Source organism: Halorubrum wangae, from assembly GCF_051194135.1.
Classification (GTDB): Archaea; Halobacteriota; Halobacteria; order Halobacteriales; family Haloferacaceae; genus Halorubrum.
The window spans coordinates 110158-167060 of the sequence record NZ_JBLZNH010000003.1 but is presented as its reverse complement, the minus strand read 5'-3'; the positions used below and the strand labels follow the sequence as shown (position 1 = coordinate 167060).

General features: G+C 67.6%; 51 protein-coding genes and 3 pseudogenes (2 of these 54 only partly in view). 27 read left to right on the top strand and 27 right to left on the bottom strand.

Going from position 1 to position 56903, the window contains the following annotated elements:
• Positions 1-1353: the 5' portion of a nucleotide-binding protein gene (locus ACNS84_RS10855; RefSeq protein ID WP_435074883.1), read on the bottom strand. Its footprint begins 63 nt before the window's first position; only the first 1353 of its 1416 coding nucleotides appear in the window; it begins with the start codon at positions 1351-1353; the stop codon falls past the left edge of the window.
• Between the two features lie 156 nt (positions 1354-1509).
• Here ACNS84_RS10855 and ahaH point away from each other — a divergent pair, with 156 nt between their 5' ends.
• The 10 genes from ahaH to ACNS84_RS10805 all read left to right on the top strand — a co-directional run bounded on the left by ahaH (position 1510) and on the right by ACNS84_RS10805 (position 11015).
• Positions 1510-1866 carry an ATP synthase archaeal subunit H gene (gene ahaH, locus ACNS84_RS10850; RefSeq protein ID WP_435074882.1) on the top strand — a complete coding sequence of 119 codons (357 nt, stop codon included), beginning with the start codon at positions 1510-1512 and terminating at the stop codon, positions 1864-1866.
• A gap of 4 nt (positions 1867-1870) precedes the next feature.
• Positions 1871-4087, top strand: coding sequence for a V-type ATP synthase subunit I (locus ACNS84_RS10845; RefSeq protein WP_435075164.1), 2217 nt, complete (start codon positions 1871-1873; stop codon positions 4085-4087).
• 222 nt (positions 4088-4309) lie between these two features.
• A complete protein-coding gene (locus ACNS84_RS10840) occupies positions 4310-4561 on the top strand; it encodes an ATP synthase subunit C-like protein (protein ID WP_127116581.1) in 252 nt (83 codons plus the stop codon).
• A gap of 21 nt (positions 4562-4582) precedes the next feature.
• Positions 4583-5161, top strand: a complete 579-nt coding sequence (locus ACNS84_RS10835) for a V-type ATP synthase subunit E (protein ID WP_435074881.1) — start codon at positions 4583-4585, stop codon at positions 5159-5161.
• Positions 5158-6204 carry a V-type ATP synthase subunit C gene (locus ACNS84_RS10830; RefSeq protein ID WP_435074880.1) on the top strand — a complete coding sequence of 349 codons (1047 nt, stop codon included), beginning with the start codon at positions 5158-5160 and terminating at the stop codon, positions 6202-6204. Before ACNS84_RS10835 ends, ACNS84_RS10830 begins: the two co-directional genes overlap by 4 nt.
• Positions 6201-6530 carry a V-type ATP synthase subunit F gene (locus tag ACNS84_RS10825; RefSeq protein WP_435074879.1) on the top strand — a complete coding sequence of 110 codons (330 nt, stop codon included), beginning with the start codon at positions 6201-6203 and terminating at the stop codon, positions 6528-6530. The genes ACNS84_RS10830 and ACNS84_RS10825 overlap by 4 nt, the downstream gene beginning before the upstream one ends.
• 1 nt (position 6531) lies before the next feature.
• The gene (locus ACNS84_RS10820; protein ID WP_435074878.1) at positions 6532-8310 is read left to right on the top strand and encodes an ATP synthase subunit A; all 1779 of its coding nucleotides are present in this window, start codon (positions 6532-6534) and stop codon (positions 8308-8310) included.
• A gap of 1 nt (position 8311) precedes the next feature.
• A complete protein-coding gene (locus tag ACNS84_RS10815) occupies positions 8312-9730 on the top strand; it encodes a V-type ATP synthase subunit B (protein ID WP_435074877.1) in 1419 nt (472 codons plus the stop codon).
• Positions 9731-9852: 122 nt separating this feature from the next.
• Positions 9853-10536, top strand: coding sequence for a V-type ATP synthase subunit D (locus tag ACNS84_RS10810; protein ID WP_435074876.1), 684 nt, complete (start codon positions 9853-9855; stop codon positions 10534-10536).
• A gap of 68 nt (positions 10537-10604) precedes the next feature.
• Positions 10605-11015: a DUF6276 family protein gene (locus tag ACNS84_RS10805; RefSeq protein WP_435074875.1), complete on the top strand. Its 411-nt coding sequence runs from the start codon at positions 10605-10607 to the stop codon at positions 11013-11015.
• A gap of 44 nt (positions 11016-11059) precedes the next feature.
• On the opposite strand, the gene ACNS84_RS10800 is transcribed toward ACNS84_RS10805, so the two are convergent.
• Positions 11060-11422, bottom strand: a complete 363-nt coding sequence (locus tag ACNS84_RS10800) for a hypothetical protein (protein ID WP_435074874.1) — start codon at positions 11420-11422, stop codon at positions 11060-11062.
• Between the two features lie 145 nt (positions 11423-11567).
• Here ACNS84_RS10800 and ACNS84_RS10795 point away from each other — a divergent pair.
• Both ACNS84_RS10795 and cysS read left to right on the top strand, forming a co-directional pair.
• Positions 11568-11807 (top strand): annotated as a pseudogene (locus tag ACNS84_RS10795) (deoxyribodipyrimidine photo-lyase); the annotation flags it as partial.
• A gap of 275 nt (positions 11808-12082) precedes the next feature.
• Positions 12083-13585 (top strand): cysteine--tRNA ligase, encoded by a 1503-nt coding sequence (gene cysS / locus ACNS84_RS10790; RefSeq protein WP_435074873.1) that lies wholly within the window; start codon positions 12083-12085, stop codon positions 13583-13585.
• A gap of 87 nt (positions 13586-13672) precedes the next feature.
• Here cysS and ACNS84_RS10785 read toward each other — a convergent pair whose 3' ends face one another.
• The 4 genes from ACNS84_RS10785 to ACNS84_RS10770 form a co-directional block, all read right to left on the bottom strand.
• Complete coding sequence (locus ACNS84_RS10785; RefSeq protein ID WP_435074872.1) at positions 13673-13954, bottom strand: DUF8036 family membrane protein; 282 nt, start codon at positions 13952-13954, stop codon at positions 13673-13675.
• Between the two features lie 55 nt (positions 13955-14009).
• Positions 14010-14285, bottom strand: a complete 276-nt coding sequence (locus tag ACNS84_RS10780; RefSeq protein WP_435074871.1) for an ArsR/SmtB family transcription factor — start codon at positions 14283-14285, stop codon at positions 14010-14012.
• A gap of 390 nt (positions 14286-14675) precedes the next feature.
• Positions 14676-15482, bottom strand: coding sequence for a prephenate dehydratase (pheA, locus tag ACNS84_RS10775; protein ID WP_435074870.1), 807 nt, complete (start codon positions 15480-15482; stop codon positions 14676-14678).
• Positions 15483-15558: 76 nt separating this feature from the next.
• Positions 15559-16098 carry a DUF7523 family protein gene (locus tag ACNS84_RS10770; RefSeq protein ID WP_435074869.1) on the bottom strand — a complete coding sequence of 180 codons (540 nt, stop codon included), beginning with the start codon at positions 16096-16098 and terminating at the stop codon, positions 15559-15561.
• A gap of 125 nt (positions 16099-16223) precedes the next feature.
• Here ACNS84_RS10770 and ACNS84_RS10765 point away from each other — a divergent pair, with 125 nt between their 5' ends.
• The 4 genes from ACNS84_RS10765 (at position 16224) to ACNS84_RS10750 (ending at position 22570) form a co-directional block, all read left to right on the top strand.
• A complete protein-coding gene (locus ACNS84_RS10765) occupies positions 16224-17093 on the top strand; it encodes a CbiX/SirB N-terminal domain-containing protein (protein ID WP_435074868.1) in 870 nt (289 codons plus the stop codon).
• Between the two features lie 2 nt (positions 17094-17095).
• Entirely contained in the window at positions 17096-18289 is a 1194-nt protein-coding gene (locus ACNS84_RS10760) for a DR2241 family protein (protein WP_435074867.1), read from the top strand.
• A gap of 90 nt (positions 18290-18379) precedes the next feature.
• On the top strand, positions 18380-20974 hold the full coding sequence (locus ACNS84_RS10755) for a DNA topoisomerase I (protein ID WP_435074866.1): 2595 nt from the start codon (positions 18380-18382) through the stop codon (positions 20972-20974).
• Between the two features lie 114 nt (positions 20975-21088).
• Entirely contained in the window at positions 21089-22570 is a 1482-nt protein-coding gene (locus ACNS84_RS10750; RefSeq protein ID WP_435074865.1) for an ATP-binding protein, read from the top strand.
• A 39-nt stretch (positions 22571-22609) separates the two neighbouring features.
• On the opposite strand, the gene ACNS84_RS10745 is transcribed toward ACNS84_RS10750, so the two are convergent.
• The 5 genes from ACNS84_RS10745 to ACNS84_RS10725 form a co-directional block, all read right to left on the bottom strand.
• Positions 22610-22978, bottom strand: coding sequence for a DUF192 domain-containing protein (locus ACNS84_RS10745; protein ID WP_435074864.1), 369 nt, complete (start codon positions 22976-22978; stop codon positions 22610-22612).
• 88 nt (positions 22979-23066) lie between these two features.
• The gene (locus ACNS84_RS10740; RefSeq protein WP_435074863.1) at positions 23067-23321 is read right to left on the bottom strand and encodes a glutathione S-transferase N-terminal domain-containing protein; all 255 of its coding nucleotides are present in this window, start codon (positions 23319-23321) and stop codon (positions 23067-23069) included.
• A gap of 105 nt (positions 23322-23426) precedes the next feature.
• Positions 23427-24806, bottom strand: a complete 1380-nt coding sequence (locus ACNS84_RS10735) for an NCS2 family permease (RefSeq protein ID WP_435074862.1) — start codon at positions 24804-24806, stop codon at positions 23427-23429.
• Positions 24807-24952: 146 nt separating this feature from the next.
• The gene (locus ACNS84_RS10730) at positions 24953-25666 is read right to left on the bottom strand and encodes a phosphoribosyltransferase family protein (protein ID WP_435074861.1); all 714 of its coding nucleotides are present in this window, start codon (positions 25664-25666) and stop codon (positions 24953-24955) included.
• Positions 25667-25825: 159 nt separating this feature from the next.
• Positions 25826-26272: a DUF7529 family protein gene (locus ACNS84_RS10725; RefSeq protein ID WP_435074860.1), complete on the bottom strand. Its 447-nt coding sequence runs from the start codon at positions 26270-26272 to the stop codon at positions 25826-25828.
• Positions 26273-26398: 126 nt separating this feature from the next.
• Here ACNS84_RS10725 and ACNS84_RS10720 point away from each other — a divergent pair, with 126 nt between their 5' ends.
• Genes ACNS84_RS10720 through ACNS84_RS10700 form a run of 5 tightly spaced genes read left to right on the top strand, consistent with a single transcriptional unit; the run spans position 26399 to position 32373 of the window.
• Positions 26399-28036, top strand: a complete 1638-nt coding sequence (locus ACNS84_RS10720; protein WP_435074859.1) for an ABC transporter substrate-binding protein — start codon at positions 26399-26401, stop codon at positions 28034-28036.
• 29 nt (positions 28037-28065) lie between these two features.
• Entirely contained in the window at positions 28066-29058 is a 993-nt protein-coding gene (locus tag ACNS84_RS10715) for an ABC transporter permease (protein WP_435074858.1), read from the top strand.
• Entirely contained in the window at positions 29058-30077 is a 1020-nt protein-coding gene (locus tag ACNS84_RS10710) for an ABC transporter permease (protein WP_435074857.1), read from the top strand. Before ACNS84_RS10715 ends, ACNS84_RS10710 begins: the two co-directional genes overlap by 1 nt.
• Positions 30074-31285 carry an ABC transporter ATP-binding protein gene (locus tag ACNS84_RS10705; RefSeq protein ID WP_435074856.1) on the top strand — a complete coding sequence of 404 codons (1212 nt, stop codon included), beginning with the start codon at positions 30074-30076 and terminating at the stop codon, positions 31283-31285. The genes ACNS84_RS10710 and ACNS84_RS10705 overlap by 4 nt, the downstream gene beginning before the upstream one ends.
• A complete protein-coding gene (locus tag ACNS84_RS10700; RefSeq protein WP_435074855.1) occupies positions 31282-32373 on the top strand; it encodes an ABC transporter ATP-binding protein in 1092 nt (363 codons plus the stop codon). The genes ACNS84_RS10705 and ACNS84_RS10700 overlap by 4 nt, the downstream gene beginning before the upstream one ends.
• A 197-nt stretch (positions 32374-32570) precedes the next feature.
• On the opposite strand, the gene ACNS84_RS10695 is transcribed toward ACNS84_RS10700, so the two are convergent.
• The 14 genes and pseudogenes from ACNS84_RS10695 to ACNS84_RS10630 all read right to left on the bottom strand — a co-directional run.
• A complete protein-coding gene (locus ACNS84_RS10695; RefSeq protein WP_435074854.1) occupies positions 32571-33413 on the bottom strand; it encodes a polyprenyl synthetase family protein in 843 nt (280 codons plus the stop codon).
• 57 nt (positions 33414-33470) lie between these two features.
• Positions 33471-34139 (bottom strand): NADPH-dependent F420 reductase, encoded by a 669-nt coding sequence (gene npdG, locus ACNS84_RS10690; RefSeq protein ID WP_435074853.1) that lies wholly within the window; start codon positions 34137-34139, stop codon positions 33471-33473.
• Positions 34140-34163: 24 nt separating this feature from the next.
• Positions 34164-35780 (bottom strand): cobyric acid synthase, encoded by a 1617-nt coding sequence (locus ACNS84_RS10685; protein ID WP_435074852.1) that lies wholly within the window; start codon positions 35778-35780, stop codon positions 34164-34166.
• Positions 35781-35805: 25 nt separating this feature from the next.
• Positions 35806-36522, bottom strand: coding sequence for a cob(I)yrinic acid a,c-diamide adenosyltransferase (locus ACNS84_RS10680; protein WP_435074851.1), 717 nt, complete (start codon positions 36520-36522; stop codon positions 35806-35808).
• Positions 36519-37280, bottom strand: coding sequence for an adenosylcobinamide amidohydrolase (locus ACNS84_RS10675; protein WP_435074850.1), 762 nt, complete (start codon positions 37278-37280; stop codon positions 36519-36521). The genes ACNS84_RS10680 and ACNS84_RS10675 overlap by 4 nt, the downstream gene beginning before the upstream one ends.
• Positions 37273-38325, bottom strand: coding sequence for a threonine-phosphate decarboxylase (locus ACNS84_RS10670; protein ID WP_435074849.1), 1053 nt, complete (start codon positions 38323-38325; stop codon positions 37273-37275). The genes ACNS84_RS10675 and ACNS84_RS10670 overlap by 8 nt, the downstream gene beginning before the upstream one ends.
• Before the next feature lie 10 nt (positions 38326-38335).
• Positions 38336-38986, bottom strand: a complete 651-nt coding sequence (locus ACNS84_RS10665; RefSeq protein ID WP_435075163.1) for an NTP transferase domain-containing protein — start codon at positions 38984-38986, stop codon at positions 38336-38338.
• Positions 38986-39756 (bottom strand): adenosylcobinamide-GDP ribazoletransferase, encoded by a 771-nt coding sequence (cobS, locus tag ACNS84_RS10660; RefSeq protein ID WP_435074848.1) that lies wholly within the window; start codon positions 39754-39756, stop codon positions 38986-38988. The genes ACNS84_RS10665 and cobS overlap by 1 nt, the downstream gene beginning before the upstream one ends.
• Positions 39753-40763 carry a CobD/CbiB family cobalamin biosynthesis protein gene (locus ACNS84_RS10655; protein ID WP_435074847.1) on the bottom strand — a complete coding sequence of 337 codons (1011 nt, stop codon included), beginning with the start codon at positions 40761-40763 and terminating at the stop codon, positions 39753-39755. Before ACNS84_RS10655 ends, cobS begins: the two co-directional genes overlap by 4 nt.
• A 2-nt stretch (positions 40764-40765) precedes the next feature.
• Positions 40766-42085 (bottom strand): cobyrinic acid a,c-diamide synthase, encoded by a 1320-nt coding sequence (locus tag ACNS84_RS10650; RefSeq protein ID WP_435074846.1) that lies wholly within the window; start codon positions 42083-42085, stop codon positions 40766-40768.
• Positions 42082-43173 carry a nicotinate-nucleotide--dimethylbenzimidazole phosphoribosyltransferase gene (locus tag ACNS84_RS10645; protein WP_435074845.1) on the bottom strand — a complete coding sequence of 364 codons (1092 nt, stop codon included), beginning with the start codon at positions 43171-43173 and terminating at the stop codon, positions 42082-42084. The genes ACNS84_RS10650 and ACNS84_RS10645 overlap by 4 nt, the downstream gene beginning before the upstream one ends.
• Before the next feature lie 191 nt (positions 43174-43364).
• Positions 43365-43577 (bottom strand): annotated as a pseudogene (locus tag ACNS84_RS10640) (type II secretion system F family protein); the annotation flags it as partial.
• A gap of 616 nt (positions 43578-44193) precedes the next feature.
• Positions 44194-44823: a M48 family metalloprotease gene (locus ACNS84_RS10635; RefSeq protein ID WP_435074844.1), complete on the bottom strand. Its 630-nt coding sequence runs from the start codon at positions 44821-44823 to the stop codon at positions 44194-44196.
• 60 nt (positions 44824-44883) lie between these two features.
• Positions 44884-45477, bottom strand: a pseudogene (locus ACNS84_RS10630) (secretion system protein); the annotation flags it as partial.
• A 248-nt stretch (positions 45478-45725) separates the two neighbouring features.
• On the opposite strand from ACNS84_RS10630, the gene ACNS84_RS10625 reads away from it, so the two are divergent.
• Together ACNS84_RS10625 and ACNS84_RS10620 are read left to right on the top strand one after the other, a co-directional pair.
• Complete coding sequence (locus ACNS84_RS10625) at positions 45726-46811, top strand: sulfite exporter TauE/SafE family protein (protein ID WP_435074843.1); 1086 nt, start codon at positions 45726-45728, stop codon at positions 46809-46811.
• A 49-nt stretch (positions 46812-46860) separates the two neighbouring features.
• Positions 46861-47901: a zinc-dependent alcohol dehydrogenase family protein gene (locus tag ACNS84_RS10620; RefSeq protein ID WP_435074842.1), complete on the top strand. Its 1041-nt coding sequence runs from the start codon at positions 46861-46863 to the stop codon at positions 47899-47901.
• Positions 47902-47960: 59 nt separating this feature from the next.
• On the opposite strand, the gene ACNS84_RS10615 is transcribed toward ACNS84_RS10620, so the two are convergent.
• On the bottom strand, positions 47961-48095 hold the full coding sequence (locus ACNS84_RS10615) for a hypothetical protein (protein WP_435074841.1): 135 nt from the start codon (positions 48093-48095) through the stop codon (positions 47961-47963).
• Between the two features lie 277 nt (positions 48096-48372).
• Here ACNS84_RS10615 and ACNS84_RS10610 point away from each other — a divergent pair, with 277 nt between their 5' ends.
• The 3 genes from ACNS84_RS10610 (at position 48373) to ACNS84_RS10600 (ending at position 53984) form a co-directional block, all read left to right on the top strand.
• Positions 48373-51507 (top strand): right-handed parallel beta-helix repeat-containing protein, encoded by a 3135-nt coding sequence (locus tag ACNS84_RS10610; protein ID WP_435074840.1) that lies wholly within the window; start codon positions 48373-48375, stop codon positions 51505-51507.
• A 4-nt stretch (positions 51508-51511) separates the two neighbouring features.
• Entirely contained in the window at positions 51512-52933 is a 1422-nt protein-coding gene (locus tag ACNS84_RS10605; RefSeq protein ID WP_435074839.1) for a PKD domain-containing protein, read from the top strand.
• A 139-nt stretch (positions 52934-53072) separates the two neighbouring features.
• Positions 53073-53984: an HpcH/HpaI aldolase/citrate lyase family protein gene (locus tag ACNS84_RS10600; RefSeq protein WP_435074838.1), complete on the top strand. Its 912-nt coding sequence runs from the start codon at positions 53073-53075 to the stop codon at positions 53982-53984.
• Between the two features lie 300 nt (positions 53985-54284).
• Here ACNS84_RS10600 and ACNS84_RS10595 read toward each other — a convergent pair whose 3' ends face one another.
• On the bottom strand, positions 54285-54653 hold the full coding sequence (locus tag ACNS84_RS10595) for a VOC family protein (RefSeq protein ID WP_435074837.1): 369 nt from the start codon (positions 54651-54653) through the stop codon (positions 54285-54287).
• 111 nt (positions 54654-54764) lie between these two features.
• On the opposite strand from ACNS84_RS10595, the gene ACNS84_RS10590 reads away from it, so the two are divergent.
• Positions 54765-56903 carry the 5' portion of an FAD-binding and (Fe-S)-binding domain-containing protein gene (locus ACNS84_RS10590; protein WP_435074836.1) on the top strand. Its footprint extends 963 nt past the window's final position, so the window shows 2139 of its 3102 coding nt (coding positions 1-2139); the start codon lies at positions 54765-54767; the stop codon falls past the right edge of the window.

Below are 56903 nucleotides of genomic sequence, written 5' to 3'. Positions count from 1 at the left end.
TCCATCGTCCGTAGCCTCGCGTTCGACCTCCTCCGTCTCATCCGGCTCGTCCGCCCCGTCGCCCTCGCCGTCCTCTGCGAGGCCGGTGCTCCTCGTCCCGGTGTCGTCGTCGCGGAACGGGACGCTTCCGGCGAGTTCGTCGTCGGGGTCGTCCGCAGGTTCGGCGTCGGTTGCATCGTCGTCCGCCGCTGATTCGTCGTCCGCCGCTGATTCGTCGTCCGCCGCCACAGAGCCTTCGCCGTCGTCCGCCGCGGAGTCTTCGTCTCCGCCGTCCTCCGTATCGTCCGCGTCCGTGCCCTCGAACGCCTCCGCCTCGTCGATGTTCTCCTCGATCATCTCCTCGAGGTCGTCGGCGTCGACGTGTTCCTCGCCGACGGTCTCCGTTCCGACGTCGGCGGCCTCGCGGTCGGCGGTCGACTCCTCGGCCGTCTCCGAGGCGCCCGCCTCCGCGTCGGCGACGATGATGTCCTCGTCCGCCGCGTCGGTCACCTCCACGTCGTCGTCGTCAGCGTCAGCAGCGTCGTCCGCATCGTCCGCTCCTTCCGTCTCGCTCGCGTCGGCCGTCGGCGCCGCGGTCGCTGCGGTCTCGTCGTCGGTCTTGTCCTCGTCCGAAACGGCGTCGTCGTCGAGCCCCGCTCCGTCGACGGTCGCGCCGGTCAGCGCTCGCGTGAGGTCACGGTATGCGCGGGTCGCGGGCGCGTCGGGTGCGAATGTCGCGAGTGGACGGTTCGCCGTCGCCGCCCGCACCACCGCGTCGTCCTCCGGGATCCGGCCGAGAATCGTCGCGTCGAGGATGTCGGCGATATCGTCGAGTCCGTCGGCGGCGACCTCGTCGGGGTCGACGCGGGTGATCGCGGCCCCGGCGACCGTACCGCCGAGCCGCTCGGCGAGCTGTCGGGTCTTTTCGGTGTCGCCAAGGGCGTTCCGCTCGGCGGTCGAGACCAGCAGCGTCTCGTCGGCGATAGCGAGCGGGAGACTCGAGTCGTGCGAGAGCCCCGCGCCCGCGTCGACGAACACGTAGTCGGCGCCCTCGAAGGCCGCGACCGCGTCCGCGAGGCCTGCGGGATCCGCGGACGCGTAGGCGTCGAGGTCGTCCGCGCCGGGGACGACGCGGAGTCCCTCCGGCCCCTCGTGAACCGCGTCGAGCGGTTCGGCCCGGTCCGCGAGCACGTCGTGAAGCGTCGTCTCGCCGGGCGTCACGCCTAGTGCACCCGCGAGGTTCGCCATGCCGATGTCGGCATCGATCGCGACGACGTCGGCGCCGGATCGTGCGAGGATCGTCGCCATCGCCGCGGTCGTGGTGGTCTTCCCGACCCCACCTTTCGCCGACGCGACCGCATAGACCGTTGTCATACGGTGGTGGACCGCCGACTGGCACTTAAATGTAGGCGGCGGCCGTCCGCCGTCTCGCCTCGACCCGATGGTTTCACCGTCGATATCGGCCGAAACCCCCGCGCATTTTCGCAAACACCTTATACGTCGCTTGTAGAGTTTCAGGCGATTAGTAGTATGGCGAGACCAGAGGTGCTCGACCGGATCAAGGAGGCTGAACGGGAGGCGGACGAGATCATCGCGACGGCGGAATCGGACGCCGACGAGCGCCTCGCCGAGGCTCGAGAGCGCGCGGACGAGATCCGCGCCGAGGCCGAGGAAGAGGCGGAGTCCGAGGCCGCGGAGCGGATCGAGGCGGCTCGCGAGGATATCGAGGAACGGAAGGAGGAGATCCTCGAGGCGGGCCGGTCCGACCGCGACGAGCTCGAACGCGAGGCCCGCGAGCGCGTGGATTCGGCCGTCGACTACGCAGTCGAACGGTTCGAGGAAGCGGTGAACCAACAGGCCGAGGAGGCGGTGGATGCTCAGGCCTGAGCGGATGAGCAAGGTGTCGGTGACGGGCTCGAAGCGCGTCATCGACGACGTCATCGAGGCCGCGTACGACACCCACTCGCTGCACGTCACGGACTACGACGAGCGCTACGAGGGGTTCGCGCCAGGTGAATCGCTCGAGGGCGCCGAGACGGTGAACGAACGGCTCGTCACCGTCCGCTCGCTGGAGAGCGTTCTCGACGTCGAGGGCGACGAGGTCGACGCGGCCCGCGCGCTCGACGACGAGGTGCTCGAACGCGAACTCGCGGACGTCCGCGAGAGCGTCAACGAACTCGACGACCGTCGCGACGAGCTTCGAGCCGAGATTCGCGACCGCGAGGAGGAGATCGACCGGATGGAGCCGTTCGCGGACCTGGGGATAGAACTCGACCTGCTCCGCGGCTACGACTCGCTGGAGGTCGTCGTCGGCGAGGCGAAGCCCGACGCCGTCGAGGCGACGCTCGCCAACGCCGACGGGATCGACGCCTACGAGGTGTTCGCCGGGAGCGACGTCGTGGCAGTCTTCGCGCGGCCCGCCGACGGGGCCGAAGCGGGCGTCCTGCAGGACTCGCTCGTCGGCGTCGACATCGCGCTGCTTGAGGTGCCGGACGCCGAGACCAGCCCCGCCGAGTACGTCGCGGAACTGGAGCGTGAGTGCGAGGACCTGCGCGCGGACCTCGAATCCGTCGAGGCCGACCTCGCGGCGACGAAAGAGGAGGCGGCCGCGTTCCTCCTCCGCGCCGAGGAACAGCTCACCATCGAGGCGCAGAAGAAGGAGGCGCCGCTCTCTTTCGCGACCACCGAGAACGCGTTCATCGCCGAGGGATGGATTCCCACGGACGCCTACCCCGACTTCGAGGCGGCCATCGCCGACGCCGTCGGCGACCACGCCGAAGTCGAGGAGCTCGAACGCGCCTCGTTCACGCCGGGCGGCGACCATCACACCGAAGCCGTCGACCACGGCGGCGACGGCGACACCGGCAGCGAACCGGCGGACGCAAGCGACGCGACCGCCGAACGAGAGGCCGCCACCGACGGCGGCCACGCGCCCCACGGCGACGACGAACCGCCGGTCGTCCAGGACAACGGAAGCGCGGCTGGCCCCTTCGAGCTGCTCGTGCAGGGGTTCGGGCGACCGAAGTACTCGGAGTTCGACCCGACGCTCCTGGTCTTCCTCACGTTCCCGCTCATGTTCGGCTTCATGATCGGTGACGTGGGATACGGCGTGCTGTACGCCGCCATCGGCTACTTCCTGTACAGCAGGTACGACGGGACGTTCCGCGAACTCGGTGCCGTCGCGATGTGGGCCGGCGGCTTCACGATCCTGTTCGGGATCTACTTCGGCATCGACCTGTTCGGCTACCACGCCTACCAGCTGCTCCCGGGTGAGATCCACTGGCCCGTCGACGGTAAGGGCCTCTCGCCCGCGGACATCGACTGGGCGCTGTCGTTCCTCGTCGCCAGCGTGCTGTTCGGGCTCGTCCACCTGAACGTGGGTCACACCCTCTCGTTCGTGAGCAACTACCAGCAGCACGACCTGAAACACGCGCTGTACGAGGGCGGCTCCTGGCTGCTGATCCTCAACGGCGCGTGGCTGTGGATCTTCAGCCAGCACGTCCCCGGCCCGAAGCCCGACTTCCTCTTCGAGTCGTTCTCGATTCTCACCTTCGGGGCGGTGTCGTTCGCCGGCTTCCCGGTCGCGGTCGGATACGCCGCCATCGCGGCCATCCTCGCGGGTATCATTCTGCTCGCCATCGGTGAGCCGCCGGAACTCGCGGAGGTACTCTCGCCGATCGTCAACGTCATCTCGTACGCGCGTATCATGGCGGTGCTGCTCGCGAAGGGCGGCATGGCGCTCGCCGTGAACCTGCTCGCGTTCGGCGCGTACATCGACGAGAGCGGCGAGGGGAGCTTCCACTTCATCTTCTCGGCGGAGCACCTCGCTCACGTCCAGGAGACGCCGAGCGAGGAGCTGGTCTTCGCCGGAATGACGACCGCCTTCGACCCGGCCGCGATCGGCGCAGTCGGCGTCGTCGCGCTCGTCGGCGGAATCCTCGTGGCGGTCGTCGGGCACGTCGTCGTCCTCGCGCTCGGGATCACCTCCGCCGGCATTCAGGCGGTGCGTCTCGAGTACGTGGAGTTCTTCGGAAACTTCTACAGCGGCGGCGGGGACACGTACCTGCCGTTCGGTTACGACCGGAAGTACACCACCGAGGACAACTAGCCGACCGCCAGCCGTCTCCGTTCGGCGTTTGCGCCGTTCGGACCCGCTGTACTCGTTTGATCTCGTCCCCGTCGTCACCTCGATTTCGACGGGACGATGTCTTCGCCAGCCGTGACTTTGGATTCCGTTTTGGCCGCGCTATTCGGTCGTTTTGGGAAGCTTTATGACTACTGTGGAGGCAAATAGCAACTGTTCGGAGACGAGCAACCGCAACTACTACCAATGCTTGAAGCTACCAACGAACTCGGGAATGCCGTACTGTCCACTGGTGGAACGCTGACCGACCCCAGCGCCGCAGCAGCCCTCGCTGTCGGGCTCGCGGCGCTCGGCGCGGGCTATGCCGAGCGTGGTATCGGTTCGGCGGCTGTCGGCGCGATGGCCGAGGACGACGACCTCTTCGTCAACGGGCTCATTCTGACGGTGCTTCCCGAGACGATCGTCATCCTCGCACTCGTCGTCGTCTTCATCGTCTAAGCGGTACTTCCTTTCACACCAATGAGTTTGGACACTGTCGTTGAGGACGTTCGAGACGAAGCCCGCGCGCGTGCAGAGGAGATCCGCGAAGCGGCGGAGTCCGAGGCGGACGAGATTATCGCCGAGGCCGAAGCCGACGCCGAGCGGATCCGCGAGGAGCGACTCGCCGAGGCCGATCGCCAGATCGAGCAGGAGCGCGAGCAGACGCTCTCCTCCGCGAAGCTCGAGGCCAAACAGGAGCGACTCGGGGCCCGCCGAGACGTCCTCGAGGACGTCCACGACGACGTCAAGGCGGCGCTCGCCGACCTCGACGACGACCGTCGGCGAGAGCTGACCGAGACGCTGCTCGACGCGAGCCTGGCCGAGTTCGACGACGACGACGACGTCGCCGTCTACACCCGTGCCGAGGACACCGAGCTCCTCGAGGATCTCGTCGCGGACCGCAACGCCGAGGTCGACGGCGAAGTCGACTGTCTCGGCGGCGTGGTCGCCGAGAGCGACACCTCTCGCGTTCGCGTGAACAACACGTTCGACTCGGTCCTGGACTCCGTCTGGGACGACGAGTTGAAGAACATCTCGGAGCAACTGTTCGACCAATGAGCGCCGTCGGGAGCTCGAACCCAGAGTACGTCGTCGCGCGGGTTCGTGCCCGTCGCGGCAGCCTCTACGGCGACGAGGAGTACCGGAAGCTGACTCGCATGGGCCCGGCGGAGATCGCCCGGTTCATGGAGGAGTCGAGCTACGGGAAACAGATCAACGCCCTCGGGAGCCGCCACGGCGGCGTGGACCTCATCGAGTACGCGCTGAACCTGAACCTCGCGGAGCAGTTCGAGGGAATCTTGGACTGGAGCGAGGGATCACTGTACGACCTCATCGCCCGGTACCTCCGCAAGTTCGACGCGTGGAACGTGAAGACGATCATCCGCGGCGTCTACACCGGCGCGGCTCAGTCCGACGTCGAAGTCGACCTGATCCGTGCCGGCGAGTTCGACGACCGCCGGATCCGTCGACTGCTGGAGGCCGAGTCCATCGACGCCGTCGTCGACGTGCTGGCGGACACGATCTACGGGCCGCCGCTGCGCGAGGCGTATGCCGAGTACGAGGAAACCGACGTCCTGGTGCCGCTCGAGAACGCCGTCGACCGCGCGTTCTACGAGCGACTCCTCTCCGGGCTCGGCGGCGACGAGCCGACCCGGCAGTACGAGGCGTTCCTCAAGGCGGAGGTCGACTTCCGGAACGCGACGAACGCCCTCCGGCTCGCCCGGTCGGGCGCGGACATCGACCCCGCCGAGTACTTCATCGAGGGCGGCGAGCTGTTCACTCGCGGGTCGCTCGCGCGGCTCGCGCGGAACCTCGACGAGCTCGTGGAGTACATCGCGGACAGCCAGTACGCCGACGAGCTCGGCCCGGCGCTACGCGAACTCGAGGAGGCGGACAGCCTCATCGCGTTCGAGCACGCGACCGACGCCGCGCTGCTGGCGTACGGCGACCAGCTCGGCACGATCCACCCGGTGTCGATCACTCCGATCATCTCCTACATTCTCGCGAAGGAGCGCGAAGTGGAGAACATCCGGGCGATCGCCCGCGGCAAGGAGGCCGGCCTCTCGGCTGACGAGATCGAATCGGAGCTGGTGATAACATGAGTCAGGAGATCGCCGTCGTCGGCAGCCCCGAGTTCACTACCGGGTTCCGGCTCGCCGGCGTGCGGAAGTTCGAAGACGTACCGGACGAGGAGAAGGACGAGCGGCTCGACGACGCCGTCGAACGGACCCTCGACGACGAGGACACCGGCATCATCGTGATGCACACCGACGACCTCGACCACCTCTCGCGGGGGACCCGCGAGGCGGTGGAGGGGAGCATCGAGCCAGTGCTCGTCACGCTCGGCGGAGCCGGCGCCGGCAGCGGCGGGCTGCGCGACCAGATCAAACGAGCCATCGGGATCGACCTGATGGAGGAGGACGACTAACATGAGTAAAGCAGAATCCACGGAGACCACCACAACCGAAAACGGTGTTATCCAGAGCGTGAGCGGTCCGGTCGTGAGCGCCCGCGACCTCGATGCCCGCATGAACGACGTCGTCTACGTGGGCGACGAAGGCCTCATGGGGGAAGTGATCGAGATCGAAGGCGACATCACGACCATTCAGGTGTACGAGGAGACCTCCGGGGTCGCCCCCGGCGAACCCGTCGAGAACACGGGCGAGCCGTTGTCGGTCGACCTTGGTCCGGGCATGCTGGACGCCATCTACGATGGCGTTCAGCGTCCCCTGGACGTCCTGGAGGGCAAGATGGGCAGTCCGTACCTCGACCGCGGGGTCGACGCGCCCGGTATCGACCTCGAGAAGGAGTGGGAGTTCGATCCCACCGTCGAGGTCGGTGACGAGGTTGGCCGCGGCGACGTGGTCGGCATCGTCGAAGAGACCGTCACCATCGACCACAAGGTGATGGTCCCGCCGGACGCGCTCGAAGAGGGCGAGACCACCGAGGTCACCGCCATCGAGTCGGGCTCGTTCAACGTCACCGAGGCGGTGGCCGAACTCGCCAACGGGGCGAACGTCTCGATGCACCAGGAGTGGCCCGTCCGCGAGGCGCGCCCCTCCGCGAACAAGAAGACTCCCCGGACGCCGCTGGTGTCCGGACAGCGCATCCTCGACGGGCTGTTCCCCATCGCGAAGGGCGGGACGGCCGCGATTCCGGGGCCGTTCGGCTCCGGGAAGACCGTCACGCAGCACCAGCTCGCGAAGTACGCCGACGCGGACATCATCGTCTACGTCGGCTGCGGCGAGCGCGGTAACGAGATGACCGAGGTCATCGAGGACTTCCCCGAGCTGGAAGACCCGGCCAACGGCAACCCGCTGATGGCACGCACCTCGCTCATCGCGAACACCTCGAACATGCCCGTCGCGGCGCGTGAGTCCTGTATCTACACGGGAATCACGATTGCCGAGTACTACCGCGACATGGGGTACGACGTCGCGCTGATGGCCGACTCCACCTCCCGGTGGGCGGAGGCGATGCGCGAGATCTCCTCCCGGCTGGAGGAGATGCCCGGCGAGGAGGGGTACCCCGCGTACCTCGCCGCCCGGCTCGCGCAGTTCTACGAGCGCGCCGGCTACTTCGAGAACATCAACGGGACGGAGGGCTCCGTCTCGGCGATCGGCGCGGTGTCGCCGCCCGGCGGCGACTTCTCCGAGCCGGTCACCCAGAACACGCTGCGTATCGTCAAGACGTTCTGGGCGCTCGACGCGGACCTGGCGGAGCGCCGCCACTTCCCGTCGATCAACTGGAACGAGTCGTACTCGCTGTACAAGGACCAGCTCGACCCGTGGTTCGAGAACGAGGTCGCCGACGACTGGGCCACGAAGCGCCAGTGGGCGGTCGACGTGCTCGACGAGGAGACCGAGCTGCAGGAGATCGTCCAGCTTGTCGGGAAGGACGCCCTGCCCGACGACCAGCAGCTCACGCTCGAGGTCGCCCGCTACCTGCGCGAGGCGTACCTCCAGCAGAACGCGTTCCACCCGGTGGACACGTTCTGTCCGCCGGAGAAGACGTACCTCATGCTGACGACGATCGAGACGTTCAACGACGAGGCGTTCGACGCCCTCGAGGCGGGCGTCCCCGTCGAGGATATCGTCGACACCGAGGCCGCTCCCCAGATCAACCGGATCGGCGTCCAGGAGGACTACGAGGAGTACGTCGAGGAACTCAAAGCGGAGATCACCGAGGAACTCCGGAGCCTCTACTAACATGAAAGAGTATCAGACAATCACCGAGATCAGCGGCCCCCTCGTGTACGCCGAGGTCGACGAGGCTATCGGATACGACGAAATCGTCGAGATCGAGACGGCACAGGGAGAGACGCTGCGCGGACAGGTGCTCGAATCCTCGGAGGGCGTCGTCGCCATCCAGGTGTTCGAGGGCACCTCCGGTATCGACCAGAACGCGTCCGTCCGCTTCCTGGGCGAGACGATGAAGATGCCCGTGACCGAGGATCTCCTCGGACGGGTCCTCGACGGCTCCGGCCGCCCGATCGACGACGGCCCGGAGATCGTCCCCGAGGAGCGCCAAGACATCGTCGGTGCGGCGATCAACCCGTACTCCCGGGAGTACCCCGAGGAGTTCATCGAGACGGGCGTCTCCGCAATCGACGGGATGAACACCCTCGTTCGCGGCCAGAAGCTTCCGATCTTCTCCAGTTCCGGCCAGCCGCACAGCGAACTGGCGATGCAGATCGCCCGGCAGGCGAGCGTCCCGGAGGAAGAGCAGGAGGGCGAGGACGGTTCCGAATTCGCCGTCATCTTCGGCGCGATGGGGATCACGGCCGAAGAGGCGAACGAGTTCATGGAGGACTTCGAGCGCACGGGCGCACTCGAGCGCTCCGTCGTCTTCATGAACCTCGCGGACGACCCCGCCGTCGAGCGGACGGTCACTCCGCGGATGGTGCTCACCACGGCCGAGTACCTCGCCTTCGAGAAGGACTACCACGTCCTCGTCATCCTGACGGACATGACCAACTACTGCGAGGCGCTCCGTGAGATTGGAGCGGCCCGCGAGGAGGTTCCGGGTCGACGCGGATACCCCGGGTACATGTACACCGACCTGGCGCAGCTGTACGAGCGCGCCGGGCGGATCCAGGGCCGTGACGGGTCGGTAACGCAGATCCCGATCCTCACGATGCCGGGCGACGACGACACGCATCCGATCCCGGACCTGACCGGGTACATCACCGAGGGACAGATCTACGTCGACCCCGACCTCAACAGTCAGGGCCTGCAGCCGCCGATCAACGTTCTCCCCAGCCTGTCGCGGCTGATGGACGACGGCATCGGCGAGGGGCTCACCCGTGAGGACCACGCCGACGTGAAAGACCAGATGTTCGCGGCGTACGCGGAGGGCGAAGACCTGCGCGACCTCGTGAACATTGTCGGTCGCGAGGCCCTCTCGGAACTCGACAACAAGTACCTCGACTTCGCGGACGCCTTCGAGTCGGAGTTCGTCGACCAGGGCTTCGACCAGAACCGCGACATCGAGGAGACGCTGGAGATCGGCTGGGACCTGCTCTCGATGCTCCCGAAAGACGCCCTCAATCGGGTCGACGAGGAGTTCATCGAGGAGCACTACCGCGAAGACGACTCCGAGCGCAAGGTCGTCGAAGCGGCCGACTGACTCGGTACGCTTTCTTCTCACTTTTCGCCCGCGCAAACAGCGACGGCGTCGGTATCGCGCGCACCCGCACGTCACGACTGAAAAGAATTATCCGCCTCGGAGCGGAACGTTCCCCCAATAAGATGGCCAAGGACGTCAAACCGACGCGGAAGAACCTGATGGCGATCGAGGACCGCATCGACCTCTCCGAGCGCGGTCACGACACTCTCGAGCAGAAGCGTGACGGCCTCATTATGGAGTTCATGGACATCCTCGATCAGGCCCAGGACGTCCGTTCGGACGTCTCAGAGACCTACGCGACGGCCCAGCGCACGATCAACATGGCCCGCGCGATGGAGGGCGACGTCGCGGTCCGCGGCGCGGCCGCGGCGCTGAAAGAGCACCCGGAGATCACCACCCAGTCGAAGAACATCATGGGCGTGGTCGTCCCGCAGATCGAGTCCTCGAAGGTCAAAAAGAGCCTCGACGAGCGCGGCTACGGGCTGCTCGGCTCTTCCGCCCGCATCGACGAGGCGGCCGACGCCTACGAGAACCTGCTGGAGAAGATCATCCTCGCGGCCGAGGTCGAGACGGCCATGAAGAAGATGCTCACCGAAATCGAGACCACCAAACGCCGCGTGAACGCCTTGGAGTTCACGCTCCTCCCGCGCCTGTACGAGAATCAGGAGTACATCGAGCAGAAGCTCGAAGAGCAGGAACGCGAGGAGATATTCCGCCTGAAGAAGATCAAGGCCAAAAAGGAGGAAGAGGAGAAGGCGGAAGCCGCCGAGGCCGCCGCGACCGAGGAGCCGGAACCCGCTGACTGACCGGCTCCGTCCCGCCGCACTGCCCCGAACCACCGACCGAAGTCGCTGTCTCATCCATCTCGATTCGCATGTCCTGTCCTCGCTGTGACGCCGCCCTCGTCGTCTTCTCCGTGCCGCCCGCCCTCCGCGAGCACGCGCCAGCCGCGACGACGGCGATCTGCACGCGCTGTCTGCGGACGTTCGACGCCGACGAAGCCTTCGATGCTGACTCTCCCGACGTCGTCGACGAGGAATCGCTCGGGGACCCCGACTTCACTGCCGTGGACCCCGCGTTCCCGGGGGGCGAGGCGGGCGTAGCGCTCGCGCTCGTCTGCGGGAAGCTGGAGTCGTTCGCGCTCAACCGCGCCTCGATTGAGGCCCTGGTCGACCACGCGGAGCGCTCGGGCGTCGACGTCTTCGCCTTCTTGGAGCGGCTCGACGCTCCCGACGCGGCCTTCGATCTCGACCGGCGACGGACGGCGCTGTTCGACCTGCTCTGAGACGGACACCACCCCGGCGTCGCCGCGGTCGACGCTCGATGCAGTCAGACGTCGTCGAGGTCGACTCCCGGGGGGTCGTCCCACTCGTCGTCCCCGTCCGCCTCGTCGTCGGCCTCGGTTCCCGCCGGACCGAGCGGCTTCTCCCCGCGCCGCCGCTCGTGAACTGCGAGACCGGCCTTGCGCGCGTCGCTCCCGCTGGCGTAGGGATCCTCTGAGGGGTCGTACGACTGCTCGTCTCGCTCGAACAGATACGCGAAGAGACCGAACAGCGGGACGACGAAGGCGATAAGCGCCCACTTCCGCCGGTCCATCCCGTGTTTTGGCGCGTCGACGTAGACGTACGCCGCGAACCCGAAGAGCCACACGAGCGGCACGCCGACGAGGATGGCGACGGCGATCGGTTGCATACGTTGGCTTCGGGCTCGTCGGCTTAAACGCACGGGTGGATTTCGGCCGGAGCGCGCCCGGAGAGCTGCCAGATCGCGGTCGTTGCCGCTCCGGTGAGTCGGCTCTGGCCGAAGCACACTATTCGGTGGAGTGCGTACCGATCTCATGCAGCTATTCTGGCACCGACGGGACCCGCGAACCCGGGACAACGCCGGGCTCGCGGCGGCTGCACGGGCGGGGCGCGTCGTCCCCGTCTTCGTCTACGACGCCGACCTGTTGGGGACGATGGGTGCGCGCCAGCGGGCGTTTTTCCCCCGGCACGTGAATCGACTGGAGGCGCGCTACCGCGAACTCGGGAGCGACCTCGTCGTCCGCGCGGGCGCCCCCGACGAGGTCCTCGTCGACCGGAAGACGGGTACGAGCGCGCGCAGCGCGTCTTCGAGGCAGCGCTCGGGGAGCGTTGAGCGTCCGCTTCTTATAAATGACTGCAGTTGGCGTGCGCCTCGTGCGACCGCTCTCGGCTGCCGAGAGGCGCTCAAAAGGGTGACTCGGTTGCCGTAGGCGACGACGAGGTCGGCATCGAATCGGTATAAGCGACCGAGCGAGACGCCGGCGCGTTTCCGTCCGCGACCTCGCCCGATCCGACGATTTAAAACGATCTCCGCGGGTACGACGCGGTAATGAGTCTCGTCGTTACCGACACCCTGGCGGACGAACGCGTCGAGTTCACGGCCGACGGCGACGTCACGCTGTACGTCTGCGGGCTAACGGTGTCGGACGACCCGCACCTCGGTCACGCTCGGCTGTGGTTCCACGCCGACGTCCTCCACCGGTGGCTGGCGCACATCGGGTACGACGTGCGCCACGTCGAGAACGTCACCGACGTCAACGAGAAGATCACGGCCCGCGTCGGCGAGCGCGACGAGTGGGCCGCCGAGCGGGACGTGGCCGAGGCGTTCACTGCAACCACCTTCGACGCGATGCGCGGGCTGAACCTCCTTCGCGCCGAGGTGTACCCCCGCGTCACCGAACACGTCCCGGAGATCCGCGACCTCGTCGAAACCCTCGTCGAAAAGGGGTACGCCTACGAGTCCAACGGCTCCGTCTACTTCGACGTCACGACGTTCGAGGAGTACGGGGCGCTCTCGAACCAGGACGTCGACGAACTCGAAGCGCAGGGCGAACCGGACGAGCGCTCGGAGAAGCGCAACCCGTCCGACTTCGCGCTGTGGAAGGCCGACGGCGTCAGCGAGACCGCCGCCCGCGAACACGCGAAACACGACCACGGCGATTCGGTCCCGGAGGGCGAGACGTGGGACTCCCCGTGGGGAGAGGGGCGTCCGGGCTGGCACGTCGAGTGCTCGGCGATGTCGACGACGCATCTCGGCGAAACTCTCGACGTCCACATGGGCGGGCGCGACCTCGTCTTCCCCCATCACGAAAACGAGATCGCGCAGTCCGAGGCGGCGACCGGCGAGACGTTCGCCCGCCACTGGCTCCACGTCGGCCTCCTCGAAATGGACGGCGAGAAGATGTCCTCCTCGATCGGCAACTTCTGGACCGTCCCGGACGCCTTGGACGAACTCGGCGTCAACGTCGTCAGGACCTTCTACGCCGGCGCCGCCTACCGCTCCGAACAGGCGCTTACCGAGGAAACGATAGCGGAGGCCGAGGAGCGCTGGGAGCGCCTCTCACGTACCTACGACCGCGCCGTCGACGCGCTCGACTCCACCAAAGCCCGCGCAAAGGTTGAGGACGCCGCCCTCCGCGATGCGGTCGACGTCGCCCGCGACGAGTTCGCGACCGCGATGAACGACGACCTGAACCTCCGGGAGGCGACCGCCGCCCTGTTGGAGCTGACGGACGCCGTGAACCGGCACGTCGACGCGGCGGACCGCGACTCGGGAGGCGACGCGAACGCCGCCTACGACTACCGCGGGCTCCGCGAGGCGGTCGAGGCGTTCGAGACGCTCGGCGGCGACGTGCTGGGCCTCCAGTTCGAGGCCGAGACCGACGGCGACGTGGAGCTGGCCGGCGAACTTGTCGAACTGGTTCTGGACGTGCGCGCGGCCGAGCGCGACGCCGGAAACTACGAGCGAGCCGACGACCTCCGGGACGCGCTTCGCGAGGTCGGCGTCGAGATAGAGGACGGGCCCGAGGGAGCGACGTACCGGTTCGAATAGCGCGGCGAGAGAACAGCGGGACGGGCGGTGATATCGGGACCGGCGCGACGGGCGGTGAGACCGGGACCGGCGCGACGGGCGGCGGCGTCAGTCCCAGGTCACGTAGACGAGGAACGCGATGCCGACGAACTCGAGGACCTGGAGATACATCATCGCTCTGAGCGCCGGCGTCGACATCTGCGGCGGGTTGAGGTAGTAGAACAGCGCCAGCGCGTTCTCGGCCAGCAGGAAGAGCGCGAACAGCGTCGATCCGAGCGTGTGCTTCGAGCGGATCGCGAGGTAGTTCCGCCCCCAAATTCCCACGAGGACGAGCAACAGCAGGATATTCAGCGCCGCGGCGACTCGCGCCACGTCGAGCATGAGGGTCATTGCGCGCGCCCTCCGATTCCGCCGTTCGTTGCTGCGTTCCAGGTTTGGGTCATACTCACTCCAGTTGGTCGATGATCTCCTCGACTGTCTCCCAGTGGTCTCGGGTGCGTTCGGTCGGGAGGTAGACGGCGCCGTAGTTCTGATCGGTGCTCTCGACGACGTCGTTCTCTTCGAGCACTTCGAGGTGGTGCCTGACGGTCTTGTACGCGAGGTCGAGGTCCTCGGCGAGCTGGTTGGCGTTCCGCGGCCGTTGGTCGAGCGCGCGGAGCAGGCGGGCTCGGTTGGGTCCTCCCCGCGTCCCGGCCAACACCTGCCAGAGCACCGGCTCCATCGACCATAGTCAACGGCGGAGCGAGGTATAAACGCGTGGATAGGGGCACCGCGCGGACGGAGAGCGCGAACGTCGAGAGGGACCGTCTGACTCGCCGACCCGGTACGCCGGTAGCACGCCGTCGTCGACGTGCTCGAAGCCGTTTTCGGCCTCGTCGGTGGGCGCGAACGCGGTCAGCCGTCGGTTCCCTCTCAGCGCGTCGACGCTCCTGCGTACCGACCACCTGTTCGCGTTCGTGGGACACGGCCACCGCCGCGAACGGTATAGTATGTAATGAGATGTTTGCTGAAAGTACCCCGGATCACGCAGTAGTGCGGCCCAAATCACCGTCAATTTTGCCGGTATTGCGGTATTCTCCAGCATCCCTCTGGCGAGGAGCATGGCGGGCCGCTATTCGAGCACGTGTTCGGTGTCGTACGACCCGAGCACGCGAACCCATCCGTTGTCGGCGATCGCTTCGATATCCTCGACGGCCTTCGCCATGTGGTCCTCGTAGAGGCCGGCGTCGACGTCGAAGTGGAACAGGTAGTCGCCGAGGCGCTCGCCGCTCGGCCGCGACTCGATCCGGGAGAGGTTGAGGTTGCGGTCGGCGAACGCCTCCAGCAGTTCGAGGAGCAGGCCGGGGTAGTTCGCGTTCGGGTAGACGATTAGGGTGGTCTTCCCGCCTGCGTCGGAACGGGCCGACGCGGGCGCGACGACGAGGAACCGAGTCGCGTTGGAGGTGCGGTCTTGGATGTCTTCGGCGAGTATCTCGAGGTCGTCGCCGGCGTTGTCCGGGTGGCCGATCCCGGCGATTCGGGCGTCTTCACGGGCGCGTTCGACGCCGCGGGCAGTTGAGGCGACCGCTTCGAGACCCGCGTTCGGGTAGTGTTCTTCGAGCCAGTTGCGGCACTGCGCGAGCGCCTGCGAGTGGCTGGCGACGACCTCGAACTCCGGCCCTTGCGCGAGGAGCGCGTGCCGGATCGGCGTGACGATCTCGCGGGTGACCGCGACGTCGTACTCGGCCAGCGCGTCGAGGCTCTCCGTGACGGAGCCCTCGATGCTGTTCTCGATCGGGACGACCCCCCGTTCGAACTCGCCGGTCGCGACGGCGTCGACGATGTCGGTGACCGACTCGCGGAACGACACTTCGGCGGCCACGGCCCGCGCCGCACGGTGCGAATACGTACCGGCGGGACCGAGCGTGACGGCGTTCATCAACCGTACCTATCAGAGCGCATTAAAAAAGCGTGCGGGTCGCACGAATTCTGTCGCGCGATCCTCGTCGGCCGGGCTACGCTCTCTCTTCAGTCGGTACCGTCGCCAGCGCGTCCTCGACCACTCGGACCGCGGTCGCGCCGTCTCGCCGCCCCACGACGATGACGAGCGCCGCCCCGGCGACCCCCGCGGCGGCGACGTCGACGCCGGAGACTCCGAGTCGCCGGAGGACGGTCGCGAGCGCCCCGGCGTCGACGTCACCGGTCGCGACGATGGCCGTGTCGCGCCCCTCGGGGACGACCGCGGCGCCGCCGACGCTGAGGAGAGGTTCGGCGGCGGACTCGCCGTCTCCGCGGGCGTCGTCCTCGACGACGCCGACCCCGCTCCGCATCGACACGCTCGCGTCGCGCTCGGCGGTTGCGTACGGGGGTAGCTCCTCGCGGAACCGGCGGAGCGCGGTCGCGATCGCGTCGGTGTCGGCGTCGTCGCCGCCGAGGTCGGCCTCTGCGGCGAGCCACGCGGCGGCGGCGCTGTGATTCAACACGCCGGCCCGGAGCGCGTCGAGAACGAACGGGCGGGCGCGGGCCGCGTCTCGGGTGTCGGCTGCCAGCGACATGATCGCCCCTGCGGCGCGGGCCGGCATGGCGATTTCGGTCGGCGCCGGAGGCGGACCCCTCGGCCGGATTCCAACGGCCCCACACGCTCCGAAGTCCCTAAGAGCGGCGCGCCCCCAGCACGGGTATGCAGTCGCTCGTCATCGTCGCACACGGCTCGCACCTCAATCCGGAGTCGAGCGCGCCGACGTACGACCACGCGGACACCATCCGCGCCACCGGCGCGTTCGACGAGGTGAAGACCGCGTTCTGGAAGGAGGAACCGCACTTCCGGGAGGTCCTCCGCACCGTCGAAGGCGACGAGATATACGTCGTCCCGCTGTTCGTCTCGGAGGGGTACTTCACCGAACAGGTGATCCCGCGAGAGCTCCGACTCGACGGCTGGGACGTCTCCGAGTGGGACTCCGACGGCCTCTCCGCCGACCAGGCCACCCTCGTCGCCGAGGATATCGACCGGGAGGTCCACTACTGCGGGCCCGCGGGGACCCACCGTGCGATGACTGACGTGATCGTCCGGCGCGCCGAATCTGTCACCGGCGACCCCGACGTGGGCGACGAGTTCGGCCTCGCCGTCGTCGGCCACGGCACCGAGCGCAACGAGAACAGCGCGAAGGCAATCGAGTACCACGCCGACCGCATCCGCGAGCGTGGCCGCTTCGACGAGGTGAAGGCGCTGTACATGGACGAGGATCCCGAGGTCGACGACCTTCCCGCGTTCTTCGAGAGCGACGACGTCGTGTTGGTCCCGCTTTTCATCGCCGACGGCTATCACACCCAAGAGGATATCCCGGAGGACGTCGGCCTCTGCGAGGACCACACCGACGGGTACGACGTTCCCACCGAGGTCGACGGCACCCGGATCTGGTACGCGGGCGCCGTCGGGACCGAACCCCTGATGGCCGACGTCATCATGGAGCGGGCGGCCGACGCCGGCGCCGACCTCGGGGGCACGCTCGACGACGTGCGCGAGATAACCCGCGTCGCCACGGGGGACTGACGATGCCAGACTTCACCCAGGGGTCGGTCGACTCCGGAAGCGAGCCCGACGTCCCCGACATCGACCTCCCGAGCGACGCCTTCGACGCGGTCCTCGACGAACTCTCGAACCACACCCCCGGCGACCCGGTCCGGTTCGAGGGGTTCAGCATTGCTCCCGACCTGCGGGGCGACGTCGACGAGGACCGCTACGTCTTCGCCGACGGCGACCGCCGGACCGGACTGACGGAGCGAGACCTCCACGAGGCGCTCGCCGAGCGCGCTCCCGCGGTCACCGATTGGTACGCCTTCGAGCGCGTCGTCGGCGAGTTCGGTCCTCGCCGGGCGTTCCTGCGCTGGCTGGAGGACGCCGACGGCGCGACGGTGGCGACTCGGTACGCCGCGCTCGCGGAGGGTATCGAGCGCGCGTGGGGAGAGCTGAAGATCACGGTCGGCGTCACCGACCGGGGCGAGCGCCGGTACGACGTGCGCCACGCCGACGACGCCGGTGTCCCGGTCGAGGAGCTTGACACCTACGATGACCCGCTCGACGCCCGCGAACTGGTCACCTACGACGAGAAGGGACGCTACCGTCCCCTCAAGACCGCGCCGTCGCTCGCCGGCGGGTGGGTGTTCCCCGACCTCGGGGCGCGAGACGTCTACGAGGCGGTCGAGACCATCTATCCCGCGACGGTCGCCAACTGGCACCGAGAGCGCGAGGGGGAACTCGACGTGACCCACTGGCGCGAGACGATGGAGCGGCAGTCCGGCATCTACGGCGTCGTGAAGACGTGGGACCGCGGTGAGGGCCACGAGCACGTCGACTGGGTCGCGGAGGCGTGTTGTGACGACTCGCAGTGCCTGAAGCGCCGCGAGTGGCAGTACGACGACGAGACCGACCTCGACGTCGACGGCGGCGACGGCGTCTTCCCCTGCCGCGAGCCCTGTTCCGTCGTCGTCTCGGCTGCCCGCACGTGGACGCGTTTGGAGAGCGAGACGCCCCAGACCTACGAGTTCGACCTGACACCGAGCGAGAAGGAGCAGGTCGAGGCCATCATCGACGTGGTCGCCGACGGGCGGATCGACGACATCCGCGAGGCGGACACGAAGGAGGGAGCGAACCGCTACCGGACGCGCTTCCTCCGCGCGAAGCTGTTCGACGACGAGGAGAACCTCGCCGGCGTGCCGACGAAGCGGGAGCGCGAAGACGAGGAGTGAGGCGCCGATTCACGCGCACAACCGCGCGTGCGGGCGATCTTATACTGTATCACGAAACCTTTAGACGGGGGAGCGGCGTATCTCGTGGCAATGAGTCGCGGCCCCGAACTGATAATCACGGAGAAGGACAACGCGGCGCGCCGCATCGCCGACATCCTGAGCGGCGGGTCCGCGACGGCGGAGCGGAAGAACGACGTCAACGTGTACAAGTGGGGCGGCAAACGCTGCATCGGCCTCTCCGGACACGTCGTCGGAGTCGATTTCCCGGCCGAGTACAACGACTGGCGCGACGTCGAGCCGGTCGAACTGATCGACGCGCCGACCACCAAGGAGCCGACCCAAGAGGGGATCGTCGCGGCCCTCCGCACGCTGGCCCGCAACGCCTCCCGAGTCGTCATCGCGACCGACTACGACCGCGAGGGCGAGCTGATCGGGAAGGAGGCGTACGAGCTGGTCCGTGAGGTGAACGAGGACGCTCCGATCGACCGCGTCCGGTTCTCCTCGATCACGGACAACGAGGTGAACGAGGCGTTCGCTAACCCCGACGAGCTTGACTTCAACCTGGCCGCAGCCGGCGAGGCCCGGCAAGTGATCGACCTCACGTGGGGCGCGGCACTCACTCGCTTCCTCTCGTTATCCGCGCGCCAACTCGGTGACGACTTCATCTCGGTGGGCCGGGTGCAGGGGCCGACGCTCAAGCTTATCGTCGACCGCGAGCGCGAGATTCAGGCGTTCGACCCCGAGTCGTACTGGGAGCTGTACGGGAACCTGACGAAGTCGGGCGGCGACCCCTTCGAGGCGCGCTACTTCTACCTGAACGACGAGGGCAACGAGGCCGAGCGCGTCTGGGACGGCGACGTCGCCGAGGTGCTCACAGAGGCGCTGAACGCGGCCGGTGACGCCCTCGTCGACGACGTGAACCGTCGGACCCGCACTGACGAACCGCCGACCCCGTTCAACACCACGGCGTTCATCCGGGCCGCGGGCTCGCTCGGCTACTCCGCGCAGCGCGCGATGTCGCTCGCGGAGGACCTGTACACGTCCGGCTACGTCACGTATCCGCGGACGGACAACACGGTGTACCCCGAGGACCTCGACCCCCGCGAGCTGATCGAGGAGCTCTCGGCCGCCTCGACGTTCGGCAAGGATGCGAAGAGCCTCCTCGAACGCGAGGATATCGAGCCGACCGAGGGCGACAAGGAGACGACGGACCACCCGCCGATCCACCCGACCGGGGAGCTCCCCTCGGCGTCGGACCTCTCCGAGGACGAGTGGGAGGTGTACGAGCTGATCGTCCGCCGGTTCCTCGCGACCTGCGCCGAGCCAGCCACGTGGGAGCGGCTCCGCGTCGTCGCGCTCGCGAACGGCGAGGCGACCGAAATCGCCCGCCGCGCGGACGGGCTCGCGGCGCTCCGCAATCCCGACGAGGCGAGCGGTCCGGCCGACCTCGCCGCCGACGGCGGGCTCCGGCTGAAGGCGAACGGCAAGCGCCTGCTGGAAGCGGGGTACCACGACGTGTACCCGTACCGCTCCAGCGACGAGCGGATCGTCCCCGACGTCGAGGTCGGTGAGACGCTCGCGCTCGACGGCCGCCGCACGGATGCGAAGGAGACGCAGCCCCCGCGCCGCTACGGGCAGTCTCGGCTTATCGAGGAGATGGAGAAGCGCGGCGTCGGCACGAAGGCGACCCGCCACCGCACCCTCGAAAAGCTGTACGACCGCAACTACATCGAGAGCGACCCACCGCGGCCGACCCGCCTCGCGGAGGCGGTCGTCGAGGCGGCGGAGGAGTTCGCAGAACACATCGTCAGCGAGGAGATGACCGCCCAACTGGAGCGGGATATGCAGGCGATCGCGTCCGGCGAAAAGGGGTACGACGAGGTGACCGAAGCGTCCCGAGAGCTGCTCGGCCGCGTGTTCGAAGATCTCACCGAGTCTCGCGAGGCCGTCGGCGACCACCTCCAGAAGTCGATGAAGGCGGACAAGACGCTCGGTCCCTGCCCCGAGTGCGGTGCGGACCTCCTCGTCAGGAAGTCCCGTCAGGGGTCGTACTTCGTCGGCTGTGACGGCTACCCCGACTGCGAACACACCCTTCCGCTCCCCTCCACCGGGAAGCCCCTCATTCTGGACGAGACCTGCGAGGATCACGACCTCAGACACGTGAAGATGCTCGCGGGTCGTAAGACGTTCGTCCACGGCTGTCCGCAGTGTAAGGCCGACGAGGCCGACGAACAGGAGGACGAGGTGATCGGGACCTGCCCCGACTGCGGAGAGGAACACGGCGGAGAGCTGGCCATCAAACGGCTCCGCTCCGGCTCCCGGCTCGTCGGCTGCACGCGGTACCCCGACTGCGACTACTCGCTGCCGCTCCCCCGCCGCGGTGAGATCGAGATCACCGACGAGACCTGCGAGGAGCACGACCTCCCGCACCTCCGAGTCCATTCGGGCGACGAGCCGTGGGAGCTCGGCTGTCCCATCTGCAACTACCGGGAGTTCACCGCCCGGCAGGAGGGGTCCGAGCTCCAGACGGTCGAGGGGATCGGCGAGAAGACCGCGGAGAAGCTACAGGACGCCGGCATCGCCGGCGTCGACGACCTCAAATCCGCAGATCCGGACGATCTGGCCGGCGACGTTGACGGCGTCGGTGCCGACACGGTCCGAGACTGGCAGGCGAACGCGGACTGATCGGCGGCCGAACGCGGACTGATCGGCGGCCGAACGCGAGTGATCGACCAGCGTTCGCGCCGATCATTGGAACCCATAAACACATAAACGAAGAAACCGTCAGTAGAATTACGTATGGGTCCCGACCGAAACGTCGATCGAAGCGACGATCGGGACTCCACCCCCGATGAGGGGCGGCTCGACACGCCCACCAGCGGCGCGGCTCCGAGTGTCCTCCAGTCGTTCGTCGACGCGATTCCGACGGCCACGCTCGCGTGCGACCCGGAGACGCACGCGATCCGCGCGGCCAACGCGGCGGCGGTCGACCTGCTCGACCGTGACCGGGGCACGCTGACCCTGATGGGCGTCGCCGATCTGAGCGACGCGGCGACGACGGTCGACGGCGATCCGATCGACGAGGCCCTCGACGCCGCGCGCGACGCCGACGGCGTGACTCGCTTCGAGTGGACCGTCACGGACGCGCCGACGCGCCGGCTCGAACTCGCTGTTCGCGCGTCGTCGATCGTCGGGAGCGAGTGGTTGATCGTCGGAATCACTGACGTCACGGACCGGCTCACCGCCGAGAAGCGGCTTCAGTCGCAGTTCCGCGTCGTCGACGCGGTGGCCGCGACGCTCCCGGCCGCGATGTTCAAGTGCACCGCTCGCGGGACCCTCTCACAGTGGAACGATCGCCTCGCTGACGACGTCGGGTACGGGGGCGAACAGCTGTACGGAACCGCCCTGACGTCACTGTTCGACGACGAGAGCCGGGGCGCGGTCACCGACGCGCTCCAGACGGTCTACGGCGAGGCGAGGAGCGCCGAGTGCGAGGCGACGCTCGTCACGCGCTCGGGCGAACACGTCCCCTACCGGCTCTCGCTCGGCCCGATCGTCGACGGAGACGAAGTGATCGGCGCGATCGGAATCGGCGAGGACGTCACCGAGGCGTCGCTGCGAGAGGAGCGGCTCTCCGTGTTGACGCGGGTGCTCCGCCACAACTTCCGTAACGACCTCAACGTCGTCACGGGATTCACCGAGCGGGCGATCGCGAAGACCGACGATCCGACGCTTGTCGACGAGCTTGAGCGCGTCGTCGACACCGCTGATCGGCTGTTGCGCGTCGGGGAGACCTCTCGACAGGTCGAGCGGCTGCTCGCGGATCGCCCGAAAGCGAGGCCAACGGACCTCGCTGTCGCGGTTGACGAAGCGATGACCAAGCTTCCGTCCGACCTCCGCGAGCGCGCCGACATCACGGTCGACGTTCCCGCGGGGATCACGGTGTCGGCGGTCGGCTATCTCGCCGAGGCGATTGCCGAACTCGTCGACAACGCGATCCGCCACAACGCCGCCGCTCGTCCGCGCGTGAGCGTCACGGCCGCCAAACTCCCGAGCGAGTCGTGGACCTCGCTCGTCGTCACCGACGACGGGTCGGGGATCCCGCCCGCCGAGCGCGCGGTGCTCACCGGGGAGGAGACTCCGCTGGAACACGCGAGCGGACTGGGGCTGTGGTACGTCAACTGGATCGTCACCGCCGGCGGCGGGACCTTCGACATCACCGAGAGCAAGACGGGCGGCACGCGGATCGATATCGAGCTTCGGACCGTCGACTGCGAGTAGCAATCGCCCACGATCCAGCGAGTTCGGGACCCGCGCCGCTCACTCGACGAGCCGGACCTCGTCGCCGACGGCGACCTCGTCCGCCGCGCCGGCGGGTAGTTCGACAATCGTGTCGGCCGACCCGCGTCCCAGCCCGACGAACGGAGCGAGTCGTTTTCGCTTCCGCACCTCGCCGTCGACGAGCCACAGCACGTCGATGGCGAACGGGACGAACAGCATGTGGAGCCACCGCGTGTCGGCCTCGTCGAACGGGAACACGAGTGCGTAGCCGTCGGGGATGGAGCGTCTGAACATCAGCCCGCGTCCCTGTTCGAGCGTCGACCGCGCGACGTCGACGTCGTCAGCGAGGCAGACGCCCTCCGCGTCGCCGGATCGACCGCCACGGTGGACGAGTTGCACGCTCCGCACGTCGGGGGCACCGGATAAATAGTCTCGCGATCGGGGTCGGGATCGCACGGCCGCGTCGATGGCCGCGACCGACCGCGTCGCCGCCGAGTTAGCTCGCGTCGCCGTACGTCTCTTCGAGGTACTCGACGATGTCGTCGCTCTCCGACATTCCCTCGATCCCGTTCGCCTCGTCCACGAGGACGGGGACGCCGGTCTGCCCGCTGACCGCTTCGACCTCGGTGCGCTCGGAGTGCGAGCGGGGCACCATCACCGACTCGTACTCCAGGTCGAGGTCGGCGAGCGCGGTCTTCACTTTCGCGCAGTACGGGCAACCCTCCAGTTCGTAAAGCGTCAGGTCTGTCATCGCCTCACCGTAGGGCGTAGACGCGTAAAGAAGTACGGTGAGCGGTGCGCACAGCGCGCACGGCCGACGGTTCGATTTAAAAAGGTATTGCGCCGTCGTCCCCGATTAGAGGATGACGCCGCGCGTCTGCAGGACGTAGTAGATGATGAGCAGCGCCGCGATGACGTACTGACCGAGCGCGACGTCGTCGTACTCACCGACTGCGACCTTGATCAGCGGGTACGCGATGATACCGGCGGCCAGTCCGTCGGCGATGGAGTAGGCGAACGGCATCACGGTGACCGTCAGTCCCGCGGAGACCGCCCACGCGGGGTTGTTCCAGTCGACTTCGACGAGCCCCTGCAACATCATCACGCCGACGACGATCAGCGCGATGAAGGAGGCGTACTCCGGGATGGCGGCGACGACGGGGATCACGACGAGCGACGCGAGGAACAGCAGCGCGACGACGAGCGCGGTCAGGCCCGTGCGACCGCCCTCCTCGACGCCGGTCGACGATTCGATGTACGTCGTCACCGTGGAGGTGCCGAGCATCGCGCCGGCGGTCGTCCCCACCGCGTCGGCCATCAGCGGCTTGTCCATGTCGGGGAGGTCGCCGTCCTCGTCGAGGAAGTCACCGAACTGCGAGACGCCGATGAGCGTCCCGGCGGTGTCGAAGAAGTCGACGAAGAAGAACGTGAACACGACCAAGACGAACGTGAGGGGGTCGATGCCGCCTAACCCATCGACGAACGCTCCGGCGAGCGGCGTGATGTCGTACTGCGCGGTCGGGAGCGTCTCGGGCGTGATCACGCCGCGCTGGAAGACGCCGGCGAGGGTGAGTCCCCACCCGACGATGGCGGTGGACAGGATGCCGATCACGATAGAGCCCGTGATCCCGCGGGCCCACAGACCGAAGGTGAACGTGAGGCCGAGCAGTCCGAGAATCGCCCACGGGTTCCCGAAGATCCCGCCGAGCGTGACGAGCGTCGCGTCGTCGGGGACGACGATCTGGAGCTCCTGAAAGCCGATGAACAGCAGGAACAGGCCGATACCGGCGCCGACCGAACGCTTCACGGGTTCGGGGAACAGTTGGATGACGTACTTGCGCGCGCCGACCGCGGTGAGCAGCATGAACAGAACCCCTTCCACGAACACCGCGGCGAGGGCCGTTTCCCACGGGATTCCGAGCCCGAGCACGACGGTAAACGCGAAGAAGGCGTTGAGCCCCAGCCCGGGCGCGAGCCCGAACGGCCGATTCGCGTACAACGCCATTACGGCCGTCCCGATGGCCGCCGAGAGGATCGTCGCGATGGCGATCATCTGGAACACCTCGCCCTGACTGTACCCCTCTATGTCGATCGCCGCCGAGAGGATCGCGGGATTAACGACGATGATATACGACATCGCGAGAAAAGTAGTGAGTCCCGCGACCAGCTCCGTACGGACGTCGGAGTCGTGCCCTGCCACGTCAAACCGTGCAGCCAGCGTGTCTGTAAGCCCCATTGAACAGATGTGGATTCCTTGCGATCGGGTGATAAGCCTTGCTGAACGAGCCTACAATCTATGCAGGTACGTGTACTACCACGCCAGTTCAACCGTCAATTGACCGAGTAAAATGCGTGAACGTGCCTACTATCTCCCGGCCGCGCTTACTCGAAGGTCGTCAGTGCGCCCACGGGGGCGTCGGTGATCTCCCTCGCGCGTGCCATCCCCTCGTCGCCCACGGCGATGAGGGTGAACACGCCGGTGACGTCGGCGTCGGCCTGCAGCGCGATGTCGAGCAGTAGCTCCTGGGTCTCCCCCGACCGGATCAGGTCGTCGACGACGAGGACGGTGTCGCCGGCGTCGATTGCGCTCGCGGGGAGGTAGTAGGTGAGTTCGATCCCGGAGGCGAGCCGCTGTCGCGACTCGATGAACTCCTCGACGGCGGTCTCTTTCGACTTCTTGGCGTACGCGAGGCGCGCGTCGAAGAAGGAGGCCATCGCCGCGCCGAGCGTGATCCCGTCGGTGGCGGCGGTGAGGACGACGTCGGGCGACTCGAACTCGAAGGTCTCCGCGGCGACGGGGGCGACCAGATCGAGGAACGACTGGTCGAAGACGACGCCGGAGTTGTCGACGTACCCCTCGTCGTCGAACTCGACGCGGGCGACCAGTTCGTCGGCGAGCGCCTCGCGGCCGATGGCCTCGACGACCTCGCTCGCTCGGTCCGCGCCGGGCAGCACGTGCCCGTTCACGTATCGATTCAGGTCGCCGGAGGGGAGTCCGGTCACCGTCGAGAGCTCCTCGTACGTTCGCGTCTCCTTCAGCATTCGTAACACGGCCACCGCCTGCAGCTGGAGGGCCGCCTTCTCTGCTCGGTTCATGCAGATGATCGTGATCGCACAACAATGAATACGTCGAACTGTTTCTCACCGAAAATACTCATGTGTGTGGTTGGCACGATCTGCGTTAACGGACCAATGCGCAAACATGCCACGCGCCACAGGCGTCCGCGGCGACGGCCTCGGGCGGCGGCGGCGGCTTCAGGCGTCGAAGAAAACGGCCGGATCGTCGACGTCGATTTCGACGACGTCCCGGTCGTCGAGGGGGCGCAACCTGACGGTGAGAACGCCGGTCTCCTCCGCCGCCTCTCGGAGGGACGCCAGTTCGCGGACGCCGAGGTACGTCGGTACGCAGACGGCGACCGACGCCGCCTCGTCCTCCGCGACGACGAGGCGATACTCGACGCCCTCGTCCGCGGCGGCGTACACCCGAACCGAGTCGATGGTCGCGTCTCCGACGGTCGCCGACGCCTCCTCGAACTCCGACCCGGGGAGCAGTACGTCGATCCGTGCCGCGTCGGGGACGGGATTCACGTCGCCGGGGTGCGCGGCGACCGTCGTCCAGCCTCGGTCGCGGTACTCCGTCGCCGTCGCGTCGCTGTCGGCGACCACGTCCTCCCAGCGCTCGCCCGGATCGATTCGTCGCATGTCCAGGACAACCCGCCCGGATCGTAAAAACTTGTCCAGTTGTCGTGACAAAAATCCGGGGATGTAGGCGCTGTCGAGCCCGTTCACGTCGTTAAGTTCATAACGGTGCCTTGTATGAAGTAGGTTATGAGTCCTGACAGAGACAACCGAGTCAACAGGCGGACGGTGCTCACGTACGCCGGCACAGCGGCCGCGGTCGGCCTCGCCGGGTGTTCCGGCGGCGATGGCGGCGACGGAAGCGACGGAAGCGACGGCTCAGACGGGAGCGACGGTTCGGACGGATCGGACGGATCGGACGGTTCGGACGGCTCCGACGGCAACGACCGCTTCGAACTCGGCGTCACCATGGGCCAGATGGACTCCGGTCTCGACCCGCAGGACCACGCGGAGACGAACACGGAGATCATCGTCGGGCAGGTGTACGAGGGCCTCCTCGACCGCGACAAGCAGGGCGGCATTATCGCCGGCCTCGCGACCGACTGGGAGCGCACGGAGGCGGGCGACGTCCGGTTCGTGCTCCGCGAGGGAGTCACGTTCCACAACGGCGACGCGCTGACGGCCGAGGACGTCGCCTTCAGCATCCGTCGGATCGTCTTCGACGACGTCGGGATCGCGAGCCCGCAGAAGAACGACCTCGGGGTCGTTGACGAGGTCGTTGCCGGCGACGGCGAAGTGACCGTCAAATTCGCCTCGTTCAACCCGATCGCCTTCCAGCTGTTCGCGACGAACGGCGAGATCATGCAGCAGTCGTGGGTCGAGGAGAACGACGGCGACTACATCAACCGCAACACGAACGGCACCGGTCCGTTCATCGTCACGGAGTACGACTCGGGCAACGAAGTCGTCTACGAGCCGAACGAGAACTACTGGGGCGACGAGAACCCGGTCGACATGCTCACGATGAGCGCCTCCAGCGAGTCGAGCACGCGCGTGAACCGCCTGCTCGCCGAGGAGACGGACATCGTGACCAACGTCCCGCCGCAGGAGGTCTCCCGCGTCGAGAGTTCCGACGTCGCCGGGATCAACTCCGTGCCCAGCGCGCGGATCATCTTCCTCCAGATGCGATACGACGTCGAGCCGTTCTCCAGCCAGCAGTTCCGGCAGGCGATGAACCACGCGGTCGACGTCGAGAGCATCGTCGAGAACGTCCTCAACGGGTTCGGATCGATCACCGGCCAGCCGACCCTCGAGGGACACGTCGGCTACAACCCGGACATCGAGCCCTACCCGTACGACCCCGAGGAGGCCGAGCGCCTCGTCGAGGAGTCCGGGCACGCCGGCGTCGAGATCACCCTGCAGACCCCGATCGGTCGCTACCTCGGCGACGTCGAGATTGCGCAGGCCGCGGCGAGCCAGATCGACTCGCTGTCGAACGTCTCGTGTGAGCTCGAACAGCGCGAGTTCTCCTCGCTCGTCCAGGACATCACGACGGGGAACATCGAAGACAAGCCGCACTTCAACCTCCTCGGCTGGGGGAACGGCGAATTCGACGGGAGCCAGACGATAACGCCACTCATGACGACGAACGGCGCGCTCACGATCATGAAAAACGAGGAGCTCGACCAGCTGATCGCCGACGCGGAGGCGGCACAGGACCCCGACGAGCGCGTGGACATCCTCCAGGAAGCGAACCAGCTTGCCCACGACCTGGCCCCGTGGGTGTTCCTCCACCAGCAGTTCAGTGTCTACGGCGTCTCCAGCGATATCTCGTGGGAGCCGCGGTCGGACGAGTTCATCGACCCCGACACGGCCACGCAAAACTAACACGAGCTGACCGTTTCTGATAGCTATCAATGTCATTCGGTAGATTCGTACTCAAAAGAAGCCTGCAGGGACTTGGCGTCGTCTGGGGGGTCGTCACCGTAGTTTTCGCCCTTCGATTCGTCACGCCCGGAAGCGCGATCAACGCGGTCGCCCCGCTCGACGCGAGTCAGGAGACGCGGCAAGCGATCGCCGCCGAACTCGGGTTGGACCAACCGCTGTACATCCAGTACGGACAGTACATCTTCGATCTGCTCCGCGGCGACATGGGGTTCTCGTACATCCGCGGCCAGGAGGTGGCCGGGCTCGTGTTCGGTCGACTGCCGGCGACGGTCGAACTGGCGCTCGCCGCGAGCGTCGTCGCCATCGCCCTGTCGATCCCGCTAGGTGTGCTCAGCGCGACCCGACGCAACGAACCGGTCGACTACGGCGCGACGCTGTTCTCGCTTGGCGGGATCAGCACGCCGAACTTCTGGCTCGGCATCATGCTCATCCTGATCTTTGCGGTGGAGTACGACATCTTCAACACCAGCGGCCGGGGCGTCGACGTCGGCGACGTGGTAGTGTCGATCGTCGGGTCGGACCCGTTCGTCGGGACGCTGCTCGCCTGGCTCGCGTACATCACGCTCCCCTCGATCGCGCTCGGAACGTACTTCATGGCGCTCATCACGCGGCTCACCCGCTCGGGAATGCTCGACGAGCTCGGCAAGGGGTACGTGCAGGCCGCTCGGGCGAAGGGACTCCCGCAGACGCTGGTCCGGTACAAGCACGCGCTCCGGAACACGCTCATTCCGGTGATCACCGTGCTCGGACTGCAGCTCGGGACGCTGATCGGTGGTGCCGTCATCACCGAGGCGGTCTTCTCGTGGCCGGGGCTCGGCAGCCTGGTCATCGACAGCATCAATCGCCGAGACTGGCCGGTGTTACAGGGGAGTCTCATCATCATCGGCACGAGCTTCGTGCTCGTGAACGTCCTCGTCGACGCCGTCTACGCGTACCTCGACCCACAAGTGGTGAACGACTGATGGTTTCCGAACGTGTCATTCGCAATCTCAAATCGGAGTTCAGGAACAGCGCGCTCGCGAAGATCGGTCTGCTGCTCGTCGTCGGTATCCTGTTTACCGCCGCGTTCGCGCCGTTCATCGCGCCGCACGACCCGACCGAACAGCGGCTCGATCAGAGCGAGCTCCCGCCGCTCGGCTTCAGCGAAACCACCGAGCGGACGACCTCTCAGATGGTCGAAGGCGAGATCCAGACCGTGACGGAGACCGTCGAGGTCACGCCCGACGCGGCACACCCGCTCGGGACCGACAGCCTCGGTCGAGACATGCTCTCGCGGATCATCTACGGCGCCCGGACGTCGCTGATCGTCGGCGTGCTCGGGACGATATTGGCGGCGCTCGTCGGCGTTCCAGTCGGGCTGTTCGCGGGCTACCACCGAGGGAAAATCGACGACGTCCTGATGCGGATCGCCGACGTCAGCCTCGCGTTCCCGTCGCTCGTGTTGGCCGTCGCGCTCATCGGGCTCTGGGGACGCGCAGCGATCAACATCCCCGACCCATTCGTCGTCGCCGGCCTCGCGCCGGAGATGCCGGAGAGCTTCGTGCTCCCGATAACCGTCGTGATCGTCGTCGGTCTCGTCAATTGGGTGTGGTTCGCCCGCGTTGCCCGCGGGGAGGCGCTCTCCTTACGCGGTCAGGAGTACGTCAAGGCCTCTCGGGCGCTCGGCGCCGACGACACCTCGATCATCTGGAACCACGTCCTCCCGAACGCGATCACGCCCATCATCGTCCTCGGGACGGTGCAGGTGGCGGCGATCATCCTGTTGGAGAGTTCGCTGTCGTTCCTCGGTTTCTCGGGGACGACGCTCTCGTGGGGCTTCGACATCGCGCAGGGGCGCGACTACGTCTCCTCGGGGCAGTGGTGGATCGCGTCGCTGCCCGGCCTCGCGATCATGCTCTCCGTGATCGGTATCAACCTCCTCGGCGACTGGCTCCGCGACTCCCTCGACCCGGGCATCCAGGGTGAAGGGGGTGCCGCATGACCCAGGGCGTCCGGTCCGACCATGCGCTCCGGAGCGACGACGTGCTCTCAGTGTCGGATCTCTCGACGCGGTTCTTCACCGAGGAGGGGCAGATCAACGCGGTCGAGTCGGTGTCCTTTGACCTCCGCGACAACGAGATCCTCGGCATCGTCGGCGAGTCCGGCTCCGGGAAGTCCGTGACTGCGCTGTCGCTGATCGACCTCGTCGAGTCTCCCGGTCGGATCACCGAGGGAGAGGTGTGGTATCGGAACCCCGGCCTCGCGGACGAGTTCCGCGCGAACGACGCGGTCGGCGTCGACGGCGACCACGTCGACCTCCGGACCGTGCCGCCGCGGGTCCGTCGGTCGCTCCGCGGTCCGTCGTTCAGCACCATCTTCCAGGACCCGATGAGCAGCTTCAACCCCTCCATCACGGTCGGCGAACAGATCGCCGAGGCGGTGGAGGTGCAGCGGCGCGCGAAGGCGAACCCGCGGTCGACGCGCTCGCGGACGCAGGGGTACGGACTCGGCCAGTACCTCCTCGACGGAATCGTCCCGGGCCGCAGCTACACCAGCGAAGAGAGTCTCGACCGGGCGGTCGACCTGCTCGAACAGGTCGGTATCCCCGACCCCGAAGAGCGCGTCGACGAGTACCCCAGCGAGTTCTCCGGCGGGATGCTCCAGCGGGCGATGATCGCCCAGGCGCTCGCCGGCGAGCCCGACGTGCTGATCGCCGACGAGCCGACGACCGCGCTCGACGTCACCATCCAGGCGCAGATCCTCAATCTCCTCCGCGACGTGCAGGAGGAACGCGGCATGAGCATCGTGCTCATTACGCACGACCTCGGCGTCATCGCAGAGATGTGCGACCGAGTCTGCGTGATGTACGCCGGCGAAGTCGTCGAGCGCGGGACGCTCGACGCGGTGTTCGACGAGTCGGTGCACCCGTACACCGAGGGGCTCCTGGGGTCGATTCCCGACTTGGAGGACCCGCGACCGCGACTCCAGCCGATCGAAGGGAACGTCCCCGGGCTGTTGGACGCGGAGATGGACGACCGGTGTTACTTCGCCGATCGCTGCCCGAAGGCGATGGAGTCGTGTCTGGAGAAGCCCGCCGAGCGCGTGGTGGACGCCGACGCCGAACACGGCGCGAAATGCGTGCTCGCGGACCGCCCCTTCGACCCGAACGAGGCGCTTCCCGAGGACTACTTCGGGGGTGACGAGGCATGAGCGACGCTGACACCGGCGCCGATGTCGCCACCGGCACCGACCCGCTCCTCTCCGTCGAGGGACTCCGGAAGTACTACGCGAACGATCCGGGACTGATCGACCGACTGCTCGGCGAGGAGGCTGACAGCGTGAAGGCCGTCGACGGCGTTTCGTTCGAGGTCGCCGAGGGCGAAACCCTCGGACTCGTCGGCGAGTCCGGGTGCGGCAAATCGACCACGGGCGAGACCGTCCTCCGCCTGCGCGAGGCCACCGACGGGCGCATCTCCTTCGACGGCGAGAACCTGTTGGAGATGGACGACGCGGAGCTAACGGAGTTTCGGAAACGCGCTCAGATCGTGTTTCAGGACCCCTTCTCCAGTCTCGACCCGCGCATGACTGCCGGTGATATCATCACTGAGGGACTTCGGATCCACGGCGTCTCGAACCGCGCGGAGCGGCGCGAGACCGCCCGTGACCTGCTCGAACGCGTCGGGCTCTCCGAGGACCAGATCGACCGCTACCCCCACGAGTTCTCCGGCGGCCAGCGCCAGCGGATCGGGATCGCGCGGGCGCTCGCGGTCGACCCGGAGTTCATCGTGCTGGACGAACCCGTCTCCGCGCTCGACGTGAGCGTGCAGGCGCAGATCCTCAACCTGCTCGACGACCTGCAGGACGAGTTCGGGCTCACCTACCTGTTCATCGCGCACAACCTGAGCGTCGTGCGGCACATCTGCGACCGCGTCGCCGTGATGTACCTCGGTGAGATCGTCGAGACCGGACCGGTCGACGAGATATTCGCCGACCCGGCGCACCCGTACACGGAGGCGCTGCTGTCGAGCGTCCCGCGGGTCACGACCGAGGACCGAGACGACGAGTTCGAGACGCTCCAGGGCGACGTGCCCTCGCCGCGGAACCCGCCCGCCGGCTGCCGGTTCCACACCCGGTGTCCGAAGGCGCGAGCGGCCTGCCGCGAGTCGCCGCCCGCGGCGTACCCGGTCGGGAAGGGACGCTTGGCGACCTGTTTCCGCGCCGACGATACCCACCAGTACTGGGACAGCGAACCGATCGAAGAGAACGCGCGACTCACCGACGGCGGCGCCGAGGACTGAACGGTCGGGCGCGGTCACCGTTCCGGTGCCGCCGACGTTCCGTCACGACGAAACCCTCTCTCTGCCGCTCTCTACGCATAACCCGTCTTAAATCGCTCAAAATCGAGTGGACGACATCGCTTTTTCAGTCACCGACCGAGCGCTCCGCGACACAGACCGAGCGACACGCGCGTGCGGGGTCCGCGAGCCGAGACCGCTTACCGCTCGCGCACGACGACGAACTCCGCGAGGTCGCGGAGGTACTCTATCGCCTCCGTCTCCGGCGGGTCGGCGTCGTCGAGCGCCGCGAGCGCCAGCTTCGACTGCTCCCGCGCTCGCTCGTCTATCTCCTCCGGCGTCAGCGAGGTGACCTGCACCACCGAGGGCCGACCCATCTCCGCGTCCTGGCCGGTCGGCTTGCCGAGGTCGTCGGCGTCGGCGGTCGCGTCGAGCACGTCGTCGCGCATCTGGAACGCGACGCCGACCCGCTCGGCGTACTCGCCGAACGAGTCGATCGCGTGGGGATCGGCACCGCCGGCGACCGCGCCGAGTTCGGCGGCGGCTCGGAACAGCGCGCCGGTCTTGCGCTGCGCCAGCCGCATGTACTCCGCCTCGTTCGTCGGGCGGTCCGCGAGTTCGGTTGCCTCCCCCTCGCCGAGTTCGACCATCGCCTCGGCGACGGTTCGCATCGCGCGCGGCTCTCCGGAGAACAGTCCGAACGCCTCCCCGAGCAGGCCGTCGCTGGCGACGATGGCGGGACCGTATCCGAACTCGGCCCACGCGGACGGGGTGCCGCGTCGGACCTCGGAGCGGTCGATGATGTCGTCGATCACGAGCGACGCGTTGTGGACGAACTCGATGCCGGCCGCGAAGTCGACGGCGTCGTCGGGGTCGCCGTCGAACGCCTCGCAGGCGAGAATCGTCACCGCTGGGCGGACCCGCTTGCCGCCGGCGAGGACGACGTGACCGACCTCGTCGGACAGCTCGTCGGGCTCGACTTCGTCGATGACGGCCTCCAGCCGGTCCTCGACGAGCGCGACCCGGCGCTCCAGGTACTCCATCTACCGACTAAAGGCACCGGTCGCGCAAAGGCCTAACGGAACGGCGACCGTGGGCGATTACGTAAACCGGATGCCGAGGTCGTGCAGTCCGTCGTTGTTCTCGGCGACGTTGATGAGAAGCGGGGTGAGCCCCTCGATTTCGGGTGCGTTGGCGATCCCGCCGGCGTCGAGCGCGCGCAGCCCCTCGATCCCCTCCGCGACGTCCGTGATCGTCCGTTTCGCGTCCTCGTCGTCGCCGATCACGAGCGTGTCGATACCGAGGTCGGCGTCGAGGTTCGCGAGCCGAGCCGCCGCGAGGTTGTGGAACGCGCCGACGACGTCCACGCCCTCCGGCGCGGCGTCCGCGACGATCCGGGTCACCGAGCCCGCGCCGGGCCGGTGGTAGTGGAACCCCTCCTCGTCGCGCTTCATGCCGGTCGCCGGCGAGACGAGGACGTCCCCCTCGTCAAGTTCGCCGGCGATCGCTTCGACCGTGTCGCCGACGTGGTACGGCGGGACCGCGAGGACGACGATTCCGGCCGTGGCGGCCACGGTCGCGTTCTCGGCGCCCTCGACCGTCGCCTCGAGCCCACGGCTCTCCAGCTCCGTGGTGTACTCCTCGGCCTTGTTCTCGGCCTTCTCCGCGTCGCGCGACCCGATCGAGACGTGATGTGGCGTGTCGGCCGCCAGCCTGAGGGCCAGCCCCTCCCCGATGTCGCCGGTACCGCCGAGTATCGCGATCTTCATACGGTCTGTGCGGTCGCTCGCGTCTTAGGGGTTGCGTGACCGGCCGTCCTCGCCACCGTCTGGTCGAGGTTCATGTGCGCCGAACCCGAGCGCGTCGAGGTCGACGCTGTCGGCGACGAGGTCGGCCGCGCTGTCGTAGGGCGAGGGCTCGTCGGTCTTCGTGACCCCGACGCGCTCGCTCGTCTCGGTCACCGGCCGAGACTTCCCCGCCGCCGCGAACACCCGGTCGACGAACGCGTCTCGGATCCCCTCGTTCTCGAAGAGACCGTGGAGGTAGGTCCCGAGCGCCCGATCGGTCGCCGCGCTCTCGGGACCCAGGGGCCGGGCGACCGCCGCCGTGAGCGACGACCGACCCGCGTGTATCTCGTAGCCGGTCACGGTCCCCTCGGCGCCGGCGAGCGGGCCGACACCCTCGACCGACCGCGTCACCCGCTCCACGCGCTTCTCGGTCGAGAATCGCGTCTCGACCGGCAAGACGCCGACGCCATCGACCTCGGTCGCCGGCCCGGTTCCTTCGACCGCGGCGTTCGTCAGCCGCTCGCCGAGGATCTGGTAGCCGCCGCAGAGGCCGACGATCGGACCCGCGAACCCACGGAGCGCGTCGTCGAACCCGGCGTCGCGGAGCGCGAGCAGGTCGTCAACGGCGTTCTTCGAGCCGGGGAGAACGACCGCGTCGGCGTCGGCGAGAGGCCCCGCTTCGCTCTGGGTCGCGTCGAGCGGGACGTACGCGACCCGGACGCCCGGTTCGCGCGCCAGCGGCTCGAGGTCGGTAGAATTCGAGATCCGCGGGAGCCTGGGGACAGCGATCCGAACCGCGTCGGCGTCGGCGATGTCGTCGTCCGCGCCGAGGACGCCCGACTCGCTCCCGTTGCTTCCTTCGGCCGCATCCGGGAGCGAGAGGCTGTCCTCCGCGGGGAGGCCCGGGTCGTCGTGCGGGACCACGCCGAGGATCGGGACGCCCGTCCGATCCTCTATCGCCTCGATACCGGGCTCCAGCAGCGAGGGGTCACCGCGGAACTTCGTGATGACCGCGCCGGCGACGCGCTCGCGGACGTCGTCGGGAAGGAGTTCCAGCGTCCCGTAGAGGCTCGCGAAGGCGCCGCCGCGCTCGATGTCGACCGCGATCAGCACCCGAGCGTCGGCGAAACGAGCGCACTCGATGTTCGCGAGGTCCCGGTCGTGGAGATTGATCTCGGCGATGCTCCCCGCTCCCTCGGCGACGATCACGTCGTGGTCGGCGGCGAGTCGGCGGTGCGCCGCGACCGCCGCGTCCCGCGCCGTTTCCCAGTGCGACTCGTAGTAGCTGCCCGCCGCGTAGTGGCCGACGGCGTCGCCGTTGATCACCAACTGGCTCTCGGCGTCACCGCGTGGTTTGAGCAGCACGGGGTTCATGTCGGTCGTCGCCGGGACCCTCGCGGCCCGGGCCTGCACGAACTGGGAGATCCCGATCTCGCCCCACTCGCCGCTCGGCGTGAGCGCGACCCGAGCGTTGTTGCTCATGTTCTGGGCCTTGAACGGGGCGACAGCGACGCCTCGTCGAGAGAGCAGCCGACAGAGCCCGGCAGCGAGCGTGCTCTTCCCGACGTGGCTCGCCGTGCCGGCGATCAGGAGCGTCTCGGCGTCGGAGTCGGCGTCGGTCACGTCTGCCTCCGAGAGAGCACGCGTCTCAGTACTCCGTCCCCCGCCGGGCGCGGTGCCCGGCGTCGAAAGGGTGCGCCACCTTTCGGACGTTCGTGATCAGGTCGGCGATGCCCTCCAAGTACGTCGGTTCGGCGTGGCTGCCGGTGAGGACGAGTTCGAGGCCGTCGGGTTTCGACGCCGCGAGCGCGACCACGTCGTCGGGGTCGACGAGTTCGCGTTCGGCCGCGTAGAGCAACTCGTCGAGGATCAGCATGTGGACTCCGCCCTCGGGGTCGCCGTCGAGCGGGAGCGGAGCGGAGAGGTCCGCGTCGGCGGCGCCCGCGACGAGCGCCTCGGCGCGTTCGAAGGCGCCGGTCGCCTTCGCCTCGTGCTCGTCGTCCGTGGAGCCGTCGAGCAGCCCGTGCCAGCCGTAGTGGCCGGCGTTCTCGTAGCTGAACCCCGGCATCGCGGCAATGGCGTTGTACTCTCCTCTGACGCCCTCGACGCTGTCGGCACCTCCCTTCATGAACTGGAGCATGTGGACGCGGTAGCCGTGCCCCGCGGCCCGGAATCCCATACCCATCGCCGCCGTGGTCTTCCCCTTCCCGTCGCCCCACCAGGCCTGCACGAGCCCGAAATCCTCGGGCGCGGCCGGCTCGATCGGCTTCGGCTCGGGGGCCGCGCCGCCGCCGGGCGTCCGGGGTGCGCTGTCGCCGTCGGTCGATTCACTGTCGGTCACTCTGTCGGTTTTGTCGTGTGTCATGGGGTAAATACCTCCGCCCGTCTGTCGGCGACGACACCGTGCTCGGCGTCGTCCGCCGGGCCGGGCAGGTCGCCGGCCGGGTACCGCAACCGCAGGCTCGCTCGCACCGCGTCCCGGACGCAGACGCGGGCCGCCGCGCCGATCGCCGTGGCGCTGCCGGAGAACGCCGCCGGCTCTCCGTCCGGATCGTCTCCGACTACAACCGCGTCGCTCGTCGTCCCCGGCACGCCCGCGGTCGCGAGCAGCGTTGCCGCCTTCGCCTCGGCCGCAACGGCGACGAGGTTTTCGGCGGCGCCGTCGGCGAGTCGTCGGGGCGTCCCGAGGATCAGGTTGACCGTGCCGGGGCGCCGCGGTGATCTCTCGGGCCTCGCCTCCGCGTCGCGTTCCGACTCGTCGACGGCCTCAGCCGCTCCCGCCGGCTCCATCGGGAGCATCGCCGGGTTCGACAGCCCGACCGTCGCGTACGCGACGACGGGTCCGCGGCGCGCGCCCCTCGCGTGCTCCATCGCGACGCCGGTGAACAGGGTCGGGGGGTCGCTTTCGGCGCCGCGCTCCGCGTCGCTCTTCTTTATAAGTCCCGCTCGCGTCAGCCGCTCGTCGCGGTACGCGCCCAGATCGGTGCGCTCGAACCCCTCGGGAACGGCGACGTTGTACGCCGCGGGCCCGCGCGAGCGCCCGCCGTTCCACCCCGTCGAGAGCCAGCGCGTTCCCGGGCGTCGCAGGCGGAGGACGTCGTCGCGCACGGTCGCCTCAAACATCGCCGCCCTCCGGACCGGACGTGGTCCCGTCCCCGACCCCGAGCGCCGCCAGCAGCCGGTCGTTCTCCGCGGGCCGGCGCACCGCGATCCTGACGTGCGAGTCGAGCCCCCGGAAGGTGGTCGCGTCCCGGACTGCCACGCCCCGGTCGCGGGCCTCCCGGACGACCGCCTCGACCGTCCGGTCGCCCGACCCGACGTCGAGCAGCAGGAACGGCGCGTCGGAGGGTGAGACCTCGTACTGTCCCATGAGCGCATCTCGCATCCGCGCCCGCTCCGAGCGGACGCGCGCTCGGGTCTCACTTATAAACTCGTCTTGCCGCAGGCAGTACGCGCCGGTCGACAGCGCCGGGGCGCTCAGGTTCCACGGGCGCCGGGCGCTCGCGAGCGCCGCGCCGAACTCGCCGGTCGCGACCGCGAACCCCGTCCGGATTCCGGGGAGGCCGAACAGCTTCGTGAGCGACCGGGCGACGGCGACCCCCTCCGCCCCCGCGAGCGACGGGCGGTCGGTGAACCCGAGGAACGCCTCGTCGACGAGCAGGCGCGTGTCGGCCTCCCGGCACCGCGCCGCGAACCGCGCCAGCGCATCGCGATCGTAGGCGGTCCCGGTCGGGTTGTTGGGGTTACAGACGACCGCGAGCGCGTGGTCGCTTGGGTCCGCATCGAGGATCTCGGCCGCCGAGACGAACGCGGTTTCGCCCCCCTGCAGTCGGACCTCGCGGGCGTACTCGCCGAAGCTCGGCGCCGGCACGAGCGCGGTGTCGCCCGGGTCGACCGCAAGCGCGACCACGGCCCGAATCGCGGCAAGCCCGCCCGGCGTCGGGGTCACGGCCCCAGGGTCGCAGTCGACGTAGTCGGCCGCGGCGTCGCGGAACGCTTCCGGCGGCTCCGGCGGATAGCTCCGCGCCTCGGCGAACGATTCGCGGTAGACCGCCTCGACGCCCTCCGGGACCGCCGGGTTCGTGTTCGCCGAGAAATCCAGCAGGTCGGTGTCATCGCTGCCTCCGTGCGGCGCGCGGTCGATGTCGGTGACGTCGTCGAAGTGCATTGGTGTGATCTCAGCCGTTGGGTCGGTCGTCGCCTCTCTCGTCGGCGAGGAGCCGCTCTGCGACTCGCACGTCCGACGGGTAGTTGACGTTGACGGCGAGCCGGACGTCCTCGGTGAGGTGGACGGCGCCATCGCCGTCGTTGCTTCCGCTCTCTTCCGCGACGACGTTGATCCCGGCGGGGACGATCTCGCGACCGTCCATCTCGGTCGCCGCGTCGGCGCTAACACCGAGGTCGCGTTTGCGCGCCGCGGGGACGCAGACGGTGAGCGACCCCGGCCGGTCGGCGTCGACCCAAGCGGCGTCGATCACGGCGTTCACGGCCGCGGAGTCCAAAAGCGGGAGGTCGGCGGCCGCGGTCAGGAGCGGCGGGTGGGTCGTATCGCCCGCGTCGTCCCCGTCGCCCGCGCCGACCGCCTCCATCGCGTACTGCAGGTCAGCGACGTAGCCGTCGCCCGGCGCGTCGACCACGGGCAGATCCGGGCGCTCTCCGACGAGGTGCGCACGCGTCGCCGTCGCGTGCGGCGAGACGACCGCGTGCGCCGTCTCGACGCGGCTCCCGGCGAGCGCGTCGAGCACGCGATCGACCGTCGGTCGCCCTCCGACCGGGGTCAGCGGCTTTTCCGTGTCCCCGCCGAGGCGGGTGCCGCGGCCGCCGCACATCACGAGAGCGTCCACGCGATCACCCCCGCGTGCAGCGCGGCGACCCGCGCCAGTTCGTTCGTCGCGCCGAGCACGTCGCCGGAGACGCCGCCGAGCCGCGACCGGGCCCACCGACCGATCAGCCCGGCTGTCGCCAGCGCGGCGAGGAGCGCGGCGACCCCCGGCAGGAGCCGCGGCCACGCGAGGAGCGCCGCGGGCGCCGCGAGCACGAGAACGGGGAGTGCCGCCCTCGGACCGACGCCCTCGGTGAGCGCGGCGCCGAGCCCCTCGTGAGCCGCGTTGCCGACGCAGACGAGTGTCGCCATCGCGGCCTTCGCGCCGACCTCCGCGGCGAGGACGACCCCGACTACGATGAGCGGACCGCCCGCGCTCGACGCTCCGGCGGCCGCGACCAATCCGAGTGCGCCGGTCGCGAGGCCCAGGACCACGGCGACGAGCGCGACGGTCCCGCCGACGCCGAGTGCGGAATCCCGCATGACCGCTCGCCGCGCGTCGGGGCCGCCGTGGACTACCGCCGCGTCGCCGAGGTCGGCGACCCCGTCGAGGTGAGTGATCCCGGTCACGGCGTAGACGACCAGCGGGAACGCCAACGCGACGGTCGGCGCCGGGAGGGGCGCGAGAATCGGCAGGGCGACGACCCCCCCGACGAGGTAGCCGACCACCGGGAGCGTCCACGGCGCCCGTCCGAACGCCTCCCAGTCTCCCTCGCTACGGCCGACCGGAATCCGGGTGAGGAAGCCGAGCGCGCCGCGGAGCGCGGCCGCTGTCATCCGACCACCCCGGCGGTCGACGGGACCCAGTCGCCGGACAGCAACCACCCGACCGTCACCAGCCACCCGACCACCGCCGCGACGGCGACCGCGCCGGCGACGCCGACAAGCCGGACCGCCCGCTCCGCGTCGGCGACGGTCGGCGACGCGGCCGTCGGATTGAGCGCGTAGTGACCCGGCTTCGCCAGCCGCACGTCGAGCGCGGCCGCCGCGGTCGCCATCGGCCATCCGGAGTTCGGCGACGCCGGCTCTCGCGCCCACGATCGCGCCCGCGAAAGCGTCCCGAGCGACCCGGCCGCCAGCGCGAGACAGGTCGCGGTCGCCCGCGCCGGGAGGTACATCACGGCGTCGTCCAGCCGGGCGCTCGCCCGGCCGACCGGCTTCGATCGGTAGCCGAGCATCGAATCGAGCGTGTTCACGGCCTTCACCCACGCCGCGCCGGCGACGCCGAGCGGGAGGGCCGCCGCCGGAGCGACCGCAAGCCCGACTGTCGCGCCCACCGCGAAGCCCGTTACCGGCGCCACGAACCCGTCGGCGAGGTTCTCGGCCGCGCTCTCGACCGCCGCGCTCCGGAGGGCCGCCGGTGAGAGGTCGGCGGCGTCCCGCCCCACGAGCGCCCGGATCGACTCGCGCGCTGCGTCCGGGTCGGTCTCCGTCAGCGCGACGACCTCTGCGGTGACCTCGCACAGCATCCGGAGGCTGAGGAGTGTAAAGAGGAGCGCGCCCGCGACGGGGACGGCGAGAACGGGGATGGCGACGGAGGCGCCCCACACGACTCCTCCGGCGACCGCCGCGGCGGCGAGCGGGAGGCCGACCGCGGCCGCGGCGCCGACGAGCCCCGGGCGCATCCACTCCCGGTCGACCGGCTCGACGAGCGAGCCGAGCAGCGCGACCGGGTGGACTCGTCCCGGCGGCTCCGCGACCGCGAGGTCGAGCGCGACTGCTATCGCCAGCGCGGCGACGGCGGCGAGCGCTGCGAGCGCGGGGTCGGGTGGGGGAGCGACCACGGCTACAGCCCGTCGAGGAACGCGTCGAACGCCCCGCTCTCGGGGTGGACGTGACAGTACGTTCCGAGCGTTCGGTGTTCTATCAGGCCGTCGCGGTCGCCGTCGATTCCGGTCCCGCGCTCCACGTCGAAGGCGAACCGGGCGTCGCTCGCGACGTCGGCGGTCGAGTAGTGGAACTCGTGGCCCCGCAGGGTCTCGCCCGCCGCGGCCGTCGGCCCGTCCCGCCGCGCCCGTAGCTCGACGTGGTCGAGGGCCTGATACCGGTCGCACATTCGCACGTCGGCCGGAAGGGCGCCCGCCATCGCGTGCGTCTCGCCGTCGACGGTGGTCAGCGTCTCGGCGAGCGCCATCAGCCCGCCGCACTCGCCGAGCACCGGCATTCCCTCGGCGGCCGCGTCGGAGATGTCGTCGAGCGCCGGACTCCCCGCGAGTTCCGCGGCGTGCAGCTCCGGATAGCCGCCGGGGAGGTAGACGCCGTCGCAGGGCGGGAGGGGGTCGCCCGCAGTCGGCGCGAACGGCTCGACGGTCGCCCGCTCGCGCAGGCGCTCGACGGTGGCCGGATACGCGAAACGGAAGGCCTCGTCGCGAGCGACCGCGACGCGGGGACGGTCACCGACGGTCGGCTCGTTCGCCTCGCCTGTCCCGTTCGGTTCCGCGGCCCCCGCCGGCTTCCGCGCGATATCGAGCAGGCGCTCGGTCCGAAGCCCCTCGGCGGCCGCGTCGAGCGCGTCGTCGGGCACGGGCGACTCGTCGCCCATGTGTAGGCCGAGGTGTCGCTCGGGGACCGCTAGGTCGTCGTTCGGCGGGATCCGACCGAGGTAGGTCATCCCCTCGGGGAGCGCCTCGCGAATTCCGTCTTCGTGTCGCCCGCCGTGCGCGCGTTGTGCGATCACGCCGGCGACGTCGACGTCGCGGTCGATCCGATCGGCGTAGGCGCGGAACCCGAGCGCGGTCGCGGCGACGCTCTCCATCCCCGCGCTCGCGTCGACCACGAGCGCGACCGGGAGGTCGAGCGCCTCGGCGACCGCGGCGGTGCTCGATACGTCGCCGTCGTACAGCCCCATTACGCCCTCGACGACGCAGACGTCGCCCTCGCCGCGGGCGTAGTTCCGGTGGAGCCCGTCCTCGCCCTGTAACCACGAGTCGAGCGTGCGCGAGGGACGCCCCGCGACGCGCGCGTGGTGGCTCGGGTCGATGAAGTCCGGGCCGGCCTTCGCCGGTTGGACGGCGTACCCGGCGTCTTCGAGCGCGCGGATCGCCGCGAGCGTCGCGACGGTCTTGCCGACGCCGGAGGCCACGCCACCGAGGACGACCCCTTTCATCGGGAATCGCCTCCCGTCGCCCCCTTCGCGCCCGCCCCTTCCTCCCCGCGTTCGGCGAGCAGTTGGTCGGTGACTGCGGCGACGCGCTCGCGCAGGTCGGCGTTCGAAACGTCGGCGCGTTCGGCGAGCGCCAGCGCGCCGCCCATCCCGACGCCCTCCTTCGCCTCGCCGCGGGCGTACGCGCGCATCGCCGGGTGATCGCTCGCGCCGAACGCGGGGTCGGTCGCGGTCAGCGTCAGATCCAGATCGTCGGCGAGCCTCGCGACGTCCGCAGTCGGGTCGTCGGCGACGAACGTGGTCGTCGCCAAGGGGAGACGCCGCTCGACTCCGGCGTGGCGCGCCAGCGCGGCGACCGTCGCTAGTTGGGTGCCGCCGGCGAGGGTCACGTCGACGCCGCGCTCGACGGCGCCGACGACGAGGCCGGCGGCCGCGGCGAGCACCGGGTCGCCCATCAGCCGGATCGCCTCGACTGGGTCGCCCGCCGCGTCGCCGGGGGAGAGCCCGCTCGCGGCCAGTCCCTCCTCGACGACCGCCCGCTTCCTCGCCAGGGGGTTCGCCGCCAGCGACGAGGAGACGACCGGGCGCTCGCCGAGCGCGGTCAGGACGCCGAGCGCGGTCGTCGTCCCGCCGGGAACCGTCTCGCCGACGAGGAGTTCGCCGGGGCCGCCACCGCCTCGGCCGTCGGCCGGGGCGTCCGCGATCCGCCCCGCCAGCTCCCGGCCTCGCTCGAAGACGGTCGCCGCGTCGGGGACCGGCTCCGCCGTCCGGACGTCGCCGCCGGGAGACGCGTTCGCGTCGAGCATCGGCGCCGATGCCGGTGCGGTCGGCACGGCGAGCCCGGCGTCGACGCCCACGAACTCGAGGTCGAGGAGCTCTCGGACGGCGCGGGTGACGACCGCCGGCGTCGGGCACCCGGACGGGCTGACCGGCACCGGCGAGTCGGCGGCCGGACGCCCGTCAGCGACGATTTCGAGGTCCGCGCTCGGCGTGTGCCGACGAAGTGTCGGATCGGCGCCAGCGGCGCTGATGCCCTCTATTGCGGCCGTCTCCGTCGCGCCGGCGACGACCGCGAGCGTCGTGTCGGTCACGCGACGCCCCCGGACCGTGGCGTCCGTCGAACCAGTCTGTCGGCGCCCGCGTCGATGATAACCACTAGCGGTTGGTTAGCACAAGTCGACTTTAATTGATCGGCATCTGGGTCGGGTTCTGAGTCGTCGACGCGGTCGCCGTCGGCCGCGATTCGGCTCCCGACGACAGAGGGATCCTTCCGAGGCGCCGATCACAGCAATCCGCCGACCGTGAAGACGGCGTAGCAGATCCCGACGAGGAGTCCGGAGTGGAGCAGCGCCTCGTAACGCCCGCGGGAGGCCGTGCCGGCGAACCAGCCCGACGCCAACATCGTCGCCTGCGTGACGACGTACAGGCGGAAGCGTTCGAGGTCTGGGTGAACCGTCTCCGGCTCCGTCACGAGGTCGGTGGCGCCCGCGAGGTCGGCGCGGCTCGGTTCTAACTCTGAGACATCGACGCAGTCTGCGGGCCGGCCCGTCATCAAGTCACGGCACCGGAGATAATTATTAGAGATTCTTCGCTTGGTAAACTAATCCTAACAGAACACCAATGAGAATAAGCCCCATACTCATGTCCTGAAGTGGCAGATTCATACCACTCATAGTGTATCTTGTTGGGATTTCTCCATTCTGCATGAAATAGAAACCAACTCCACCTACCGCTACCAGTAACAGCCATCGAGGCCAGCCACCACCGCCTAAACTTACCATATATATGAATAAAGTCCTGAATAGATATTATTTTTGATTGATGGATCTGTTGAAATCCTTAGCGATTGATGCAAACGGGCTGCTGACTAGAGGGAGAAAATTACCCGCATAATAGATTAACCCGGCTTCCTGCTAAGTTGGAATATACATTCAGATGGCGTAGCCCAGCATTTGATATACAAAACCAAATACGAAAATAATGAAGCCAGGTGCTCGTACATTATTTCTGTGGTCCTCAATCCACATTTGTATTGTAACCCAATCAGCCACCACATGGCCGTCCCACAATCGTAGGGAGTGGCGGCCAACGTCGCTCTCCACAAGTTGCGGTCAATTATATTGCTTTACAAAACGGTGCAGTTTTAGAGTCTGTTTGGGATGAGTGTATAGAATTGTACGGACGAGGTCCGACACAATTCCACCGCTCCCTGACTCAAACACTTCTTTATAAGCCTCAGTAAACCTTTTTTCACCAATTTGCTGAAGTGCCTGATAGTCGGCAACTGTTTCTTCAATACGGAATGCGAGTAGAAACCCGGCCACAAATAGGAGACTCACTGCTACGGGTTGGTACAATGCTCCGAAGGGCACCTCTCCCAGCGTAACTGCGAGAATTAATTTCAGGACTGAGGCGCCGGCCACGGCGACGCAGATTGCACCACCGTACAAGAACCCCTTCCAAACGGGATTCCGGTCTCTATGGCTACGTTCGTGAGTTAGAACGAATTGACGGGCGTTATCAGACAAGCTTTCAGTCTGATGGAGGTTCCAAATGATTGTCCCAAACGGAGTTGCCTGAGCAAATTCTGGCCTATCAGCTCTGAATTTAAATACGGTGACGGTCTCGTCAGCAAGTTCGAAATCCTCCGTCCCTTCAAGTCTTGTTCGCTTTAGCACTAACACAAATAGCCAAGTGAGTGCGTATTGGCCGAATTCAGTCAAACCTTTGCTAATTGTCACACCTATGAATATCACGTCAACACATATAAGATTTGTAGCGGTATCTACTGAATCTACTCAGAACCCGACCGCGTACTGCGCGAGCCGTTCGGCGGCGACCCGCTCGACGTAGTCGGCGTCGGCGTCGATGCCCGTCTCCAGCGGCGCAAACGTCTCCGTGTGGACGACCAGTTCGCGCTCGTCGCCCACGTCGGCCACCTCGATCCGATCGTCAAGGGCCAGCGGCGTCACGTCGCCGAGCAGTCGGAGGTCCCGCAGCGCGTGATAACCGATTCGGCGGCGTGCGGCGGCGCTCGCATCGAGCAGTCGGTCGAGCGCGTGATCGTACTTCGGCTCGAACCCCCGCTCGGCTCGCTCGACGACGCCGACGCGAGTGAGGGGTCGCCGATGCCGGACGGCGGAGAAGTGGTCGCGAACGCGGTCGAGCGCTGCTTCGTCGACGGGAGAGAGCGGCGGCTCGCGAACGTCGTAGCCGAAGCGACCGCCGTCGCGCTCGCGGACAGTGGCGACGACGCCCGGTGCGGCCTCGTACTGCGCTCGCACGTCGGGCGCGTACCACGCTTCGGGGTCGTCCGGCGGAACCGGCGCGGGCACCGCGGCCTCCGGTTCGTCGTCCGACTCGTCGACGATCCGGAGCGTCGGACCGCCGCTCACGGTTCGACCGCCCCCGAACACCCTCCGTCGGTCCGCCGATCGCTGTCCCGCGTCATCGTTCGATCGGCGGGTGGCCGACTGTTCGGGTTAAATCCTTCTTTTTCATCACTACACTGATGTTTCATCGTCCAGAAACGAATCCGAACGCCCCGCCTTCCTCCGATCGTAACTTCAATGATTTTCCATTCGAATTGTCAGCGATAACAACTAATTTATGCGCATCTCGGCTACTGGCAGTTCACGATTCAATGAGTTCCTCACTGTCGAGTGACGCGCAGCGTACCTTTCTGCGCTATCAGCACCTAGTCGTGTTCCTCGCCCCGCTCGCGTTCGTGGTCGGGGTGTACAGCTTCGCACCGACGCCCGCTGACGCCGGCGTCAACTACTGGACCGAGTACTGGTGGCTGTTCATCGCGTTCATCACCGGGGCGACCATCGTCAACACGGTCGGCATCAGCGGGTCGGCGCTGTTCGTGCCGTTCCTCATCTTCGTCTTCCCGCTCTTCGCGTACCCCTTGGAAGCGACGACGCTGGTGAAAATAGGCCTCATCAGCGAGTCGTTCGGGCTGTCCAGTTCCTCGCTCGCGTTCATCCAGTATGGGCTCGTCGACCGACGGCTCTCGCTGTCGCTCGTCTTGGGCGGCGTCCCCTTCGTCGTCGGGGGCGCGCTGCTCTCATTCGTCATCCCCGAACCACTGTTCCACGCGCTGTTGGGTATCGCGCTGATCGCGGCGTCGTACCTCCTCTTCCGGGCCAACCTGGGGCACGGCGACCCGACGGAGAGCGCGGACGACGCCGACGTCGCGACGGACGGGGGATCCGCCCGCGACCTCCCCAACGACGAGAATAAGCTCGGCCCCGCCGGCGTCGACACAGATGACTCCGGGACGGTCACCCGCGTCGACCGCGACGGCGACGACTACGTCTACTCGCGTGGCGGCTACCTCGAACGGTTCGTCAACTACAGCGTCGGCGGCGTCTTCCAGGGGCTGGCCGGCTTCGGGATCGGCGAACTTGGTATCATCTCGATGCTTCGCACGCAGGTCCCGGTGCGCGTCGCGATCGGGACGAACCACATCGTCGTCGCGACCACGGCCGTGTTGGCGTCTATCGTGCACGTGTTCGGCAGCGGACTGGTCGGCGGCCACGCGATCGACCTGGCGACGACGCCGTGGAACATGGTCGTCTGGACCGTTCCGGCGACGACGCTCGGCGGGCAGATCGCTCCGTACGTCTCGACGGCGCTGGACACGGGACTCATAAAGCGCGGTGTCGGCGTGCTGTTCGCCATCATTGCCGTCGCCCTGTTCGCGATGGCCGCCGGCGGGATCTGACGGTCGGGTCTGCCGCCGCGCTTTTGTGCGCCCCGCCCGGAGCCGCGGTATGCGCGCTGTTATTTTCAACGGCCCCGGAGACGTCGGCGTCGAGGAGCGACCTCGCCCCGAAATCGAGGCTCCCACGGACGCAATCGTCAGGGTGACGCACACCGCCATCTGCGGCTCCGACCTCTGGTTTTACCGCGGCGACAGCGACCGCGACCCCGGATCGCCGGTCGGCCACGAACCGATGGGGATCGTCGAGGAGACGGGCGAGGCCGTCACCTCGGTCGCGCCGGGCGACCGCGTGCTCGCTCCCTTCGCCATCTCCTGCGGCGAGTGCGAGTTCTGCCGGAAGGGACTCCACACCTCCTGCGAGAACGGCGACTCGTGGGGCGGCGACAACGGCGGTGCTCAGGGGGAGTACGTCCGGTCGACCCACGCCGACGGCACGCTCGTGCGCGTCCCAGACCGGTACGCCGACGACGAGGACGCCCTCCGCTCGCTGCTCCCGCTGACCGACGTGATGGGCACGGGCCACCACGCGGCCGTCAGCGCGGACGTCGAGGCGGGGTCGACGGTCGCCGTGATCGGCGACGGCGCAGTCGGGCTCTGCGGCGTGCTCGCAGCCCGTCGGCTCGGCGCCGAGCGGATCATCGCGGTGGGACACCACGAGGACCGCCTCGAACTCGCCGCGGAGTTCGGCGCCACCGAGACGGTCTCGGCGCGCGGTGACGCCGCCGTCGAGCGCATTCGGGAACTCACCTACGGTGGGCCGAACCACGTGATGGAGTGTGTCGGCGCTGCGAGCGCGATGAACACCGCCATCGACGCGGTCCGGCCGGGCGGCACGATCGGCTACGTGGGCGTCCCCTACGGCGTCAGCGACGAGGGGCTCGACGTGTTCGGCATGTTCGGCGACAACGTCACGCTCTCGGGCGGCGTCGCCCCCGTCCGCGCGTACGCCGAGGAGCTGATGGCCGACGTGCTCCAAGGGACCCTCGACCCCGCGCCGGTGTTCACCGAGACGATCGGCCTCGACGACGTCGACGAGGGGTACCGCATGATGGACGAGCGGGAGGCGATCAAGGTGCTCGTGAAACTGTAACGCTTCCCACAGATCTCCTGTCTGCCGCCTCGTTGCAACTGTCCCGTTGTCGTGTGTGCTCATCGCCGACGCTCCGAGACCGTGACCGGTCCGAGGAGCCTGACGAACGACTTGCGGACGCCCTCGACGACGTGGCCGCAGACGATCCAGTGGACGACGCCGACCCCCCGACCGAGCACCGCGGCCCGGCCCACAACTCACACGATCGGGACGGATTCCACCTCAAATTTTGTCGATCTTTTGCCACAGATATCGGACTGAGACGTAAATGGATATCCCGTAGTAGAGGGTTTCAAACGTCGTTTCAGGCTCCGATTGAAGATCTTCAGCCGTCGCGTACGATCGTTCTGGCGGCCAAATACTACACCGATGTCGTTACTTGAATGAGATATCTCCGCAGTGGAGTGTTGCGATTATGAACACATTAACCGACGTTACAGGAAAGACGAAGCAACGAACGGTGGTCAATCAATGACGCGCGAGCGGTTCCACGCGATCTTCCTCGCCGCGATCATGCTGCTGTCCGTGGTCGCGATGGGGGCCGGGTTTGCGGGGAGTGCGGCAGCGCAGGAAGCCGGACAGGGTGATGTCGTCGTACTCGACGAGAATGGTGAGCGCATAGATGCCGCACCGTTCGACGAGGTTCAGACGGCAGTCGATAACAGTCAAGCCGGCTACACCGTTGTCGTCGGCGCCGGAACGTACGACGGAGACGTTTCTATCGAGGTTGAACGGGTTACCCTCAGATCTGCTGACGGAGCGTCTGCGACGATCAACGGAATTGTCACCCTCGCGGCGACCGGGGTAACTATCGACGGACTGATAGTTGACGCCGGGGCAGACAATGCGGCCCCGATTGACGTTCAATCCGGTGGCGCAACCGTGTCCAACAACACGGTTCTCGGCGGCGCTGCGTCCGGCGGGATTTCGACGTGGGGCGGCTCCGGACCGGTCATCGGCGACGTCTCTATTCGCGACAACACGGTCGAGGGCGGGTCCATCGGCCTGGTTGTCGACAGTCAGTCCACGAACATCGTCGTCCGAAATAACTCGATCAGCGACACTACTGCGGAAGGTGTCTGGCTGTCGGACTTCACCGAGAGTGCCGACATCTCCGGCGCTAACATCACCGTCGAAGCGAACGATATCGACAACGCGGCACTCGCAGACGTGAAGATCGAACAGTCGGCTCCAAACTCGCTGAACGGCGAGTCCGAACTCGGCACTCCCAGCGAGACTGCGGAAGCGTTCCTCTCGGGGAACAGCGCTGAGACAGTCACCCTGTGGGACGGCGAAACCTACGACGAGAACGGGAATACGGTCGTCCTCGAGGGAGAGTCCATACAGGACGCCGTCGAGGCGGCCGAGCCGGGTGACACGATCGCAGTGAAAAGCGGGAGCTACGACGAACAGATCACCATCGCGACCGACGATATTACGTTGGAACCCGTCGGCACAGACGCTCCCACGCTCACACGGGATAGTGGTACGGTGGTCAAAGTCGAGGCGAACGGCGTGGCTCTCTCCGGATTCGATATCGTCGGCGGCGAGACGTTCGATAACAGTGACTTGGGGGTCACGGTCCGAAACGATGCGTCCGTATCCCTGTCTGACCTCGACTTTGAGGGGCTCTACGGTGCCGTCCAGACGGGATCGGGTGCAGAGAACTCGCTCTCGGCAGCTGATGTCTCCGTCTCGAACACCGTGTTCGCCTTCGGGCACCAGTCCGAGACGGGCAGTGCGGTGGTCCGCGATAGCACCATCTCGGTCAATACTCAAGGGTTCGGGATTTATAAGGCGAATAACGTCCTCATCGAGAACAACACGATCACCGTCGACGCCGGCGAGATTGACGGTGAAGCGCCCGTATTCGACACTGAGCGCGGCATTGACTTCTCGGGCTCCAACGTTACGATCACCGAGAACGATATCGTGAGCACCGACACCGGAATTCTCTCAGAGTCGTACGGAATCCCCGTCGAGGACGTAAGGATAGCGGATAACGAAATCGACGCTCAGTCGGTCGCAGTGAGCGACGCTCCCGGCAACCTTGACCTCGGCTTCGTCCGTGCGACCAACGAGTTCGTACGCGCGGCGTATCTCCTCGATTCGGACGGTGTCCAGTCGGACGCCATCTACGGGTCGATCGACCGAGCAGTCGACGCCGCCGCGGACGGCGATTTGGTTACCGTCGGCCCCGGAATGTACGATGAAGACGTCAGCGTCGAAACGTCGAACATCTCCATCGTCGGCCAGGACGATGACACCGTCATCAACGGACTCGTCTATCTGAACGATGAGAACGTCACACTGGCCAACGTTAGTGTTGAACCGGACAAGTTTGTCCGTCCCAGTGGTGAGGAGGGCCTTCCGAACAACGAAAAACAGGCTATCCTGATTACTGCCTCCGACGTCAGTGTATACGACAGCACGGTCGACGTCTCGCTTGACGCGAACGGTGCCTTCGAAGAGGTCAACGCCATCCAGGTGTTCGGCGGCGATCCGCTCACGGGCGTTCAGATCGTCGGCAACGACATCACCGGCACCGCCAGCAACGACGAGGTTGCAGGTGTCGTCGGCGTGAGCGACCAGGCCGAAACCGAGGGGACGCTCGTGCTCAACAACTCGATCAGCGTCGACAGCGAGGGTTACTCCTTCGGTGTCGTCACTCGGGCCAGTGGCGGATCGAACGTCGCGGAGACGCCCGAAACGGTCGTCGAGTACAACGAGATCGACGCGACCGCGGATACCTACTCCGGCGTCGGATACGGGATCGAGAGCACCGATGAAGCGCAGGTCGATGCCGACGCACAGATCGTGAAAGACAACACGTTCGGCGATGTGGACGCGATCCAGCACAAAGCCGACAGCGGAACCCTCGACGTTACGATGAACGAATGGGACGACCTCGAGAATGTCTCGTTCAAGACCGACGGGTTTGGGAGTTCCGTTCAGAACGGCGGCGAAATCGACTACGACCCGTTCCTGACCTCGTCGCCGAACGCGAGCGACTTCACCCGACCGGGCGAGCGCACCGACTTCGGCCACGACCTCGTCGTGCCCGCGGACGGTGAGCCGCACTCGGTCGCCTTCCCGGCGCCCGTCGAAGGCAACGTTAGCGAGGTCTTCGGTGAGTTTGACGGCACCGTCTACGCGTACGACGGCGACGAGTGGGAGAGCGGTGAGAAGATCGCCGACGAGGACGTCGGCGCGCTCGACGCGTTCGTGGTCACCGTCGACGAGGACGATGCCGACCTCCGGATCGACTTCGAGTACGCCGAGACGGACTCTCCGGTCCCGTCGATGACGACCGCCAACCTTGAGGCCGGATGGAACTTCGTCGGTGCGCCGACCGGCAACGCCGACTCGGAGGAGGCGTTCGCGGGATCGACCGCCGAGGTCACGACTGTGATCGACGTTTTCGCCGGACAGCGAACCATCTCGACACCGTACGGACTCGACGCCTACAGTGGGGTCTCGAACCCCGGCGAGGTCAGCCCGTTCAAGGGCTACTGGGTGTTCGTCACCGATGACGGCGAACTCGGCGCGACCGTCCCGGTCGATCCGACCCAAGAGACCGAGGAGGGCGCCCTGACGGGGAACTGAACCGATGAACATCAAACGCGCGCTCGGGCTGGTCGCGCTCGTGGTCGCCCTTGTGGGGCTCATCGCCAGCGGTGCGGTTGTGGGCGGCGTCGCGGGCCAGGACCAGGAGGACGGGCCGCCGTCCACGCCTGCGGCGTACTACGGACAGGTGACGGTGGCCGAGGGTGACCTAGACGGTCCGGTCACCGTCGAGGCGGTCGTCGACGGCGAGGTGCGCGATAGCATCGAAAGCGACGCCGACGGCTCGTTCGGCGGCTCCGGCGCGTTCGACGAGAAACTCACCGTCGACGGGCCGGCCGATGAGGTGACGTTCCGCGTCGCCGGGACGGTGGCGGGCACGGCGACGTGGGAGTCGGGCGCGAACGAAGCGGTTGCTCTCGAACTCGACGAGGCGCCCGACTCGGACGACGGAGGCGCTCCGAGCGACGGTGACGATTCGGACGCCGATCCGGGCGACGGCGCCGATTCCGGATCCACTGGTGGCGGCGGTGCCCCCGGTGGAGAAGATAGCGGTGGCGCACCTGACGCCCCCAGTGGCGACGGCGACACCGACTCGCCGGGCGACGCGCCGACCGACGGGCCGTCAGTCGAGGACGTGGCTCGAGTGCCACCGGGCGCGACAGCAGTCGCGAGCGAGGCGGCGACCGTACAGGCGAGCCCCGACGGTGCGTCAAGTAGCGTCGTGTTCGCCGGCGAGACGGGGGTCGAAGGAATCGAGTTCGGCGGCGCCGTCGAAGGCGACGTCGGAGTCGTCGAACTCGCGTCGGCACCCGAATCGACCGGACAGCCGCCGGGCGCCGGCGTCTCCGTGGTCGAGATCACGGTCCCGGAAGAAGCGCGGAACACGCCGGCTACGATTCGGACTCGAATCAGCGCCGACCAACTCACCGGGGCCGGCACCGACGTCGATGACCTCCGGCTCTCACGCCACTCGGACGGCGAGTGGCAGGCCTTGGAGACGACGGTCGTCGACCGCGACGGCGGCGACATCGTACTGGCGGCCGAGACGCCGGGCTTCTCCGTGTTCGCGGTGTCGGCCGTGAGCCGACCGGAGGCGGCGATCGCTGTCGAGTCGAGCGATATCGCGCCCGGCGAGACCGTCTCGCTCTCCGGCGAGAGTTCCTCTGACGAGCACGGCGACATCGTCGCATACGACTGGACGATAGACGGTGAGGCGACCACCGGGAGCGTCACGGAGACGACGTTCGCGGAGCCGGGCGAGTACGACGTCGAACTCACGGTCACCAACGACGCCGGCGAGACCGACTCGACGACGACGACGGTCGCGGTCGAGTCGACCGGGACGGACGAAGCTGCCCCGGTCGAAGAGCCCGGCCTGTTCTCGCTGACGACGCTCGGTGCGGTGGTCGGAGCGCTTCTGTTCGCGCTGCTCATCGTGGCCGCGGTCCGACGTTTGGATCGCTGACGCTGTGCGCTCACGGCACGCCTATCGCGCGGGCGTAGCCCGCACCGTGTATTCCGCTTGTACTTGATTTCGATTCGATGAAAATACCCCCGCGTAAGGTAGCTTTATTTTCATGGATGAACGTGATGGTCTCGTGATAATGACGGACGTTACCCTTCGGCGGACACAGCTCGCGACGCCCGCAAGCGACGAGAAGATGATGCACTCGGCGGCCGACAGCGACGCCGACGAGGTGTTCCTCGACCTCGAAGACTCCGTCGCGCCGAACGCGAAGCCGGACGCGCGGGAACCGCTCATCGAGGCTGCCCGCGAGGAGGACTGGAGCGACAAGGTTCTCAGCTTCCGGATGAACGGCATCGACACCAAGTGGTGGTACGAGGACCTGATCACGGTCGTCGGCGAGGCGGGCGAGCACATCGACGACGTCATCGTTCCGAAGGTCAAGTCCGCGAGCGACGTCCACACCGTGGAGAACCTGCTCGAACAGGTCGAGGTGAACAACGGACTGGAGGTCGGCGCCATCGGCCTGGAACCGCAGATCGAGGACGGCGAGGGGATCCACAACGTCCACGACATCGCGCACGCCTCCGATCGGCTCTCCTCGATCATCTTCGGCCCGGGCGACTACTCCGCGGCGATGGGCACGCCCGGCCTCGACATCGGTCAGTTCCCCGAGTACCCAGGTCACTACTGGCACCACGCCCTGTCGGAGTGTAACTCCGCGGCCAAGTCGGCCGGCCTCCCGTGTCTCGACGGCCCGTACGCCGACATCGAGGACGCCGACGGCTTCCGCGAGTCCGCCGAGAACGCCAACATGATCGGCTGTGACGGCAAGTGGGCGATTCACCCGTCGCAGATCGAGATCGGCAACGAGGTGTTCGCGCCGGACCCGGAGACCGCCGAGCGCGCCAAGCGAATCGTCGACGCCTACGCCGAGGCGATGGAGGAGGGCAAGGGCGCCGTGAGCGTCGACGGGCAGATGGTCGACGAGGCGACAAACAAGATGGCGCAAGACATCGTCGAGACCGCCGAGGCCGCCGGAATTCTCTGAACTGACGCTCTCCTTCTCGGCGTGACTCCGCGCCGACGGACCGCGCGATGCGAGAGGGTTGAAGGCGTCGCGCGCGTCAGACGGAGACCGTCTCAAACGTCACGCGATGACTATCGATTATCGGAAGCCACAGTTATATGGCTAAAACCGCTCGTAATGAGTGGTACAAAGGGGAGAAGCTGTGCCTCTGATTATGGGCGCTCCTCCCCTGTGTGCCGATTAACTCGGCGACTCTGCTTTGCGATGAGATGACTTGTCGTTTTTGCCTCGGTGACGCCCGCGTCTCGCATTCGCGGCCGATCACAAGGGCTCGATGAGTTCGACCGTGTGTCCGTCGGGATCTTTTATAAATGCGGTCCGCGCGCCGGCCGCCGGCTGGTCGCTCGGCGCCGTCACCACGCCGTGATGATCGATCGCTTCGAACGCGGCGTCAACATCGTCGACGCCGACGGCGACGTGGTCGTAGCGGTCACCATCCGCGCTCGGCGCCTCGCCGTCGGTGTCGGACAGCTGGAACTCGACGCCCGCGTCGTCGGCGACGTACACGTTGCGCGTGTCGCCGTCGGGGGTCGTGAACTCCCAGGACCGCTCGAAGTCGAGCTGTTCGACGTACCAGTCGGCGGTGCGGTCGGCGTCCGCCACGTTGAGACACGTGTGGAGAATCTCCATGGGCGGCCGTGACCCGGCGGGATAATAAATCCCGGCCAGCGGACGACGCCCGGCTGTCGAACATTCGTCATGAACAAAGGTTTTATTCTCCTTTCGACTCCGAGTTGTACCATGGCAACTGAGCACGCGTGGGGAGCTGACACACCCGACCTAGACACGTCGGCGGCCGCGCTCGGTCACGACCGACCGGACGTGCCGGCCTATCGAGCGCTCGCGGGGGACCTCCGCGAGCGCGTCGCCGGCGAGGTCCAGTTCGACGAGTACGCACAGGTGCTGTACGCGACCGACGGCAGCATCTATCAGGCCCGCCCCGCCGGCGTCGTGACGCCGCGCTCGGTCGACGACGTGCAGGCGACGATGCGGGTCGCGGCCGACCACGAGGTTCCTGTCATCCCGCGCGGCGCCGGCTCCTCGCTCGGCGGCCAGACCGTCGGGCCGGGCTGTGTCGTGCTCGACTTCTCGAAGTACATGGATGAGATCCGCGAGATCCGCCCCGATGACCGTCGGGCGGTGGTCCAGCCCGGCGTCGTACAAGATCACCTCGACGACCGGCTGGCCGAGGACGGGCTGAAGTTCGCGCCCGACCCGGCCTCGTCGGCTCGCGCGACCGTCGTGGGGGGCATCGGCAACAACTCCACGGGCGCGCACTCGGTGCGGTACGGGATTACCGACGCGTACACGGAGGAGCTGCAGGTGGTGCTCGCGGACGGCTCGCTTCTCCACACCCGGGAGGTCGTCCTCGACTCGCCGGAGTACGAGGAGATCATGGCGAAAGACGACCGGGAGGCCGCGCTGTACGAGACGGTCCGGGAGCTCGTCGATGACAATCGGGCGGAGATCGACGAGAAGTACCCGAGCCTCAAACGCTCGGTCTCCGGCTACAACCTCCACAAAGTCATCTACGAGAACGACGAGGGAGAGGAGGTGATCAACCTCTCGAAGCTGTTCGTCGGCGCCGAGGGGACGCTCGGCACGATCGTCGAAGCCGAGGTGTCGCTCGTCACCCGCCCCGAGGAGACGGCGCTCGCGCTGTACACGTTCGACTCGCTGGTCGACGCGATGAAGGCGGTGCCCGAGGCGTTGGAGTTCCCGGTGAGCGCGGTCGAGCTGATGGACGACGAGGTGTTCTCGCTCGCGGCCGGATCACAGGAGTTCGCCCAGTACGCCGAGCCGATCCCGGACCGAGCGGCCGCCGCGCTCATGCTGGAGTGGGACTCGGAGCTCGTCGACGACTTCGAGGCGGCGATCGCCGACACGAACGCCCACTTCGTCGACGAGGGCGACGCGTTCGACGTGTTGGAGGCGTACACGCCCGAGGACCAGGCCGACATCTGGAAGCTCCGGAAGGCGGCCATCCCGCTCCTGATGGGCATGCGGGGCGACCCGAAGCCGTACCCGTTCATCGAGGACGCGACGGTGCCGCCCGAGGAGCTGGCGGAGTACGTCGGGCAGTTCGAGGAGGTGCTGGAGGCGCACGGCACCTCGGCGGCGTACTTCGCGCACGCCGGCTCCGGGACCCTCCACATCCGTCCCATCCTCTCGCTGAAAGAGGAGGAGGGCGTGGAGAAGATGCACTCCATCTCCGAGGACGTCACCGACCTCGTGCTGGAGCATCACGGCTCCTTCTCGGGCGAGCACGGCGACGGCCTCGCGCGCACCGAGTTCAACCCGAAGATGTACGGCGAGGCCCTCTGGAGCGCCTTTCAGGAGCTCAAGTCGACGTTCGACCCCGACTGGCGGATGAACCCCGGCAAAGTGGTGTACGTCGACGGCGAGACCGCCGCCGAGCGGGGGTACCCCGACACCGCCGCCGACACGGACATGCGCGACAACCTCCGCTACGGCCCCACCTACCAGTCGATCGAGCCGCAGACGACCCTCGACTTCGACGACGAGGGCGGCTTCTCGCACCTCGTCGAACTCTGTAACGGCTGCGGCACCTGCCGCGAGACCGACTCGGGGGTGATGTGTCCGACCTACCGCGCCTCCGAGGAGGAGATCCAGACGACTCGCGGCCGGGCGAACATGCTCCGCGCTGCCATCAGCGGGGAGCTGGACGAGGACGAGATCCACTCCGACCGGTTCCAAGAGGAGGTGCTCGGCCTCTGCGTCGGGTGTAAAGGGTGTCAGAGCGACTGCCCGACCGGCGTGGACCTCGCGAAGCTGAAGGCCGAGGTCAAACACGAGCACCACGAGGAGGACGGATCGAGCCTCCGCGAGCGGCTCTTCCGCGACATCGACCGCTTCTCG

Bases quoted from the DNA above. Each gene is read 5' to 3' on its own strand.
- ACNS84_RS10845 (WP_435075164.1), top strand. From the start codon at position 1,871: ATGAGCAAGGTGTCGGTGACGGGCTCGAAGCGCGTCATCGACGACGTC.
- ACNS84_RS10825 (WP_435074879.1), top strand. From the start codon at position 6,201: ATGAGTCAGGAGATCGCCGTCGTCGGCAGCCCCGAGTTCACTACCGGG.
- ACNS84_RS10755 (WP_435074866.1), top strand. From the start codon at position 18,380: ATGAGTCGCGGCCCCGAACTGATAATCACGGAGAAGGACAACGCGGCG.
- ACNS84_RS10740 (WP_435074863.1), bottom strand. From the start codon at position 23,321: ATGACAGACCTGACGCTTTACGAACTGGAGGGTTGCCCGTACTGCGCG.
- ACNS84_RS10715 (WP_435074858.1), top strand. From the start codon at position 28,066: ATGTCATTCGGTAGATTCGTACTCAAAAGAAGCCTGCAGGGACTTGGC.
- ACNS84_RS10605 (WP_435074839.1), top strand. From the start codon at position 51,512: ATGAACATCAAACGCGCGCTCGGGCTGGTCGCGCTCGTGGTCGCCCTT.
- ACNS84_RS10670 (WP_435074849.1), bottom strand. From the start codon at position 38,325: ATGCACTTCGACGACGTCACCGACATCGACCGCGCGCCGCACGGAGGC.
- ACNS84_RS10620 (WP_435074842.1), top strand. From the start codon at position 46,861: ATGCGCGCTGTTATTTTCAACGGCCCCGGAGACGTCGGCGTCGAGGAG.
- ACNS84_RS10710 (WP_435074857.1), top strand. From the start codon at position 29,058: ATGGTTTCCGAACGTGTCATTCGCAATCTCAAATCGGAGTTCAGGAAC.
- ACNS84_RS10840 (WP_127116581.1), top strand. From the start codon at position 4,310: ATGCTTGAAGCTACCAACGAACTCGGGAATGCCGTACTGTCCACTGGT.
- ACNS84_RS10810 (WP_435074876.1), top strand. From the start codon at position 9,853: ATGGCCAAGGACGTCAAACCGACGCGGAAGAACCTGATGGCGATCGAG.
- ACNS84_RS10680 (WP_435074851.1), bottom strand. From the start codon at position 36,522: ATGACACACGACAAAACCGACAGAGTGACCGACAGTGAATCGACCGAC.
- ACNS84_RS10720 (WP_435074859.1), top strand. From the start codon at position 26,399: ATGAGTCCTGACAGAGACAACCGAGTCAACAGGCGGACGGTGCTCACG.
- ACNS84_RS10650 (WP_435074846.1), bottom strand. From the start codon at position 42,085: ATGAAAGGGGTCGTCCTCGGTGGCGTGGCCTCCGGCGTCGGCAAGACC.
- ACNS84_RS10765 (WP_435074868.1), top strand. From the start codon at position 16,224: ATGCAGTCGCTCGTCATCGTCGCACACGGCTCGCACCTCAATCCGGAG.
- npdG (WP_435074853.1), bottom strand. From the start codon at position 34,139: ATGAAGATCGCGATACTCGGCGGTACCGGCGACATCGGGGAGGGGCTG.
- ACNS84_RS10600 (WP_435074838.1), top strand. From the start codon at position 53,073: ATGACGGACGTTACCCTTCGGCGGACACAGCTCGCGACGCCCGCAAGC.
- ACNS84_RS10700 (WP_435074855.1), top strand. From the start codon at position 31,282: ATGAGCGACGCTGACACCGGCGCCGATGTCGCCACCGGCACCGACCCG.
- ACNS84_RS10780 (WP_435074871.1), bottom strand. From the start codon at position 14,285: ATGGAGCCGGTGCTCTGGCAGGTGTTGGCCGGGACGCGGGGAGGACCC.
- ACNS84_RS10815 (WP_435074877.1), top strand. From the start codon at position 8,312: ATGAAAGAGTATCAGACAATCACCGAGATCAGCGGCCCCCTCGTGTAC.
- ACNS84_RS10610 (WP_435074840.1), top strand. From the start codon at position 48,373: ATGACGCGCGAGCGGTTCCACGCGATCTTCCTCGCCGCGATCATGCTG.
- ACNS84_RS10730 (WP_435074861.1), bottom strand. From the start codon at position 25,666: ATGAACCGAGCAGAGAAGGCGGCCCTCCAGCTGCAGGCGGTGGCCGTG.
- ACNS84_RS10695 (WP_435074854.1), bottom strand. From the start codon at position 33,413: ATGGAGTACCTGGAGCGCCGGGTCGCGCTCGTCGAGGACCGGCTGGAG.
- ACNS84_RS10595 (WP_435074837.1), bottom strand. From the start codon at position 54,653: ATGGAGATTCTCCACACGTGTCTCAACGTGGCGGACGCCGACCGCACC.
- ACNS84_RS10770 (WP_435074869.1), bottom strand. From the start codon at position 16,098: ATGTCGCTGGCAGCCGACACCCGAGACGCGGCCCGCGCCCGCCCGTTC.
- ACNS84_RS10820 (WP_435074878.1), top strand. From the start codon at position 6,532: ATGAGTAAAGCAGAATCCACGGAGACCACCACAACCGAAAACGGTGTT.
- ACNS84_RS10675 (WP_435074850.1), bottom strand. From the start codon at position 37,280: ATGTTTGAGGCGACCGTGCGCGACGACGTCCTCCGCCTGCGACGCCCG.
- ACNS84_RS10785 (WP_435074872.1), bottom strand. From the start codon at position 13,954: ATGACCCTCATGCTCGACGTGGCGCGAGTCGCCGCGGCGCTGAATATC.
- ACNS84_RS10830 (WP_435074880.1), top strand. From the start codon at position 5,158: ATGAGCGCCGTCGGGAGCTCGAACCCAGAGTACGTCGTCGCGCGGGTT.
- ACNS84_RS10835 (WP_435074881.1), top strand. From the start codon at position 4,583: ATGAGTTTGGACACTGTCGTTGAGGACGTTCGAGACGAAGCCCGCGCG.
- ACNS84_RS10625 (WP_435074843.1), top strand. From the start codon at position 45,726: ATGAGTTCCTCACTGTCGAGTGACGCGCAGCGTACCTTTCTGCGCTAT.
- ACNS84_RS10750 (WP_435074865.1), top strand. From the start codon at position 21,089: ATGGGTCCCGACCGAAACGTCGATCGAAGCGACGATCGGGACTCCACC.
- ACNS84_RS10665 (WP_435075163.1), bottom strand. From the start codon at position 38,986: ATGTGCGGCGGCCGCGGCACCCGCCTCGGCGGGGACACGGAAAAGCCG.
- cobS (WP_435074848.1), bottom strand. From the start codon at position 39,756: ATGACAGCGGCCGCGCTCCGCGGCGCGCTCGGCTTCCTCACCCGGATT.
- ACNS84_RS10800 (WP_435074874.1), bottom strand. From the start codon at position 11,422: ATGCAACCGATCGCCGTCGCCATCCTCGTCGGCGTGCCGCTCGTGTGG.
- ACNS84_RS10725 (WP_435074860.1), bottom strand. From the start codon at position 26,272: ATGCGACGAATCGATCCGGGCGAGCGCTGGGAGGACGTGGTCGCCGAC.
- ACNS84_RS10735 (WP_435074862.1), bottom strand. From the start codon at position 24,806: ATGGGGCTTACAGACACGCTGGCTGCACGGTTTGACGTGGCAGGGCAC.
- cysS (WP_435074873.1), top strand. From the start codon at position 12,083: ATGAGTCTCGTCGTTACCGACACCCTGGCGGACGAACGCGTCGAGTTC.
- ACNS84_RS10705 (WP_435074856.1), top strand. From the start codon at position 30,074: ATGACCCAGGGCGTCCGGTCCGACCATGCGCTCCGGAGCGACGACGTG.
- pheA (WP_435074870.1), bottom strand. From the start codon at position 15,482: ATGAACGCCGTCACGCTCGGTCCCGCCGGTACGTATTCGCACCGTGCG.
- ahaH (WP_435074882.1), top strand. From the start codon at position 1,510: ATGGCGAGACCAGAGGTGCTCGACCGGATCAAGGAGGCTGAACGGGAG.
- ACNS84_RS10760 (WP_435074867.1), top strand. From the start codon at position 17,096: ATGCCAGACTTCACCCAGGGGTCGGTCGACTCCGGAAGCGAGCCCGAC.
- ACNS84_RS10805 (WP_435074875.1), top strand. From the start codon at position 10,605: ATGTCCTGTCCTCGCTGTGACGCCGCCCTCGTCGTCTTCTCCGTGCCG.